This window comes from Acetobacter papayae JCM 25143 (assembly GCF_000613285.1).
Lineage (GTDB): Bacteria > Pseudomonadota > Alphaproteobacteria > Acetobacterales > Acetobacteraceae > Acetobacter > Acetobacter papayae.
Map to the genome: position 1 here is coordinate 1 of NZ_BAIN01000010.1, position 57190 is coordinate 57190.

51 protein-coding genes, 1 tRNA gene, 9 pseudogenes and 1 riboswitch (1 of these 62 cut by a window edge) are annotated in these 57190 nt (G+C 59.0%); of the genes and pseudogenes, 28 read left to right on the forward strand and 33 right to left on the reverse strand.

From position 1 onward, the window contains the following. The 12 genes and pseudogenes from JCM25143_RS22245 to JCM25143_RS16800 all read left to right on the forward strand — a co-directional run. Positions 1 to 745 (forward strand): annotated as a pseudogene (locus JCM25143_RS22245) (hypothetical protein); the annotation flags it as partial. A 259-nt stretch (positions 746 to 1004) separates the two neighbouring features. Beyond that, a pseudogene (gene hisG, locus JCM25143_RS16775) lies at positions 1005 to 1746 on the forward strand (ATP phosphoribosyltransferase). Positions 1747 to 1761: 15 nt separating this feature from the next. Then, a pseudogene (gene hisD / locus JCM25143_RS16780) lies at positions 1762 to 3072 on the forward strand (histidinol dehydrogenase). A gap of 101 nt (positions 3073 to 3173) precedes the next feature. Next, positions 3174 to 3392, forward strand: a complete 219-nt coding sequence (gene infA, locus JCM25143_RS04230) for a translation initiation factor IF-1 (RefSeq protein WP_025860133.1) — start codon at positions 3174 to 3176, stop codon at positions 3390 to 3392. A gap of 49 nt (positions 3393 to 3441) precedes the next feature. Further along, a pseudogene (locus JCM25143_RS16785) lies at positions 3442 to 4052 on the forward strand (Maf family protein). Between the two features lie 35 nt (positions 4053 to 4087). After that, a pseudogene (locus JCM25143_RS25375) lies at positions 4088 to 5153 on the forward strand (ribonuclease E/G). Next, positions 5150 to 5353, forward strand: a complete 204-nt coding sequence (yacG, locus tag JCM25143_RS04245; protein WP_025860134.1) for a DNA gyrase inhibitor YacG — start codon at positions 5150 to 5152, stop codon at positions 5351 to 5353. Before JCM25143_RS25375 ends, yacG begins: the two are co-directional and overlap by 4 nt. Positions 5354 to 5408: 55 nt before the next feature. Then, a tRNA-Phe gene (locus JCM25143_RS04250) sits at positions 5409 to 5484 on the forward strand. A 310-nt stretch (positions 5485 to 5794) separates the two neighbouring features. After that, a complete protein-coding gene (locus JCM25143_RS04255; protein WP_234394956.1) occupies positions 5795 to 7936 on the forward strand; it encodes a methyl-accepting chemotaxis protein in 2142 nt (713 codons plus the stop codon). Between the two features lie 144 nt (positions 7937 to 8080). After that, a pseudogene (locus JCM25143_RS16795) lies at positions 8081 to 9389 on the forward strand (Nramp family divalent metal transporter). Positions 9390 to 9564: 175 nt separating this feature from the next. Then, the gene (locus JCM25143_RS04265; RefSeq protein WP_025860136.1) at positions 9565 to 10947 is read left to right on the forward strand and encodes a GGDEF domain-containing protein; all 1383 of its coding nucleotides are present in this window, start codon (positions 9565 to 9567) and stop codon (positions 10945 to 10947) included. 41 nt (positions 10948 to 10988) lie between these two features. Beyond that, positions 10989 to 11190, forward strand: a riboswitch (cobalamin riboswitch). A gap of 120 nt (positions 11191 to 11310) precedes the next feature. Then, positions 11311 to 13326 carry a TonB-dependent receptor gene (locus tag JCM25143_RS16800; protein ID WP_234394957.1) on the forward strand — a complete coding sequence of 672 codons (2016 nt, stop codon included), beginning with the start codon at positions 11311 to 11313 and terminating at the stop codon, positions 13324 to 13326. A 255-nt stretch (positions 13327 to 13581) separates the two neighbouring features. On the opposite strand, the gene JCM25143_RS16805 is transcribed toward JCM25143_RS16800, so the two are convergent. The 4 genes from JCM25143_RS16805 to flgF all read right to left on the reverse strand — a co-directional run bounded on the left by JCM25143_RS16805 (position 13582) and on the right by flgF (position 17174). After that, a complete protein-coding gene (locus JCM25143_RS16805; protein ID WP_234394958.1) occupies positions 13582 to 14412 on the reverse strand; it encodes a flagellin in 831 nt (276 codons plus the stop codon). 80 nt (positions 14413 to 14492) lie between these two features. Then, positions 14493 to 14663: a hypothetical protein gene (locus JCM25143_RS23420; RefSeq protein ID WP_234394959.1), complete on the reverse strand. Its 171-nt coding sequence runs from the start codon at positions 14661 to 14663 to the stop codon at positions 14493 to 14495. 21 nt (positions 14664 to 14684) lie between these two features. Further along, positions 14685 to 16265 carry a flagellar hook-associated protein FlgK gene (gene flgK / locus JCM25143_RS04280; RefSeq protein ID WP_025860137.1) on the reverse strand — a complete coding sequence of 527 codons (1581 nt, stop codon included), beginning with the start codon at positions 16263 to 16265 and terminating at the stop codon, positions 14685 to 14687. 159 nt (positions 16266 to 16424) lie between these two features. Then, a complete protein-coding gene (flgF, locus tag JCM25143_RS04285; protein ID WP_025860138.1) occupies positions 16425 to 17174 on the reverse strand; it encodes a flagellar basal-body rod protein FlgF in 750 nt (249 codons plus the stop codon). A 333-nt stretch (positions 17175 to 17507) separates the two neighbouring features. On the opposite strand from flgF, the gene flgG reads away from it, so the two are divergent. From flgG to flgH, 3 genes are read left to right on the forward strand one after another with little or no spacing between them, the layout of a single operon-like run. Further along, positions 17508 to 18296 carry a flagellar basal-body rod protein FlgG gene (gene flgG / locus JCM25143_RS04290; RefSeq protein WP_035370459.1) on the forward strand — a complete coding sequence of 263 codons (789 nt, stop codon included), beginning with the start codon at positions 17508 to 17510 and terminating at the stop codon, positions 18294 to 18296. A 4-nt stretch (positions 18297 to 18300) separates the two neighbouring features. Next, positions 18301 to 19299 carry a flagellar basal body P-ring formation chaperone FlgA gene (flgA, locus tag JCM25143_RS16810; protein ID WP_234394960.1) on the forward strand — a complete coding sequence of 333 codons (999 nt, stop codon included), beginning with the start codon at positions 18301 to 18303 and terminating at the stop codon, positions 19297 to 19299. Between the two features lie 52 nt (positions 19300 to 19351). After that, the gene (gene flgH / locus JCM25143_RS04300) at positions 19352 to 20074 is read left to right on the forward strand and encodes a flagellar basal body L-ring protein FlgH (RefSeq protein ID WP_408735022.1); all 723 of its coding nucleotides are present in this window, start codon (positions 19352 to 19354) and stop codon (positions 20072 to 20074) included. 74 nt (positions 20075 to 20148) lie between these two features. Here the strand turns inward: flgH and JCM25143_RS25120 are convergent, their stop codons facing one another. The 5 genes from JCM25143_RS25120 to JCM25143_RS04320 all read right to left on the reverse strand — a co-directional run bounded on the left by JCM25143_RS25120 (position 20149) and on the right by JCM25143_RS04320 (position 23244). Further along, positions 20149 to 20427 (reverse strand): hypothetical protein, encoded by a 279-nt coding sequence (locus JCM25143_RS25120; protein ID WP_369347357.1) that lies wholly within the window; start codon positions 20425 to 20427, stop codon positions 20149 to 20151. Between the two features lie 8 nt (positions 20428 to 20435). Continuing rightward, positions 20436 to 21728 carry a tetratricopeptide repeat protein gene (locus JCM25143_RS16815; RefSeq protein ID WP_051542878.1) on the reverse strand — a complete coding sequence of 431 codons (1293 nt, stop codon included), beginning with the start codon at positions 21726 to 21728 and terminating at the stop codon, positions 20436 to 20438. Positions 21729 to 21790: 62 nt separating this feature from the next. Further along, positions 21791 to 22288, reverse strand: a complete 498-nt coding sequence (locus tag JCM25143_RS16820; protein ID WP_025860141.1) for a chemotaxis protein CheW — start codon at positions 22286 to 22288, stop codon at positions 21791 to 21793. 124 nt (positions 22289 to 22412) lie between these two features. After that, positions 22413 to 22820: a flagellar basal body rod protein FlgC gene (flgC, locus tag JCM25143_RS04315; RefSeq protein WP_025860142.1), complete on the reverse strand. Its 408-nt coding sequence runs from the start codon at positions 22818 to 22820 to the stop codon at positions 22413 to 22415. 10 nt (positions 22821 to 22830) lie between these two features. Next, positions 22831 to 23244, reverse strand: a complete 414-nt coding sequence (locus tag JCM25143_RS04320; protein WP_051542881.1) for a flagellar basal body rod protein FlgB — start codon at positions 23242 to 23244, stop codon at positions 22831 to 22833. Between the two features lie 185 nt (positions 23245 to 23429). Here JCM25143_RS04320 and JCM25143_RS04325 point away from each other — a divergent pair, with 185 nt between their 5' ends. Continuing rightward, positions 23430 to 24239: a prepilin peptidase gene (locus tag JCM25143_RS04325; protein WP_025860144.1), complete on the forward strand. Its 810-nt coding sequence runs from the start codon at positions 23430 to 23432 to the stop codon at positions 24237 to 24239. Between the two features lie 46 nt (positions 24240 to 24285). Here the strand turns inward: JCM25143_RS04325 and JCM25143_RS23425 are convergent, their stop codons facing one another. The 4 genes from JCM25143_RS23425 to JCM25143_RS04345 form a co-directional block, all read right to left on the reverse strand. Then, positions 24286 to 25086, reverse strand: coding sequence for a tetratricopeptide repeat protein (locus JCM25143_RS23425; RefSeq protein ID WP_234394961.1), 801 nt, complete (start codon positions 25084 to 25086; stop codon positions 24286 to 24288). Further along, complete coding sequence (locus JCM25143_RS23430) at positions 25005 to 25862, reverse strand: hypothetical protein (protein ID WP_025860146.1); 858 nt, start codon at positions 25860 to 25862, stop codon at positions 25005 to 25007. Before JCM25143_RS23430 ends, JCM25143_RS23425 begins: the two co-directional genes overlap by 82 nt. A 52-nt stretch (positions 25863 to 25914) precedes the next feature. Beyond that, on the reverse strand, positions 25915 to 26727 hold the full coding sequence (locus JCM25143_RS23435; protein ID WP_234394962.1) for a hypothetical protein: 813 nt from the start codon (positions 26725 to 26727) through the stop codon (positions 25915 to 25917). Between the two features lie 308 nt (positions 26728 to 27035). Next, positions 27036 to 27284: a hypothetical protein gene (locus JCM25143_RS04345; RefSeq protein ID WP_025860148.1), complete on the reverse strand. Its 249-nt coding sequence runs from the start codon at positions 27282 to 27284 to the stop codon at positions 27036 to 27038. 497 nt (positions 27285 to 27781) lie between these two features. On the opposite strand from JCM25143_RS04345, the gene JCM25143_RS04350 reads away from it, so the two are divergent. Then, a complete protein-coding gene (locus tag JCM25143_RS04350) occupies positions 27782 to 28489 on the forward strand; it encodes a response regulator transcription factor (RefSeq protein WP_234394963.1) in 708 nt (235 codons plus the stop codon). 79 nt (positions 28490 to 28568) lie between these two features. On the opposite strand, the gene JCM25143_RS04355 is transcribed toward JCM25143_RS04350, so the two are convergent. The 10 genes and pseudogenes from JCM25143_RS04355 to flhA form a co-directional block, all read right to left on the reverse strand. Then, positions 28569 to 29372: a flagellar hook assembly protein FlgD gene (locus JCM25143_RS04355; RefSeq protein ID WP_025860150.1), complete on the reverse strand. Its 804-nt coding sequence runs from the start codon at positions 29370 to 29372 to the stop codon at positions 28569 to 28571. 32 nt (positions 29373 to 29404) lie between these two features. Then, positions 29405 to 31234, reverse strand: coding sequence for a hypothetical protein (locus JCM25143_RS04360; protein WP_025860151.1), 1830 nt, complete (start codon positions 31232 to 31234; stop codon positions 29405 to 29407). A 36-nt stretch (positions 31235 to 31270) separates the two neighbouring features. Continuing rightward, on the reverse strand, positions 31271 to 32161 hold the full coding sequence (gene motA, locus JCM25143_RS04365) for a flagellar motor stator protein MotA (RefSeq protein ID WP_025860152.1): 891 nt from the start codon (positions 32159 to 32161) through the stop codon (positions 31271 to 31273). 117 nt (positions 32162 to 32278) lie between these two features. Next, positions 32279 to 33442 carry a flagellar motor protein MotB gene (locus JCM25143_RS04375; protein ID WP_025860153.1) on the reverse strand — a complete coding sequence of 388 codons (1164 nt, stop codon included), beginning with the start codon at positions 33440 to 33442 and terminating at the stop codon, positions 32279 to 32281. Positions 33443 to 33460: 18 nt separating this feature from the next. After that, a complete protein-coding gene (locus tag JCM25143_RS04380; protein WP_025860154.1) occupies positions 33461 to 34213 on the reverse strand; it encodes a hypothetical protein in 753 nt (250 codons plus the stop codon). A gap of 172 nt (positions 34214 to 34385) precedes the next feature. Further along, a complete protein-coding gene (locus tag JCM25143_RS04385) occupies positions 34386 to 34757 on the reverse strand; it encodes a flagellar FliJ family protein (RefSeq protein WP_234394972.1) in 372 nt (123 codons plus the stop codon). 70 nt (positions 34758 to 34827) lie between these two features. Then, a pseudogene (fliI, locus tag JCM25143_RS16830) lies at positions 34828 to 36266 on the reverse strand (flagellar protein export ATPase FliI); the annotation flags it as partial. 40 nt (positions 36267 to 36306) lie between these two features. After that, positions 36307 to 38061 (reverse strand): DUF1217 domain-containing protein, encoded by a 1755-nt coding sequence (locus JCM25143_RS20640; protein WP_025860156.1) that lies wholly within the window; start codon positions 38059 to 38061, stop codon positions 36307 to 36309. Positions 38062 to 38232: 171 nt separating this feature from the next. Continuing rightward, a complete protein-coding gene (locus tag JCM25143_RS04400) occupies positions 38233 to 39120 on the reverse strand; it encodes a hypothetical protein (protein WP_025860157.1) in 888 nt (295 codons plus the stop codon). A 15-nt stretch (positions 39121 to 39135) separates the two neighbouring features. Next, positions 39136 to 41223, reverse strand: coding sequence for a flagellar biosynthesis protein FlhA (flhA, locus tag JCM25143_RS04405; RefSeq protein WP_408735023.1), 2088 nt, complete (start codon positions 41221 to 41223; stop codon positions 39136 to 39138). 171 nt (positions 41224 to 41394) lie between these two features. Between flhA and JCM25143_RS24675 the strand changes: the two genes are divergently transcribed. From JCM25143_RS24675 to JCM25143_RS21885, 4 genes are all read left to right on the forward strand, one after another. Next, complete coding sequence (locus JCM25143_RS24675; protein ID WP_267879914.1) at positions 41395 to 41526, forward strand: hypothetical protein; 132 nt, start codon at positions 41395 to 41397, stop codon at positions 41524 to 41526. A gap of 79 nt (positions 41527 to 41605) precedes the next feature. Beyond that, on the forward strand, positions 41606 to 42043 hold the full coding sequence (locus tag JCM25143_RS21875; protein ID WP_148300009.1) for a hypothetical protein: 438 nt from the start codon (positions 41606 to 41608) through the stop codon (positions 42041 to 42043). Next, positions 42000 to 42506, forward strand: a complete 507-nt coding sequence (locus tag JCM25143_RS21880) for a tetratricopeptide repeat protein (RefSeq protein WP_148300010.1) — start codon at positions 42000 to 42002, stop codon at positions 42504 to 42506. The genes JCM25143_RS21875 and JCM25143_RS21880 overlap by 44 nt, the downstream gene beginning before the upstream one ends. Further along, the gene (locus tag JCM25143_RS21885; RefSeq protein ID WP_148300011.1) at positions 42416 to 43144 is read left to right on the forward strand and encodes a glycosyltransferase family 9 protein; all 729 of its coding nucleotides are present in this window, start codon (positions 42416 to 42418) and stop codon (positions 43142 to 43144) included. Before JCM25143_RS21880 ends, JCM25143_RS21885 begins: the two co-directional genes overlap by 91 nt. Positions 43145 to 43203: 59 nt before the next feature. Here JCM25143_RS21885 and JCM25143_RS04415 read toward each other — a convergent pair whose 3' ends face one another. After that, a complete protein-coding gene (locus tag JCM25143_RS04415) occupies positions 43204 to 44073 on the reverse strand; it encodes a transglycosylase SLT domain-containing protein (RefSeq protein WP_025860159.1) in 870 nt (289 codons plus the stop codon). 208 nt (positions 44074 to 44281) lie between these two features. On the opposite strand from JCM25143_RS04415, the pseudogene JCM25143_RS16850 reads away from it, so the two are divergent. The 5 genes and pseudogenes from JCM25143_RS16850 (at position 44282) to JCM25143_RS04440 (ending at position 47526) form a co-directional block, all read left to right on the forward strand. Further along, positions 44282 to 45488, forward strand: a pseudogene (locus tag JCM25143_RS16850) (flagellar basal body P-ring protein FlgI). Positions 45489 to 45491: 3 nt separating this feature from the next. Continuing rightward, the gene (locus JCM25143_RS04425; RefSeq protein WP_025860160.1) at positions 45492 to 45812 is read left to right on the forward strand and encodes a rod-binding protein; all 321 of its coding nucleotides are present in this window, start codon (positions 45492 to 45494) and stop codon (positions 45810 to 45812) included. Further along, positions 45809 to 46237, forward strand: coding sequence for a flagellar protein FlgN (locus tag JCM25143_RS04430; RefSeq protein WP_025860161.1), 429 nt, complete (start codon positions 45809 to 45811; stop codon positions 46235 to 46237). The genes JCM25143_RS04425 and JCM25143_RS04430 overlap by 4 nt, the downstream gene beginning before the upstream one ends. Before the next feature lie 51 nt (positions 46238 to 46288). Beyond that, a complete protein-coding gene (locus JCM25143_RS16855; RefSeq protein ID WP_051542885.1) occupies positions 46289 to 46828 on the forward strand; it encodes a glycosyltransferase family 25 protein in 540 nt (179 codons plus the stop codon). A 188-nt stretch (positions 46829 to 47016) separates the two neighbouring features. Continuing rightward, positions 47017 to 47526 (forward strand): hypothetical protein, encoded by a 510-nt coding sequence (locus JCM25143_RS04440; protein WP_025860162.1) that lies wholly within the window; start codon positions 47017 to 47019, stop codon positions 47524 to 47526. Here JCM25143_RS04440 and JCM25143_RS22675 read toward each other — a convergent pair. The 9 genes and pseudogenes from JCM25143_RS22675 to JCM25143_RS04480 form a co-directional block, all read right to left on the reverse strand. Further along, positions 47507 to 48340: a DUF6468 domain-containing protein gene (locus JCM25143_RS22675; RefSeq protein WP_025860163.1), complete on the reverse strand. Its 834-nt coding sequence runs from the start codon at positions 48338 to 48340 to the stop codon at positions 47507 to 47509. The genes JCM25143_RS04440 and JCM25143_RS22675 overlap by 20 nt on opposite strands. Before the next feature lie 77 nt (positions 48341 to 48417). Continuing rightward, positions 48418 to 48723: a FliM/FliN family flagellar motor switch protein gene (locus tag JCM25143_RS23440; RefSeq protein ID WP_234394964.1), complete on the reverse strand. Its 306-nt coding sequence runs from the start codon at positions 48721 to 48723 to the stop codon at positions 48418 to 48420. 11 nt (positions 48724 to 48734) lie between these two features. Then, positions 48735 to 49633: pseudogene (locus JCM25143_RS23450) on the reverse strand (hypothetical protein). A gap of 136 nt (positions 49634 to 49769) precedes the next feature. After that, positions 49770 to 50222, reverse strand: coding sequence for a flagellar basal body-associated FliL family protein (locus tag JCM25143_RS16870; RefSeq protein ID WP_051542888.1), 453 nt, complete (start codon positions 50220 to 50222; stop codon positions 49770 to 49772). A 251-nt stretch (positions 50223 to 50473) separates the two neighbouring features. After that, positions 50474 to 52171: a flagellar hook-basal body complex protein gene (locus JCM25143_RS04460; RefSeq protein WP_025860164.1), complete on the reverse strand. Its 1698-nt coding sequence runs from the start codon at positions 52169 to 52171 to the stop codon at positions 50474 to 50476. Between the two features lie 259 nt (positions 52172 to 52430). Continuing rightward, positions 52431 to 53519, reverse strand: coding sequence for an EscU/YscU/HrcU family type III secretion system export apparatus switch protein (locus JCM25143_RS04465; RefSeq protein ID WP_025860165.1), 1089 nt, complete (start codon positions 53517 to 53519; stop codon positions 52431 to 52433). Between the two features lie 12 nt (positions 53520 to 53531). Further along, on the reverse strand, positions 53532 to 54344 hold the full coding sequence (locus tag JCM25143_RS04470; protein ID WP_025860166.1) for a flagellar biosynthetic protein FliR: 813 nt from the start codon (positions 54342 to 54344) through the stop codon (positions 53532 to 53534). Positions 54345 to 54378: 34 nt separating this feature from the next. Further along, positions 54379 to 54654 carry a flagellar biosynthetic protein FliQ gene (locus JCM25143_RS04475; RefSeq protein WP_025860167.1) on the reverse strand — a complete coding sequence of 92 codons (276 nt, stop codon included), beginning with the start codon at positions 54652 to 54654 and terminating at the stop codon, positions 54379 to 54381. Positions 54655 to 54665: 11 nt separating this feature from the next. Beyond that, a complete protein-coding gene (locus JCM25143_RS04480; protein WP_234394967.1) occupies positions 54666 to 55013 on the reverse strand; it encodes a flagellar hook-basal body complex protein FliE in 348 nt (115 codons plus the stop codon). A gap of 360 nt (positions 55014 to 55373) precedes the next feature. On the opposite strand from JCM25143_RS04480, the gene JCM25143_RS04485 reads away from it, so the two are divergent. Next, the gene (locus tag JCM25143_RS04485; RefSeq protein ID WP_025860169.1) at positions 55374 to 56048 is read left to right on the forward strand and encodes a hypothetical protein; all 675 of its coding nucleotides are present in this window, start codon (positions 55374 to 55376) and stop codon (positions 56046 to 56048) included. 163 nt (positions 56049 to 56211) lie between these two features. Further along, positions 56212 to 57190, forward strand: partial view of a flagellin gene (locus JCM25143_RS04490; RefSeq protein ID WP_025860170.1) — the 5' portion only. It continues 8 nt past the right edge of the window; only the first 979 of its 987 coding nucleotides appear in the window; its start codon is at positions 56212 to 56214; its stop codon lies beyond the right edge, outside the window.

Here is a 57190-nt window from a genome sequence, read left to right on the forward strand (position 1 = left end):
GGCCGCCAATCTGGTGCCCGGTCGCCGTCGCACCCGCCACACCCGCGTGCGGCGTGATGAGACGGAGCAGCAGCCTGCTGCCCAGACCATCGCCATAGAGGAAGGGGCGGCACCACAGCCGCGCCGTCCGGTCTGGAATGGCCCGACTCCGGCCAATCCGTTTGGTGGGGAGCCTGATATTTTCGAACTGCTCGAAAATAGCGTGCAGCGGCACAATACTGCACCGCGTCAGGCCCAGCCCGAGCGCAAGGTGGAAGCCCCGGCCCAGCCCGTGGCACCGGAACAGGAAAAGGTTGCAGCCCCCGTGGTAGCTGAGGTGGAAACCCCGGCACCCGTTGCCGAGGAAGCTGAAGCCAAGCCTGCCCGCCGCCCCCGCCGTCGTGCTGCTGCAAAAACCGGCACGGATGAAACCGTGCAGGCACAAACTGCAGCTCCGGCTGAGGACGAAGCTGCGGAGGCCAAGCCAACCCGCCGCCGCACCACCCGCAAAAGTGCTGCCAAGGCTGAACCCGAAGCCACGGTGGAAGCCGTTGTGGAAGAAAGCGCGGAGGCCCCGGCCCCCAAGCCGACCCGCCGCCGCACCCGCAAGAGTGCTGCTGCAACGCAGGCCACAGAGGCTGAAACGGTAGCAGAAGCCCCGGCGGTTGATGCGGATGCAGCCAAGGCCGAACCGCTAGTGCAGCCGATCACGATTGAGGACAGCCCCCCCGCCGCGCGTCGCCGCACGGGGTGGTGGAAGCGCTAACACTGTCGGCCCCTAACCCGCGCAACACCAGTGCGGGCAGGAACCGATGCAGTACGAACGGGTCAGAGCCGATGCTCTGGCCCGTTTTTTTATCCGCACCACACACTGTCTGGCCTGCTCTGCGGGGAGGGTTGCACCTGCCCCGGTTTTTCTTCCGGCGCGCCCTGTGCTACAGAGCACCCCTTGCGTTCAGACACCCTCGTTCAGACGCCCCTGACCATGGACCGCAGCGTCCGCTACCGTGCCCGCCGGAGTTTTCATGACCAAGCCTTTCGCAACCCGCCCAACCGAAGATCTGGCCGATACGGCGCAGCACGGAACCGGGCGTGACGAGCGGCTGGTGCTGGCCCTGCCCAAGGGCCGTATCCTCAAGGCCGTGGCACCACTTATCAGCCATACCGGCATGGCCCCCGCGCGCGACTGCCTTGAAGGCGATAGCCGCAAGCTGCGTTTTCCTACACAGGACCCCATGGTGGATGTGGTGCGCGTGCGCTCGTTCGACGTAGCGACCTTCGTGGCCTCTGGTGGTGCACAGGTCGGTATCTGCGGAGCGGATGTTCTGGCGGAATTCGACTACCCGGAAATTTATGCGCCTCTGGACCTCGGTATTGGTGCATGCCGCATTTCCGTTGCCCAGCCTGCCGACCTGCCTCATGACCCGCAGGAATGGGCGCGCTGGTCGGATGTACGGGTCGCGACGAAATACCCGGCCATTACGCGCCGCTTCTTTGCCGCGCGCGGGATCAATGCTTCTATCGTGCATCTGCACGGGGCCATGGAGCTGGCGCCCATGCTGGGCCTGTCCCGCCTGATTGTCGATCTGGTGGATACCGGCTCAACCCTGCGCGCCAACGGCTGAAAGAGGTCGAAACCATTTCGCAGGTCACCAGCCGGCTGATCGTCAACCGGACGGCCCTTAAAACCCGTCCCGAACAGATCGCTCCGTGATCGCACGTTTCCGCGCGGCCCTGGCCATGGCCCCCGCCGCAGACACCGTATAAGACAGGGCACAGAGCATGAAACGGCTTGATACGCGTGACGCTGATTTTGAACCCGCCTTTGCCAGCCTGCTGAGCGGGCGCGAGGAAGGCCAGCAGGAAGTTACAGGCCCTGTTGCCGATATTCTCGCGCATGTGCGCCGCGAGGGGGATGCCGCCCTGTGCACCCTGACCGAGCGTTTTGACCGACTGGCCGTAACGCCGGAAAAGCTGGCCTTCACTCCTGAAGAAATTGAGGCGGCCCGTGCACAGGTCGCCCCGGCCCTGCTCGATGCGCTGGAACTGGCCGCAGCCCGGATTGAAGCCTTCCACCGCGCCCAGATGCCGCAAGACCTGCGCTATACCGATGATGCAGGCATGACGCTGGGCCTGCGCTGGATTCCGCTCGATGCGGCAGGGCTGTATGTGCCCGGCGGCAAAGCTGCCTATCCGTCATCGGTGCTGATGAACGCCATTCCCGCACGGGTGGCCGGGGTCAAGCGGCTGGCCATGTGCGTGCCTACCCCCGATGGCACTATCAACGCTGGTGCTGGCCGCAGCCCATAGCGCTGGCGTAACCGAAATCTACCGCGTGGGCGGTGCGCAGGCCGTAGCCGCCATGGCCTATGGCACCGATACCATCCGTCCGGTGGACCGGATTGTCGGCCCCGGCAACGCCTATGTGGCCGAAGCCAAGCGGCAGGTGTTTGGCCATGTAGGGATCGACAGCATTGCGGGCCCCTCCGATGTGGTGGTGATTGCCGATTCGGGCTCTGATCCGCGCGTGATCGCGCTTGATCTGCTCGCACAGGCCGAGCATGACGAACTGGCACAGGCAACGCTCATCACCCCCGATACCGCTTTTGCCGATGCCGTAACTCAGGCCGTGGAAGCCGAATTGCAGGTGCTGACACGCCGGGCTATCGCAGGGGCAAGCTGGCGCAATAACGGAGCCGTGCTGATCGCCCGCGACCTGCACGAAGCCGTGGAACTGGCCAACCGTTTAGCCCCGGAACATCTGGAACTGATGGTAGACGACCCCGAGGCCCTGCTGCCGCTGGTACGCCATGCGGGCGCGGTTTTCCTTGGGCGTTTCTGCCCAGAAGCCGTAGGCGACTATGTAGCGGGCCCAACCATGTGCTGCCCACCTCGCGCACGGCGCGCTTTGCTTCGGGTCTGGCGGTGTTCGACTTCATGAAGCGCACCACCTTCCTGTCCGGCGGGCCGGATGCCCTCCGCCGCATTGGCCCCGCCGCCGTAGCGCTGGCCGATGCCGAAGGCCTGCAGGCCCATGCGCTGAGCGTGTCCGCCCGACTGGATGCACTGGCCCACGACACGCCCAACACCTGACATTACGGCAGCGGCAACACAGCTAATGCTTGACCCCGCTGCCCCCCTCCACCATACCTGCTCACCAAACCTCACTCAGTCCCGAACAAACGAAGGATGCAATGTCTAAAGAAGACATGATCGAATTCAGCGGCACAGTCACCGAACTGCTGCCTAACGCCATGTTCCGCGTCAAACTCGACAACGAACATGTCATTCTGGCCCATACCAGCGGCAAAATGCGCAAGAACCGTATTCGCGTTCTGGCAGGGGACAGGGTGAATGTTGAAATGACCCCCTACGACCTGACCAAAGGCCGTATCACCTTCCGCTTCAAGTAACATCGTGCCAGCCTCCAGCCCGGACACCGCCGCGGCCGCCTCCGCCTGTATGGACAAGACGGGGCAGCGCCCCCTGCTGGTTCTGGCCTCTGCCTCTCCCCGTCGGTCGAACTGCTGAGCCAGATCGGACTGACGCCGGATCGCATCTGCCCGGCGGATATTGACGAAACACCCCACCGCGCAGAACTGCCCCGCCAGTACGCCCGACGCATGGCGGATGAAAAAGCCCGTGCTGTTGCCGGGCAGATAGACGAACCCGCCCTGATTCTGGCCGCGGATACCGTTGTAACGCTGGGCAGGCGTATTCTCCCCAAAGCCGAAAGCCGGGATATTGCGCGCTCCTGTCTGGATCTGCTGTCCGGTAGGCGGCACATGGTGCTGACAGCCGTCAGCCTCATGCCCAGTGCGGCATGGACACAGGGCCACCACGCAGAACGGCTGGTCGAAACCGCCGTTATTTTCTCGCGCCTGAGCACAGCCCAGCGTGATGCGCTGCTAGATAATGGTGACTGGCAGGGCAAGGCGGGCGGTTATGCCCTGCAAGGGGCGGCGGCAAGCCTGATCCGCTTTGTTTCGGGCAGCCCCTCCGGTGTTATCGGTTTACCTCTGTTCGAAACGGCCCAGCTCCTGCGCGGGCAGGCCGGGGGCTGGCTGGCGTGAGCCTTGTGCTGCATGTCGTCCATTATCCGGGCGAGATGCATCTTGCCGTGGCCGAACAGGGCGAGCTGGTGGACTTTGCCCTATGGCGACCCGGTGCACCCGATCATGTGGGCGATTATTTTCAGGCCCGGATTGAGGCGCTGGTACCCGGCATGGGCGGCGCTTTTGTCGATCTGGGGCTGGATACGGCGGGTTTCCTGCCTTTACCCAAAGACGCACCACCCCTGACACAGGGACAAGCCATAACCGTTGCCGTTACCCGTGCTGCACTGGGCGGCAAGGGTGTGCGTGTCAAGCTGCCCCCCCCGAGTGCGCCATCCCCCCTGCCGACAGCGCCCGTCAGCTCATCCCGCCTGATCGCAACTGGCCCGACACCACTTGAGCGGCTTGCCGCCCTGTGGCCACATGCCAGTATTGTCGTAGACAGCCCAGCCGCGGCAGCCTTGTGCCTCCCGCCCTACGTGACAGAAAGCAGCAGGGCTTTCATGCCCTGCCGGAAGACATTGCCGCTGCCTGCTCTGAGCTGGAAGAGACGGATGTGGACTTGCCCGGTGGCCTGTCCGCAACAATCACCCCCACACCGGCTCTGATCGCCATTGATATGGACGCCCCTCCCACACAGGGAGTGCTGCCTAAACAAACCGCACAATACGCCGCCAACAAGGCCGCTCTGCCAGCGCTCATGCGCCAGATCAGGCTGCGCAACCTTTCCGGCGCCCTTGTTATTGACCCTGCGGGACTGGCCATTCGCAAACGTCAGGCCCTGCTCCCCCCCGTGCAGGAAGCGCTTCAGGCTGATCCGCTGCGTCCGCGCTGCCTTGGCGTGACGGCCCTCGGCTGATTGAAATCCTGCGCCCCAGAGTTCTGCCCTCGCTGCCAGAACTGCTCAACAGCCCCCATGGCCGTGCCCTTGCAGCCCTGCGCCATATTGTTACCCACGCCCCCGGCACAACATCCCTGCTGGTGGGCAGCCGTATCCTACATGCACTGGAACAGGACCCGCAGGCGGTGGCAGACTGTACACGCACCATCGGCCATGGGCTGAACGTGGTGCTCACCCCCTCCCTGCCTGATCTGCACTGGAGTCTTGCACAGCCATGACGGACAGCCCCAGCCCTGCAAAACAGCCCGCCTGCCCTATCTGCGGCCAGCCTGCGGCCCAGGCTACCCGGCCTTTCTGCTCGCGCCGCTGCGCCGATGTGGATCTGGGCCGGTGGTTTTCAGGCGCATACCGCATACCCGGCCAACCCGGCACGGAAGACGAAAAAGACGATGACCCTGAAATAAATCAGGAAAGATGACTTGATCTCCCCCCCATGCTGGGATAAATGCTCTCTCACGCCGCAAGGCTGCGGTGCCCAAGTAGCTCAGTTGGTAGAGCATGCGACTGAAAATCGCAGTGTCACTGGTTCGATCCCGGTCTTGGGCACCATTTTTTCTCCCTAAAAAATTAAAGCCTGAACACATACTAACGCTGCTCCACAAGCGCGTTTTCAACCCTGTGCCATCGCCCGATGCGTGGTGTTGGCAACATTCTCCCCAGAAGGTTAACAACCACGGCTTTTTTGTGGCGCGCGCCTCTCCCAACGCGCCGCCAGCTCAGCTAAAATAGTCTCTACGGCTGCCCGCACGCCCCGTTGTAGCGGCCTGTTTTGATTTGATACGGTCGCTGGGAAAACATATTCATGAAATTTGGGGCTTCACTCGGCATAAGAACACGCCTGTTCCTGGCAATTGGCGTCATGTGCCTGTTTTCCACCTCGGTGGTCATGCTGATCGGCGTGAAGGAAATGTCCTCCTCGGAACTGGAGGGGTCGCGCCAGCTTTTTGTTGAAACCCTTGCCTCCAACGCGGATACGATCGCCCAGTCCATAGGCGGCGTGACACAGGAAACAGGCATGCTGGCGGCATCTGTTTCCGGGCTGATCTCCACCCATACGATTGACCGCGATGCTCTGGGTGACATGGTAGCCCATGCGCTTGAAATGAAACGCGCCAATGTGATGGGTCATACGCTTGCGTTCGAACCCAATGCGCTGGATGGACACGACGCCAGTTTTGTTTCGCACAAATATTCCGATTCCACCGGGCGTTTCGTCCCCTATTTCTTTTTCAAGCCCGATGGCTCCACCGGTGTAGACAAGCTGATCATGACGCCGGAAGCCGGAACCGGCTCATGGTACGATGAGCCCCTGCATGAAAACAAAACCGTCGTAACCGCACCGTATCTCTACCCAGTCAACGGCGTGAATGTTCTGATGACCACCATCAGCGTGCCGGTGCGCCGTGCGGGCAAGGCTATTGGCATGGTCACGACCGACCTGCAGCTCACCGCACTCAACTCTGCCATTGCCAGCCTCAAGCCTCTTGGCACGGGTAATGTCGGGCTGATCGGCACTGGCAATATCTGGGTGGCCAACAGCAACGCAGCCCTTGTAGGCAAACCGATCGATGCGGAAACAGCCGCTTTTGTCGCAGGTAAGGAAAGCAGCGGACGCTTTATCTCCGGGGCGAACGGAGCCGAATGGTTTGAAGCCGCCCGCTTCATTTCCATTCCCGACACGGATGCAAAATGGGTCGTGATCGGCATGGTGCCACGCGCAACGCTGGTGCAGAAAGCGGCTGTAACCCGCAACCGCATGATGCTGGGGGCCATTCTGTCCTTCGCGCTGACCATGGCGTGCATCTGGTTCCAAGCCCACAGCCTGAGCAAGCCTATCCGCCAGATGACCCGGCGCATGCGTGGGCTGGCCGATGGCGATACCCAGTCCCCCGTTGAAGGCCTCGACCGTGGTGACGAAATCGGGGATATGGCAAAGGCCGTGGAAGTGTTCCGCGATAACGCACAGGAACGCCTGCGCCTTGAGGCTGATATCAAGGCATCGCAGGCCCAGCAGGAGCAGGAACGTCTCACCCGTGAGCGCAAAGCTGCCAAGGACGCCGCGGATATCAAATTCGCCGTGGACAGTCTGGCCTCGGCTCTCGCCCGGCTGGCCGATGGCGATGTGTCCTACCAGATACACGATACTTTCGTGAGCGGTCTGGACGATGTCCGCAACGACTTCAACAACTCCACGGAGCAGTTGCAGGCCACACTGCGCGAGGTCGCAACCAATGCACGCAGCATTGCCGTGGGGAGTGATGAAATCAAGGCCGCGGTAGACGATCTGGCCCGCCGGACCGAGCAGCAAGCTGCCAATACGGAAGAAACGGCCGCAGCTCTGGAGCAGATCACCACTACGGTCAAAAACTCCACCAACCGCGCGCTGGAAGCCGGGGAGCGGATCAGGCTGGCCCATTCCAGTGCCGAAAAATCCCGCCAGAACATGATCCGCACCGTGGATGCCATGCGCGAGATCGAGAAATCCTCAACAGAAATCTCGAATATCATCACGGTCATCAACGAAATCGCGTTCCAGACCAACATCCTTGCCCTCAATGCCGGGATTGAGGCGGCACGCGCGGGCGATGCAGGGCTGGGCTTTGCCGTGGTGGCACAGGAAGTGCGTGATCTCGCACAGCGCTCGGCAGATGCCGCCAAGGGTATCCGCACGATTATCAGCACCTCCATCCAGCAGATCGGCAACGGGGTGCAGCTTGTCGGCAGTTCCAATCAGGAACTCGACAGCATTGTTGCCGACGTGCAGGAAATCAACCAGCACATGGCCTCCATTGTTCAGGCTTCGGAAGAACAGTCCACCAGCCTGCAGCAGATCAACATCGCCATGGGGCAGGTTGATCAGGACACCCAGAAAAACGTGGCCATGGCGGAAGAAATTACCGCTACCACGCACACTCTGGCCTCTGGCGGGGCGGCACTCATCCGCATGCTGGAACGTTTCACGCTCGATAACGACACCAGCGCATACCGCGCGCTGCGCTAAACGCCTCTCCCTGCCAGTCTGCTCAAAGGACTGGCAGGGATAAAATACAGGGACGTGCAGGGACACGCCCCAGCCCAAGGAGAGCTTTCGCCCATGCCGGAGCAACAGTCTTCTCCACTCCCTGAGCAGATACCGGACAGCCTGATGGACTCAGCACACACACCCGCCCGCAGCCTGTCCGGGGTGTTTGCCAGTGTCAGCGTTCCCGGCAATGACGTGCACTGGCTCAGGCGTTTTCTGGCCTATTCCGGGCCGGGCTACATGGTGTCGGTTGGTTATATGGACCCCGGCAACTGGGCTACCGACCTGCAGGGAGGCGCGCAGTTCGGCTATACGCTGCTTTCCGTTATCGTCCTGTCCAGTCTGATGGCCGTTGTATTGCAGGTTCTGGCAGCCCGGCTTGGCATAGCCACGGGGCTGGATCTGGCGCAGGCATGCCGGGCTTTTCTGCCCCCCGCACTAACATTCCCGCTCTGGGCGGCCTGCGAACTGGCCATTATCGCCTGCGATCTGGCTGAGGTAATCGGCACTGCCATTGCCCTGCAACTTCTGTTCGGCCTGCCGCTGATTCTCGGCAGCATCCTGTCCGTGCTGGATGCCCTGCTGGTGCTCCTGCTCATGAACCGGGGCTTTCGCTATCTGGAAGCATTCATCATGGCGCTGCTGAGTACTATTGCGCTCTGTTTTGTCGTGCAGGTTATTGCCGCGGCACCGCCTGCCGCGGCCCTGCTGCGCGGATTGGCCCCATCGCCCCAGATCATCCGCGATCCGGCCATGCTGTATGTGGCCATCAGCATTATCGGGGCTACGGTCATGCCTCATAATCTCTACCTTCACTCCTCTATTGTGCAGACACGCGCCTATGAGCGCACCACCGCCGGGCGGCGGGAAGCCATGCGCTGGGCTTCATGGGATAGCGGGGTCGCGCTGACACTGGCCTTTTTTGTTAACGCGGCCATTCTGGTTGTTGCAGCGGCCTTTCACACCACCGGCCACCAGCAGGTGGCAGAGATAGATGAAGCCTATCGCCTTATCTCACCCGTATTAGCTGGGAGTTGCCTCAACCCTGTTCGGTCTGGCGCTACTTGCTGCGGGGGTGAACTCCACCGTAACCGGCACGCTGGCGGGGCAGATCATCATGGAAGGGTTTCTAAGCCTGCGCCTGCCCGCATGGGGCCGCCGCCTGCTCACGCGCGGTCTGGCTATTATTCCTGTGCTCATCATCGCGTGGCTGTATGGCGCGCAGGGGGTTAACCGGCTGCTGCTGGCCAGTCAGGTCATTTTGTCGCTGCAACTGCCCTTTGCCATTATTCCTCTGGTTTTGTTTGTTTCAAGCCACACGGTCATGAAGAAGTTTGTCATCTCCCGGCCCATGGCTATTCTGGCATGGCTGATTACGGCTGTGATTGTCGTGCTGAATATCCGCCTGCTGGTGGATACATTCATGAGCTGAAACGGCCATAGCGAACAGCCTTAGCCGGCGGGGTATATGGGCCTGCCCTGCGGCTACAAAGCGGTTGCGTTTGCCAAATAAAACTGTTAGCCGCGCGCAGGTGTCAATTTATTACACAGATCATAACGTCTGAGCTCATAACAAGCACACACTAGATTTGACAAAGGGAACAGCCGTGTTTTTCGACAGTCATTTCAATATGTTACCTGTTGAAAAACAATGGGAATACATTATCGCCCGAACACCGGCCTTCATTCGTTCTGGCCTGCGCGATATTGTACAAGAACATGGCCGTTCATGCGTACAGAGCTTTTATGCTGCCCTGATTGAACACCCTGATGCGGCAGTATTTCTTGAAAAGGACATGATTGAAAAACGCCTGAGCGGCAGCCTTCAGGCATGGCTGGAACGCCTTTTTCCCGCGCAGGAAGACGATGTACCGGAACTGATCGCCCTGCAGCAGCGGGTGGGAGAAATTCATGCCCGGCTTGAAATATCACCGGGGCTGGTTTCCTACGCGTTCTTTTTTATCAAGGTCAGCCTTGATTCCTTTATCGAGAAAAAATTCGACACTGAAAAAAACCAGATACAAGCGATCCTGTACTGTCAGTACATGATTGATTTCGCCATGAAATACATGAACATGGCCTATAATTCCGATTTCAGGAAAAAAATAGAACAGGATCAGTCGTTCAGAATGCTCTCTCTGGGGCAGGATCTCAATTTCGAGAAAGAAACCCAGAAAACGACTTTCTTTGACTGGAGCACACAAGCTCTCTTCTGCCTGTGCGAGCAGCGCCCGGAAAATCTCCAGACCATTGGAGAATCCCAGTTCGGTTTATGGATGAGCCATAAGGGACATGGCCTGTTCAAGGGTATGGAAGACTACAACCTGCTCCAGTCCATGATCGAAAAAATAGACCAGCGTATTGATGACATTCGTAAAAACCGCGAAATACCACCCGGCTTCGCGCTTGTTCTCAAAAACAACATTTACGACCTGACCCTGCTGACAAACCGTCTGTTTCAGGGCGTGGAAGCCCTGCAAAGCGGGCTGGACCCCCTGACAAAGGCCCTGACCCGGCGTTTCCTCGATGTCGTGCTGCAAAATGAAATCACCTTTTCGCTGACCAACGACAAGGAATTCAGCCTGATCCTGCTCGATATCGACCATTTCAAGCAGATCAACGATGAACACGGCCACCTGATCGGCGATGAAACCCTGCGGTTTATTGCTGAAATGCTGATCAACACCATCCGTAGCAACGATTTTGTTTTCCGTTATGGGGGCGAGGAATTCCTGATTGTTCTGACCGAGCGAGGCCGGAACGACGCCATGGCCTGTGCCGAGCGTATCCGCACCAATCTGGAACAATCGGTCATTACCACCTCAACAGGCAGTAAACTCCGCCTGACGGTTTCTGGGGGTGTGACAACCTTCAAGGGTGAAACCAAAATCAACACACTTGTCACGCAGGCTGACCGGGCGCTGTACGAAGCAAGGTGGCCGGGCGCAACCGTATCGTGGCTTTTGCGTAACCCGAACACTCTCGTATAACGCCCCACTGCGACATATTGTTGACATTCCACTGCTGAAACTTATCTTCCTGCCCGTCTGGTTCCTTGGAAGAAAACCTGTTTTCTCCCAAGGCTAAGAGGGAAGCCGGTGCAAATCCGGTGCTGTCCCCGCAACTGTAAGCGTAGAGCAGAGGCCATGAACCACTGAAGCCGCAAGCTTCGGGAAGGGGCCTTGATGCGATGACACGCAAGCCAGGAGACCTGCCAGGCAAGACAGCAACCACCGGCGGGGTGACCGGGAAGGAGCGCATGGCGCCTGCCCGGTCTTGTCTTCTGCCCCTGCCGGGCATGTGCAGGCGTACCTGCCCTTTTTACCCCTGCCTTATTTCAGGCAGGTTTTTTCATGTGTTCAACATTCAGGCTTTTCTTGCCTGCGCCGCATCGCCCCGCGCGTTCGGTTCTTTACGGTCTGGCGGCCCTTGGGCTGTTCAGCGAGGTCACGCAGGCCGCAACCGCACCCAGCTCGCAGGACACGACAACACCCCACCCCAAGGCTGAGCAGCCCCCCAAAACAGAACGGATCATAGTAACCGCATCGCGCCGCAACCTCACTGGGCGTGCCGCAACCGCAAGCGAAGGCTCCATTACCGGCACGGAACTACGGCTGCGCCCTGCCTACCGCATAGGCCAGATTCTTGAAGCTGTGCCGGGCCTTGTCGTGACATCTCATTCCGGCGAGGGCAAAGCCAACCAGTTTCTGCTGCGCGGCTTCAACCTCGATCACGGCACCGATCTGGCCAGTTTTGTGGATGACATGCCCATAAACGGGGTCAGCAACGCACATGGTCAGGGCTATACGGACCTGAATTTTCTCATTCCCGAAACACTCAGCGGCGTCGATTATACCAAAGGACCTTTCCACGCGAATATTGGCGATTTCGGGGTCGCGGGGTCAGACCATATGAAGCTGGCCTCCGAGATCCCGCGTGAAATCACGCTCAGTGCCGGCACTCTGGGCGACTACCGGGCCTATGCAGGTGGCACGGTGCATATGGCCAATGGCGACAGATGGGTAAATGCAGGCAATATCTCCCACGCCGATGGCCCATGGCGTTACCCTGATAATGCCCGCGCCATCCGCGCCATGAGCCGCTACACCCATGGTTCAGACCGCAAGGGCTTTGATATTACGGGCATGTTTTACCGTGGCCAGTGGCGCGCCACCAACGATCAGCCTCTCGAAGCCATACAGAACGGCATGATAGACCGCTTTGGCTCGCTCGACCCGACCGATGGCGGTTTTTCAGAACGCTACAGCCTGTCCGCACACCAGCATATGAGCGGAGAAAACTGGAACTGGGTCAACAGCGCCTTTGTCGTTCATGATCGCCTGACCCTGTGGAACAACTTTACCCACTACCTTGATGACCCCGTGCATGGCGACCAGCAGGCGCAGGACGAAACCCGCACCACCCTTGGCGGCAGCAGCGCCTATACCCGCCATGACAGGCTGGCGCAGTTTCTGAGCGACACCACCGTGGGCGTACAAGGCCGTTACGATTTCCTGTATGTTGACCGCCGCCATACCGAACAGCGCCGGACCCTGCCTGACTGCTCTTCAAGCGTGGGGCATTATGTGTGCAATGCGGACAATATTTCCCTTGGGGCTGTGGGCCTGTACATCCAAAACACCCTGCACTGGACTTCATGGTTCCGCACCGTTATCGGCCTACGGGAAGATTATCAGGGTGGTGTGGACAATAATCTGGTCGATGGCAGCGCAACCCATGCAAGCCAGTGGCTGTTCCAGCCCAAAGGCAGCCTGATCTTTGGGCCTTGGAAAAAATCGGAACTCTATCTGAGCGCGGGCAAGGGGTATCATTCAAACGACTTCCGCTCGGTTTCCGGTTCTTACTCAGTCGATAAATTCGCCGCCGGTTCCGTTTCCGTGCCGCTGATGACAGAAGCTATCAGCGGAGAAGTCGGGATCAGAAGCACGCCCCTATCTCACCTGAACGTGCAGGTAGCGGCCTTTATCATCGATTTCGCCTCTGAACTCAGTTACGATGGCGATGCAGGGGTAACCTCTCCCGGCCCGGCCAGCCGGCGGCAGGGTGTCGAATTTTCCGCCCAGTACAATCCCCTGCCCTGGATCGAACTCAACACGGACCTGTCCTTCGCCAAGGCCCGCTACCGCACAAACGACCCGCAGGCTTACGGTATTGACGGCGTGTATGTCAGCAACGCGCCGGACTTTGTCTGGTCGTTTGGCCTGCTCGTGGATACGCATAAACACTGGTATGGCGGGTTGCAGGTGCGCTGGCTGGAGGATACGCCCTTATCGAGGATAACTCCCTGCGTTCACCCGGCTACAAGGAAGTCAACATCAATGCCGGGTACCGCTTCACACCCCGCCTGAAGCTGGAACTCAGTATTTTCAACCTGACCAACAGCCACGCTTTTGCAGCCCAATATGCGTATGACTACCGCCTGACCCCGACCTCCGCCGTCTCGACGGGGGCCACCGGCCATGCGCTTGAACCCACATCGGCAAGGCTTGCGATTACCGCGGGCTTCTGAAAAGAAAAACGCCCTGCCCGGTTTTTCCGGACAGAGCGTATAGTCCTGCGCACACCGCACGCCAGCAAAGTGGCCGTGCGGGTAGAAAACAGTCTTAGAGGTAGCTTGCCAGCGACATGTTCTTCATGTCCGCCACAAGGGTAAAGGAAGCCTCAAGCTGGGTTTTCAGCGTGGTCGTAGCCGTAATGGCCGAAGCAGCATCCGCGTCACGCGCATCGGAAAGCTGTGTCTTCAGCATCGTGGTGACGCTGGTCAGCATGGTTGAGCGTGTTGTCAGCGCGCTTTGCTGCACGCCCACCTGCGCTTCCATATCGGTCAACTGCCCGACAGTCGTGTTCAGCGACGTGTTAAGCTTCGTCACCAGATCGGTATAGCCGGGGGTTTCAGACGACATCCCACCCATAGAGGCCACAACCATAAGATCGCTCATCAGATCGCGGATGGGAGAACCCGTAGAGGTTGAGGAGGCTGAAGAGGTGGTGGAGCTTTGCGTTGCCACCAGCCCGACCTTGGAACTGGTCGTGCTCATGACCACCGATGCCTGAAGAGACGCCGCCGTGGTGGCGGAAACCGACAGGTTGGACGAGAAAACCGAGGTCCCGGCCGTGTTGCTGCTGGCAGCCGTTGTAGCCGCAGCCAGCACCGAATCAACATTGGAATCAGTCAGACCGCTCACAGCCGAGGCAATTGAGGTTGCCATGGTGCTGCTACCGATATTGCTAGCGTCTGTCACCGGGGCTTCCGTCCCGTCCTGCCCGGCAAAGATGTAGGTAGAGCCGCTCTGCGTGTTCAGCGCGGTCCCCAGTTCCGACAGCAGGCCTTTGGCCTGTTCCACCACGGTTGCAACGGCGGTAGCGGAACTTGTGCCCGTAACGCTTGTCAGACTGGTGGAGAGTGTCTGCGCCAGACTGACGATCTGCTTCATCGTGGTGTCGGTAATGGACAGGTTTGTCTGCGTATTGGTGATGTTGGTCTGCCAGGACGCAACCTGCGTAATCTTGGGGTTCAGGCTGATGGCCGTCTGCGGGAATCGCCCACGCCCGCATAGGTTTCAGCCAGCGTGCCAGCAGAGGTCTGCCAGCTATTCTGCTGCTGCTGCAGAGTGATGTTGTCGATGGCCGCATTGAGAATGATGGATGCGCCGTCACCACCGTACTGACCGATTGTCGTGCTCATGCTCTTCTCTCCTGCCCGGCCTTAGCTGATCGCACTCATCAGCGCTTCAAACATCGTCTGAACCGTGCTGATGATTTTTGCATTGGCGGTGAAGGAATTCTGCAAGGTCACCACCTTGGCCATTTCATTATTCACATTCACCCCGGACACATTGGCGACCTGTGCGGAAAGGGTTGTCTGCACATAAGTAGCGGAGGTGAGGTTGCTGCTCGCATCCGAAATGGTCGCGCCCTGATTGGAGGTCAGGGTTGTTGCAAGGGCAACGAGCCCCTGCGAGCCGGTATAACCGGTGGACTGGCTGCCATCCGGGCCAAGGCCGCTGGTCGGCGCGGCAAGGGAGCCCGAAACATAGGTCGAAGACGTGCCAAAGGCATCGCTCAGCACCGTGGTGGCCAGCGTGGTGTCACCATCCGTCGCCAGCGAGGACGGATCATCCGTGTAGGTGCTGCTGACGCTAAGCTGTGAAGACAGACCAACCAGCCCGGTCGGGGCATCCTTGGTGGCCTGTGTCGGGTCGGTGGTGGTGACCGTGCCAGAGGCATTGGTGGTGGAGGCTGCCGTGCCGTTCGTAAACAGTGCCATGCCCGCGCTGGAGAAGCGGTTCATCAGCGTATAGGAGAACGAATCGAGCTGCGCCTGCATCTGCGGGTAGGTCTGATCACGCAGGGTGATGTTGGCCCCCAGCGTGCCCCCGGTCAGATGCGAGGTAATATCCTTGCCGTTGAGCGTAATGGCGGGCACGCCACCAGAGGTGGTGATACCATCCGCCGTAACCCCGGTTGCGGAATAATACATGGACGAGGTCAGCGTGGTGTCTTCAGTCGTCAGCGGCCATGTGCTGCTGGGCAGGGTTACCGAGCTGTCATCAAGCCCGGTCTGATCGGGGCGGGTCGGGAGCTGCGTGCCATCATCCGTGGTCACGATCATGTCGCCATTCGACTTCTCGGTGTAGGAGACCGACACCTCGGAGGACAGGCTGGACATGATGCCAAGACGCTGGTTTTCGAGGGCGGAGGTATCGCCACCAACGATCTTCAGCTTGACGATCTGCTGTGAAATTTCACCGATCTGGGTCAGGTCGGTGTTGATGGTGGAAACCGAGGCGCTGATATTGTCCTGCGTGGCCTGACGCTGCTGCGTGTAGGTGGAGGCCAGCGTGTGGATTGTATCGACCAGCGAGTTGGCATCCGAAATCACGGTGGACTGCGCTGCACTCGACTGCGGGGTGGAAGTGAGTGAGGTCAGCGCGGTCTGAACATTGCCAAGCTCATCGGCCAGCGTGGCAGTGCTGCCAGAATCGGCAGAGGTAGACCCCTGCACGGACGAGACAGCAGCCAGCGAGTTGCTCGTAGCCGTATAGGCGGCCACCTTGGCATTCTGGGTATACAGCGAGGATTGCAGGGCCGTGTTGATATTTAGCTGCGTGTTGCCCACACGCACACCGTTACCTTGCCCGGACACAACACTGGAATACAGCGTGGCGGTTTCGCTCACGTAACCCGATGTGCTGGAATTGGCGACGTTGTTGGACGTTATGGCGTATTCGCTCGAAATCGCGTTCAGACCACTGGTGGCGATTGATAACGACGATATCAGATCCATACGCTCATTCCCCGCGTGTATGCCGTTTGCCTGCCGAACCTGCCTGCCACACACATGAGCGGCTGATATCATCAGACGTTTGTATGAAAATCGGTAGTCGGAAATAGTTTCAAAAAGGTTACCCGAGCAGGCTTTCACCCGCCTCAGCCCATGACAACATCAGGACGAAGAGGAAGGATCAGCAGTAATCTTATCTATGGCGGTCTGCTGCCGGGTGGATTCGGTCTGGATCAACTGAAAGGTCAGGTCGTAATCGCGCTGGATTTCCACCATGCGGGTTGTTTCACCCACGGCGTTGACATTGCTGCTTTCCAGCATGCCCTGACGGATTTCCTTGCGTGCGACTTCATGCGTCTGGGTCGTGGGTTTGAGCAGATAGGCCCCTTCAGGCGTCAGGGTATTGACGTTATCCACCGTTACCAGACCGATGGTGCCGATTGCGCCATTCTGGGTGGAAATGGTCCCATCCGAGGAAACAGAGAGAATATCATCCTCCAGCCGGATAACCAGATTCTGGTTCTGCCTATCCAGCACGGGGTTACCTGAACCATCCACAATGGTGCCGTCCATACGACGGCTGAACTGGCCGTTGCGCGTCAGACGAATACCCTGCGTGGTGCGAACGGCAAAATACCCTTCACCATTAATGGCGAAATCGGTCTGGTTGCCCGTGGTCCGCATCTGCCCCTGAAGGTGATCCTGATACGTTGCCTGATCCTGCGTGTAGGCTTCTTCCTTGCCACCCGCGACGGTATTGGCCTCTTTCTGCTTCACCACATATTGCGAAAAAAGCTCACGGCTGGCCTTGAAGCCATCCGTGCTGGCATTGGCTAGGTTGTTGGCCGTCACATCCAGCGCGCGTGTCAGCGTATCGATACGAGACAATGCAATATAGGTTGTGTTGTCCATGGGAACCCAGCCTCACGCACCAGAAATATTATGGAGTAGCGGCCCGCTCTCGCCCGTTCAATGAAGCAGACCTGTTCTGCCTTACATATATCGAATCACGGACACGGGAGCAATATGAACACGCACCCCTCGGGTTCGGGTAGACAGCCACATCATTAAACCCTCATGTCAGCCGCAAATAGAGCTTGCCATGGCTGGCCCATAGCCTTACCTGTAGGCTAGAACAGGATATGACGCAGGATTGATCCCGCGATGTGTCCGTATACCGAAGACCCCATCCGTTAAAATATGGGGTGGCCGCACACCAAGGCACACCCGGAGGACTGTCATCCCATGATGCGTTCCCTTGACATCGCCGGCACGGGCATGCAGGCCCAGACGACGAACGTCGATACCATCGCGAACAACATCGCCAACATGACCACCACCGGCTATAAACGTCGGCGTGCGGAATTTCAGGATCTGATCTATCAGGACCTGCGCCGCGCGGGCACCATGAGTTCCGATACGGGCGACCTTGTTCCCGCTGGTGCGCAGTTGGGCCTTGGTGTCCGTACGGCTGGTATTTACCGCATTAACGAACAGGGCACGCTGGACCAGACAGGCAACTCGCTTGATATGGCCATCGAAGGCCGTGGCTACTTCCGTGTCACGCTGCCTTCGGGCGAATATGCCTACACCCGTGACGGCACCTTCTCCCTTTCGCAGGACGGCACCATCGTCAGTGCGGACGGCTACCCGCTTTCGCCCAATATCTCGCTGCCGAACAACGCCGAGAACATCACGGTGGATCAGAGCGGGCAGGTGCAGTACACGATTTCGGGCCAGACAACGGCTCAGGTAGCCGGGCAGATTCAGCTCGCCACCTTCCAGAACGAAAACGGTCTGGCCGCCATGGGGCAGAACCTGTTCACGGAAACAACCTCCTCGGGCACGGCAAACCTCGGCACCCCTCAGAGCGTGGGCTACGGCTCGCTCCGTCAGGGGTTTGTTGAAGAATCGTCGGTCAACGTTGTGACGGAAATCACCAACCTGATCAGTGCGCAGCGTGCCTATGAAATGAACAGCAAGGTCATCACAGCGGCTGACCAGATGCTCCAGACGCTGACAGGCCTGAAATAAGGTCATGAATGTGAGGGCGGTCATCGGGCTACTGGTCGCGGCGGGGTGCATGGCGTGTTCCATCCCTGCCGCCAAAGCCGCCACCCTCAAGACCACCTCCATCATTACCGCTGGCACCGTCCGCCTTTCAGACCTGTTTGCCGATCTGGAACCGGGGCAGGATCGGGTGCTTGGCCCGGCTCCAGCGCCGGGCTCCAGCATTCAGGTTGGTGGCGGACAGCTTCTGGCCATTGCCGACCAGTATGGCGTGGACTGGCTGGACCAGTCCGCCAGCGCTCAGGTCACCATCACCCGTGCCGGGCGTATGCTGGACAAGGATTATTTCATCAATCTTGTCCGCCAGAACCTGCCTGATACCGGGGGTGGCCCGGTTTCGGTCGATCTGATCGACTTTCACCCTATTGCTGTCCCGCCGGATGACCCAAAGCCCGTCACCCTGTCGGACCTCAACTGGGACCCCCGGAGCGGGCGCTTTACAGCCACCATCTACCGCACACAGACCACCGGTGATTCCACGCAGGATTCCTACCTGCTGGCTGGCACAGTCCATGCCGCCCGCCGCGTTCTGGTCTTTTCCCACGCCCTGCAGCCCGGCAGTGTTGTATCCATGGCGGATGTCAGCATGAACGACGCCTATACCGGCCGCGCGCAGGACCGCACCTACACGGATGAAGCCGATATAGACGGTATGACCCTGACCCACGCTGTCATGGCGGGAGACGCCGTGCAGGAACGCGACCTGCACCGCACGGTCGTTGTCCATAAGGGCGATCCGGTGCTGATTGTTTTTACCGCACCGGGCCTGCACCTGACCGCCAGCGGCAGGGCAATAGAAGATGGCGGTGTGGGGCAATATGTGCGCGTGCTTAATCTTGCCAGCAACATGATTATCACGGGGCGACCCAATAATGCTTCTGAAGTCATTGTCGAGGCCGGTTCCAGCGGCATGCCTTCAGACGCCGCGACCCTGCGCCGCCTGACCACTTCATCTCGTGGCGGCTAAGGAGCGGATGTTTCTGTCCGGTAACACATCAATGCGCTGGAGTTTTAGTTTGATGAAAAACCGCCTGCCGGGTGCATTCCTCATCGGCCTGATGGGGCTGTCAGGCTGTTCGGGTCTGGCCGACTTGAGCGAAATGGGCCACCCCCCGCGCATGACCCGGACATCAGACCCGACGCAGGCGCCGGAATACCGCCCCGTTACCATGCCCATGCCGCCGCTCCAGCCGCCACCGACAGAGGTAGGCAGCCTGTGGCGCCCCGGTAGCCGCGCCTTTTTCAAAGATCAGCGCGCGTCTCAGGTGGGCGATCTGATCAAGATCAGCGTTGTGATTGCGGATAATGCCGCCGTTACCAACAACACATCGGCCTCGGGCAGTGGCTCGGAAAACTTCGGTATTCCCAGCCTGTTCGGCTTCCAAGGCAAGGCGCTGTCCAGCTCTTCCGCTCTGGATACCAGCAGTTCCAGTGCCAATACCGCCACCGGTACCATCAGCCGCAATGAAACGGTTACCCTGGCACTGGCAGGCACCATTACGCAGGTATTGCCCAACGGCAATTTTGTCGTAGTTGCCCGGCAGGAAGTCCGCGTAAACGGGGAACTGCGTCAGTTGATGGTCAGTGGTGTTGTGAGGCCGCAGGACATTACCGAAGACAATACCGTTACCCATGACCGGATTGCCGAAGCGCGTATCTCCTACGGTGGGCGTGGTCAGTTGAGCAAACTGCAGACCCCGCGTTACGGCCAGCAGGTGCTGGACAGCATACTGCCCTTCTGAGCCAGTTCTTCTGCCCTCATTCCCTCCATATAGCGAGGGCAATGAGGGAGAGTATCTACCGCCTTACAGCCTGATCAGGGGTGAAACTGCGTTGCCTGCCTGAGAGCGGCTGCCACTTCACCAATCATCGGTGCGAAAGAGCGCTCCTTCGCACGGAAAAGACGCATGCTCGGATACCATGCCGTTGTCTCTCCGCTATCGAGCCAGCGCCAGCAGGCATCCTGTCGGCTCATGACCCAGACAGGGCAAGCCAGCCCCGCGGCAAGGTGAGCGGGCGAGGAATCAACGGTAATCAGCAGGTCGAGATTTTTCACAAGGGCTGCTGTATCGTCCATCGAGCAAACCTGATCCATGGGGTCAATCAGTGCGTAACCGCACTGGGCAATTTCCTCGCGCTTTTTCCCATATTGCAGGCTGATAAATGTTGCATCGGGCCGGGCTTCGATAATGGGAGCCATGGCCCGCAGCGTGGTGGAGCGACGGTCATCCATGGCGGTGCCCCGGGCACTCTGACGGCACTCCCCAGCCCAGACCAGCCCGATACGCGGCCGCCCTGCTGGCAGGCGCACATCCCATGCTGCAACAGCCGCTGCATCCGCCACCAGATACGGCATAACAGGCGACAGCACACTGGCCTCGCACCGATCAGCCGCAGCACATAAGGCAGATTCATGATCAAATCGGCATAATCAAACCCGCCGCCAAACTGCGCGCGCAGGGCCATGCTGGCGATATCCACGACCGTAACGGTCTGGAAAGAGCGCGCAATCAAGCGTTGCAGGGTCGCGGGCACGGCAAGCGTAACGCGGGCACCTTTTTCCACCAGCGCGGTTACAAAACGGACAAACTGCAACGTGTCACCCAGACCGTGATCATGGTACAGCAGCACTGAACGACCCTGCACATCGGTTTGCGGTGTCAGGGAGGGCAGTTTTTTAAACCATGCCTCCGCATGCAGGCCATCGGGTTTCTGGGCATGCAAGGCCCAGCCCCGACCCAGTTGCCCAGCTTTGAGCAGGGCACAGCCGTAAGACGCCTGCATGCGCTTGTTACCCGGCGCCATACGCAAGGCGGCCTCATAGTAAGGCAAGGATTCCGTGGAGCGGTTCAGATAGGTTAGCGCACAGCCCATGTTGCTGAGCAGAGCCGCAGATGTGCAGCGATCCGCAATGGCTCCTGCCAGTACCTGCCGAGCTTCTTCCAGCAGCCCGGCCTGAAGCAGAGCCGCTGAGAGATGCTCCATCAGCGAAACACGCTGGGCAGGATAACGAGACAGCAACGCTCCGAAACGCTCGCTCCCTTCAGCCAACTGGCCCGCGCAGATCAGCGTATAAGCGTAGGTTTGCTGGGCTTGCACGTTATCTGGCACATGGCTCAATGCCTCACGCAGGAGCGTGAGCGCCGTATCATACCGCACGGTATGGTGGGCAATGAGCATGGCGGCGGTAATGGTCAGGGCAATATTGCCCGGCCGCCGAGCAAGCTGGTCGAGAATAAGCCCGACGGCCTCTGCCTCGCGCCCTTCAAGAAACAGACTTTTGACACGTGCGGGAATAAGCCCCGCAGCCCTGATCAGATCGGTATCGGTAATGGAGGCCGGGCGCGCCTGCCCCCCCATGGAAGAAACAGTATCGTTAAGGGGGGCATTACTCATTGTTCACTCTGCCTGAAAACAGGCCCATGCTTCAAAAAGGGCGTGCGCCATCTCTGCCCAACCTAGTAGCTGAGCATATTGGCCGTCACGTTGGGCAGTTCGATACCCGCACCAAATGCGGGCAGATCCAGCAGGCCGATAATATCATCACCGATAATAGCCAGACCACGCAGCACCTTGCCGCTTTCGCGTCCACCCGCGGCAGGAACAGGCTGGAGTTCCACACCCTGCATGGAAACGATGTCGCACACCCTGTCCACCAGCAACCCAACCCGCACCGAACCCAGATCCACCAGAATAATGGATGTCTGGGCGGCTTTTTCCGCCCGCTCGGTTCTGTCCTTGAAAAAAATGCCCATATCGATAACCGAGAGCGCCGTGCCGCGCACGTTAATCACCCCGGCGATATAATGTGGAGCCGCAGGCAAAGGCCGGATTTCAGACCAGTTGCCTATTTCCACAACCGACAGCAGACCGATGCCATAAACCTGCCCACCAACCTGAAAGGTCAGGATTTGTGCGGGAGAATCCGTATTGCTCTTGTTTTCCGTAGAGGGCATGAAATCTGTCCATTCCTAAAAAACGGATAAAGCCACGGGCAGCGTCAGATCATACGCCAGAAAACCGGAAAACCACCCACGGGGCACACACCGCAGGCGACACCGCCCACGGCAGGCCGCCGTGTCATTTCATCAGGTTAATGGTGCGTGTCAACATGGAGCGCGTGATCTGCATGGTGTTGAGGTTGGCTTCGTAGGAATGCTGGGCCTCATGGGTATCCATGATCTCAACCATGCTGTTCACGTTGGGCATTTTAACATAGCCCTTGGCATCCGCCGCCGGGTGCGAGGGATCGTAGCGCTGCTCGAACGGGGTCTGGTCCTGCCCGATTTCCTTTACCTTCACGCTTGAAACCCCGGTCTGCCGGTTCAGTTCCTCTTTGAAGGTAATGGTCTTGCGCCGGTAAGGATCCGAACCATGGGTTGTTCCGGTCGTTTCCTTGTTGGCCAGATTTTCAGCCGCAACACGCAGTCGAGAGGACTGCGCGTTCATGCCGGCGGCGGAAACACCAATAGTATCGGAAAAATCCACGCTGCAGCCTTTACGCGTTTGTGCCCAGAACGGCCGAATACATGGCGATATAGGCCGTGTAGGCGGTTGTCACGAGGCGCTGCTGGTCGTTGGTGTCGGCCACCTTTTCCAGCTCGTCCTCCAGCCGCACTTCATTGCCATCGCGCGAGGTGCCAACACCGCTGCGGTTGGTGCGTGCGGTTTCGTTACGCCCTGCCATATGGCCCGGTTCGGTCTGGGCCAATGTCATGGCCATCTGGTTTTCCAGAACACCTACGAAGGGTGAGACATCCTTGGCCACATAACCCGGCGTATTGGCGTTGGCGACATTGCCAGCCAGCACCGATTCGCGGGCCTGAAGCCAGTTCAGCCTGCGCTCGGCCAGACCAAGCACGTCAGTACCATGATGGGCCGACATCGCCTGCGATGACATTGCTTCAAGCATGCGAGGGGCATTTCCTTGCTGTTTGACACCGTATCAGGACATATGGCCTTAACCATATCGTGATACCGCTAGTGTCTGAATACCGCGCCCCGTGCTCCAAGGCCACTTTTTTCTCCCTTTTGGGGGAAATTCATCTGCCCTGTGGTACGAGGACACAAAGCCGCAAAAGGTAGTCATTCACGATCATGGTTCGCCTCCGCACGCCCAAACCCGATATCAACGATATTCTGCTGTCCATCTCAGTTACGGCCATCATTGTGCTGTGGAGCCTGCTTGTCAGGAACGATCAGGCATCGCTCGGCGGGCTGCTTGTGGCGATCTGGTTCCCGCTTTCGATCATAACCTTCCGCTTTCTGCTTCGCCGCCTGCCCCTTCTTGGCGGCATACGCGCCTACCCGACAGAGAAAACGCTGGCATGGAAGCGGCTTGTCACGGCGGGCAGCCTGCTTGTGGCCTCGTTCTCCATCATTTTTCTCGCGCGCCTGTCACCTCCCGCTGCTTTGGGCAATATCATCGCCCTCAACTTCGCCTGCCTTGCGGCCCTGCTCGACCGCACCGAGCGCTGGCTCCCGCCTGCCCTGCTCGTGCCCATGCTGCTGGCCGGACTGCTGGCAGGCATCCTGCGCGACACGCCAGCGCAAGCCATTCTGGGGGCGGCCATCGCATGGGGGAGCGTCACCCTTGTTCTCGTTTTTCTTTCTGCGCTGTTCAGGCGCAATGCCCTGTCTGGAGGAGAAGCCATCATGGCGGCAGCCTGCGGCGCATGGGTAGAACTACGCGGCGTGGAGGTTTTTCTGCTCGCAAGTCTGACACTGCATTGTGCAACATATCTGCTAACGCGCCGCTTCAGCACTTCAGCGGCCTGGCCACCTTACCTTGACCGACAGATTTCCCTGCGTGGCACCCCCATGGGGCCATCACTCGCGCTGGGGCTAGCGATAACGCTGCTGGCCGAGGCTATCCTGCCCGGCACCCTGAGAGTGTTCCCTCAGTAAACCACAAGCAGGGCTGTTTACTGCCCTGCTTCCGTTCCCGCCGTTGTCAGGCTGCATCGACCGGCTTGGTCAGCAACTGGAACAGGCGCGCATTGTCGCCATCCATCCTGTCACCCACAAGGGCAGCAACCCAGTCGAGCATCGCCCGATCGCCCGCCTGCGAAGCATCGGACGCTAGGCGCAGCGCTAGCGACTGCATATCGGCATCCAGCGGGCCTTTTTGGGGGATTTCCGTCCCTGCAAGCTGGCGCACATCCTGCACCGCTGCCGGCCATTCGCCCCGTCCTTCATGAATACGCGCGCTAATATCGAGCGAAACCGGCGATGTATCGCCATCCAGCAGGGCCAGCGCCTTGTTCTGGTCGCCCGTTGCCAGCGCAATCCGCGCCATGATCCGCTGCCGCGCCGCCCGTGAGGCATCAGGCAGACCAGCACTGTCGGTTACGGTCAGGGCCTTGAGTGCATCCTGCGGGCGCTTGCGTTCCAGATTGGCATCGGCCAGCCCTTCGCCTGCCAGTGCCTTCAGATCCGGTGTGGCCAGCATGGGCACGGCAGAAGAGAAAATATCCGCCGCTTCATCCGGCAGGCCGAGCTTGAGCAGCATTTTGCCATAAGCCACCATCACCTCACCCTTACGCGGGCCATCCGGCAGGATCGGCAGATGCGCCTTGATAAGAGCCGCATCATGCAGCAGCGTCGCCTTGTCTGTTGCCCCGCCACTTTCCTGCGCGATCCCTGCCAGAGCCTGCATCAGAATCGACGGGATCAGCTTATCCCCCGCATCTCCGGTACCAGCCTGTACGGTGTCGATGGAGTCCAGCGCGTCTGTCCAGTCATGAGCACGCATATAGCATCAGCCTGCTGCAAGCGCGCCTGCACCTCGCGCCCGGCAAGGCGGGCATCGGGCATAAGGGTATTATACTGCTCAGCCGCGGCATCGGGTGCCGTCTTGCCTGAAGCGAGGTTCATGGAAATGCGCTGCTCCAGCGCCTTTTCCGCAACAATCGGATCCCTATCATCCGCCAGCTTGGCGAAAAGCCCATAGGCCTGCTCACGCTGCCCCGAGCGCAGCTTACGGAAAGCATCCACCAGTTGGTAAGACGAACCTGCGGGCAGTTTTTCCAGCGCCTCTACATCGGCCTGCGTACCGTAACGGGCAATTTCTTCCGCCACGCCCGGCAGCAGCATGTCACGCAGTGGGGCGGGATAATTCTTCAGCCGCTCCACATCCATGGCGAGCAGGTGCGCCGCTTCGGCCTCATGCCCCCCTACAGCCGCCAGATAAAGCCCGCGCCAGAGCTGGACCGCGCGTTTCTGGCCATCCGGCCACGGCCCCTCCAGCAGGGACGCGCCTTCCTTGTTACCCGCCAGCAGTTCGGATGCCGCCAGCAGAAAACGCACACCGGGGCGTTCCGCCTCTTCGGGATCATCTTCCAGCGCTACGGTCAGGATACCACGGGCCTCGGTGGCACTCCCTGCGCTGAACGCGGCCTTGGCTTCTTCAAGACGTTTTTCAAAACGCTGGGCCGGGTCAGAATCGGCCGCAGCCAGAAAGGCGTCATGCAAACGCTCCCGCAGCTTTTCAGGCGGCAGGCTCTGCAAACCGAGCCATTTCAGATCCACATCGCTGGCATAAACCGCAACGCCTGATCAGGGAAGGCCTTGCCCTCTATGCTCAGCAGAGGACCATCCGGCGTTGCACGCATGCTGATTTCGGGCGACTGAGCCGCAACCACGACACCTTCCGTGGTGGGCCAGACTCATAGCCCTTACCCACCCTGAGAGAGAGGATACCGCCATCATCCATGGTGGATGTGCCCACAAACAGGCGCGAACCCGAAGCCGGGTCGGTAATGGACAGCACGCGGCCCGGCTTGCGCATGGGGTAGAGGATACCCCCATCACCGGGACGCGGGTTAATGACGCGCCGGTCGTCATAATCCGTAACCGGGGGCGGCTGATCGCCCAGCACCCAGCCTTCAGCCTGCTGGGACAGATAGAGTTTGCGCGTGTCGGGCAATTGCACCTGAATGAGCGTGGCATCGGCCAGCGTACTAACTGTCAGGGATGAGAAAATACCATCGCCCCGCAAGGCGCTGGTATCCATTGGCCGCGCATTATCAACCACAATCAGGAAACGGTTGGCGCTCTGGAATGCAGCAATACCCATATCCGATGGCACCGGAATAAGCACCCGGTTAGTGGACATGGCCGTCTGCCCGGTAGCGCTGCCATTCTGGCCATTAGCAGGTGCAGGGGGCTTGCCCGCTACAGCTCTCGCAGATTTATTGCCATTCTGGGGAACCTGTTGCGGTGGCGTGGGTTTATCCAGCACCACCGCGCGCCAGGATTCCGGCAACCCCTTGAGCAGCATGTCTCCAGAAAACGCATCGTTCGACTGGGAGTCACCACCCGCCGCCTGCCCGGCGGCAGGCTGTGCCGGGGGAGTAGGTGGGGGTGTCGGGGCTGGAGGTGCCTTGGGGAGCACATGCCGTGCCCCATGGCGCACAACATGCTGGGGCGCAGCACTACCCGGCGGGGTTATGGATGAACAGGAAAGAAGCGCTGTAATAAAAACTGCGACTGAACGCCTTGCGCCTGGGGATATGCTGAAATGCACGTGTCTCTAATCCTGAAAGGGCGGTACCCCCACTGCCTGTTCAGCACGACCCCGCCCACTATATCCTAGCTCGGAACCATACGCCAAACGAGACAGGACAACCACCCCGCCACCCGGAATCAAGTAGCCGCCCTCGCCATAACCCCATGACACATGATGCACCATGGAGTGTAAATTCAGGCGAACAGGTCAACCGCGCTGGACATGGCGCTGTCTTTTTTCTGCGTGTCGGAAGAAGGAATGATCTGCCCGGTCGAATCGAACTGGATGGAGGAAGTAGAACCATCCGCTCCGTGAGAGGCAATCTTTACGCCGATGCCACCAGTATGGCCGGGACGCGCGCTCTGATACGCGGCGCGGGATGCAGCCGTTGTCATTTCACGCAGGCTTGAAGCCAAAGCCGAGGCAGCAGTCGTGTCGCTCATGTTATCATTCCCTCAGGGTAAAAACCGGTTGATGCCCGCCAGACTGTCCGCCCTTGCCTTACAGGAACACCGTATAAGACTGGCACATAAACTTCCAGTACCACGAAGATTCCTGCCAGACCAGCCGATATTCCTTGACCATGGGGGCATTATGGCCAAACAATTCTTAACCATTTTATGGAATGACTACCCCTAAGCCAAGGTGTTTTTTCTGCTTACCGCTCGGGCGCCGCCCTAGCGGAAGGCGCGAAAAGCCATGGCCTGACGACACGACCACCGCCACCTGCCCTATTCCGCGACAATGCCCTTCCTAAGCAGCTCCTTGGCTGCAAAAACGGGGCTGACTCTGAGTTTTCCGGCTGGCTGGACAAACGCATGACGAGTGATGGAAAGCGGAAATGCGGATACTTTGCATAGGTGACACTTCTGTTAAGGACGGGGACCGCCCCTGCAGCGGTCTGGCAAATGCCGCTATTGAAGGCGCTATTTCCATCACCATGTCCGGGCCGGAAGGGGTGGCGGAAACCCTGCGCCGCTCACATTACGACATTGCGGTTCTGCAACAGGCCCAACCTGATACGCGCCTTATCAAGCATGTTCGCAACAGCCGGGTGCCCACACCCGTTATTGTCATTGCTCAGGAAACACCGTCCCGCAAAGTTGCGGATGTGCTGTCTGTCGGTGCGGATGACTGCGTACCCGCCAGCATAGACCCCGTGGAACTTCTGGCCCGCCTGCGCGCCATTGTCCGGCGCATTGGTGGCCATGACAGCATGACCCTGCATATTGGTCGCCTGACTGTCTGCGTGGACCGTCGTGAGACACATATCGACGACAAGCTGGTGCCGCTCACCCGGCGTGAATACGATGTAGTGGAGCTTCTGGCCCTCAGAAAAGGACAGGTTCTGAGCAAGGAAACCGTGCTGGATAGCCTGTACGCAGGCGAAAGCGAGCCTCATGGCAAGGTCATTGACGTGATGATCTGCAAAATCCGCAAGAAAATGCGCAAATTCGGCGTGGATGATCCGTTCACCACCATGTGGGGTATTGGCTACCGCCTGAACGAGAAAGCCTTCGCTCCGCTGGGTACCCGCGCCACCGCCAAAAACAGCAACACCGTGCAGAGCGCCAAGGAAACCTGCCTGCCGGTACGCTCGGGTATCAATATCCTCAGCAATGCCAACCCGATGGATATCATCCGTTAAGTCGCCAGCAAGCGTCACGGACAATAAAAAACGGCGGGACAAAGTCCCGCCGTTTTTCTTTCCCCGGTAGCGTCTGATGTCAGCTTCCGGTGGTCGAGCTGCTTGTGCCGCTCGAAGAACTGCTGGTGCTGCTGGACGAGGTGCTCGTCTTGCTGGAGGAAACATTGGTAACGCTCGACATCGGGATCGTGGCGCTGCCGAGCTGAACCTGCATGTCGGAGCTGCCCTTCTGAATACCCGTAATGGTGCCGGTAACCGAGAAGGCCACATCCGACGTGGTGCCCGCGGAATCCACCGTCTTGACGGACACACTGTATGCCCCGTCGGAAAGCTTGTTGCCGCTGTTATCGGTGCCATCCCATGTCCAGGTATTGGTGCCGCTGCTGGCCGTAGCCACCACATCCTTGACGATGGTGCCAGAGGAATTGGAAACGGCGATGGCCACTGTCTCGCCCGATGTGCCGGTAAAGCTGAGCGATGCGGAGCTGTTCTGCAACGGCAGCGTTGTGCTGGTAGCCGTAATGGTATCGCCCACCAGAGCCGTATCCGTGCTGAGCTGGCTGTCCTGATTGAGAGAAATCAGGGAGTCGAGCTTGGTGTTGGTTTCAACCTGCTGCTGCACACCCGCGAACTGCGCCAGTTCCGAGGTAAAGCTGTCAGAACTCATCGGGCTGCTGGGGTCCTGATTCTTGAGCTGCGTTGTCAGCAGGGTCAGAAAGGACGTGTAGTTGGTGGCCAGCGAATCCAGCGACGAGGTCGAAGAAGAAGAGCTGGAACTGCTGCTGCTTGACGACGACGAATTCGCACTCGCCTTGGCCGCAGCTTCTGCCGCCTGGAGCGCCTTGTATTCGTTGGTAACGCTTGTGGACGATGTGGTTGTCATCGGCTCATTCCTCTTCCTTACCGCCCCGCCGTTCAGGCGGTAATATTAATGCCGCTGCTGCCCTGCATAGCCCCGCGGGCAGTCGTGCTCGTAGCCTGCGTGGTGCTGTCCACCGCGCTGTCAGATTGCGTGCCGCCCGATGCCACGGTGGCACCGTAAGCCTGCTGCCCGCTCTGCCCGGTACCATTCCCGGACTGGCCACCAGAGAGCGTGCCGCCATAAGAGGCGTTGCTGCCGCTCCCGTCCTGATTATTCCCGGCATCACCACTGCCATTGCTGGCGCTGACGACATCGATCTTCAGGTTGCTGACATCCACACCCGCCGCATTCAGAGCGGCCATAAGCTCATGCTTGTTAGCCGCCAGATGCCGGGCTGTCATTTCATCGGAACTCTGTAGGACAACGCCCGATGTCACGCCATCAGTGCCCGTCAGACGCACATGCACCGGCGTTGAATCATCGGTCATGACCGTAAGGGAGACAGAGGTGGTTCCATCTTCAGACTGCTGGGCAAGCAGGCTGCTGGCTCCATCGAGCTTTTCGGCATCCGAGCTTTCGCTCAGTGCACTGGCTGACTGCGCCGTGGTTTCAGCCGTCGTCGTGGGCTCGAGCGAAAATTCTGTAGTCGTCGCCCCTACCCCTGCGGGCAGATGCACATCCGTTGATATCTGGGAGGCAAGCGCCTGCTCGCCACTACTGTCAGACTGACCATCAGATGTGCCGGAATGACCAGATGCGCCGCCATTCATCGCGGCAGCAATCGCTCCCACACCACTGAGGGAAATTGTTGCGCCCCCCGTACCGGTCGCGGAAGAGCCGGTTGCGGAAGAGGCACCCGTCGCCAGCGCGCTCTGCACATCACGGCTATCGGCAGCCACCAGCGTTGTATCGGTCTGCGCCTGAGTATCCTGACTTTGGGCAGCATCGGCCGTAGCGCTCAGACTAGCCGAAAGATCGGTGGGAGAAACGGTGCTGCTGGAATCCTGCGTGCCACTCTGCGCGGCCGCTGCTGCCATTTTCTTGGCCAACGCCGCATCAGCAGCACTTGCTGCCGTATCAGTCGTCTGCTGGGCTGTCGCCGCACTCTGGCTTGACTGGTCCTGCGAGCCACTGAGAGCCGCCAGCAGATCAGCGGCACGCCCATCGGACTGCGTGGTTTGAGCTGCTGTGTCAGTGCCCGCCTGATCAGACTGGGCCTGCAGATCCTTCACGCTAGCCTGCAAAGTGGCTGCTGTACCCGCCTGAGCGGCAGCTTTGCTATCACCCAACTGGACTGTGGCCGGAGCGGCCTGTTGCGTCAGTTGCGTGGAAACAGCGGCCTGCTGCTGTAGTGCCAGAGCAGACAGGGCATCCTGCGTTTGGGACGTCGCACTGTCTGTGCTGCTGTCATCCTGCTTCTGGGCCGTTTTAGTCGTACCCTTGGTACCGCTTCCAGACACCGAGGTGCTTGCGGACTGAGCCGCAGCCTGCGTGCTGCTCTGCGATGTAGCGCTTTTCGTGTCGGATGCTGAGGCTGTCGTTTTGGTGGAACTATCGTTACGCGACGCACTCTGGGTGTTCTGCGTATTGCTGGCCGTATTACTGGCGCTGTCACTCGAAGAGGAAGAAGACGATGCCGAGGAACTGGTCTGGCTCGCGTTCTGATCCGTGCTGCTGCTCTGCTGCTGCCCACCCGAATACTGGGAAACCGACTGCAACACGGAACCAAAAGAAGGCTTTTGCGCAACGGCGGAGGATGCGCCTGCTGTCAACAAGGAAGCAAGGCTGGCCTTGTTGGAGGACAGGGCCGATGTCAGCCCCATCAGTGCATTTTCCTGCGCCTGTTCTGAAAGACTTGTCGTCTTTGCTGCCGAGATACCCATCAGACGCTCCGTTGCTCCAGCCCAGTTATAGCAGCATCAGGCTGCCGCTGCCTGAGCTGCCTGCTGGCTTGACGATTCAGCCAGCACCGCATCGAGTTCGCTAAACGACGGCATAAACGCATGCGGAATATCCTTTCTGCCGATTTCAGCGCTGACCTGCGGCGGGCTACCCTGAAGATGCGCCACAAAGACAATACGGATAATGTCTTGGTAACGACCATCCTGCATTATCACATCTTTCATGCGGGCCGCCAGTGGCGCGACCACCCCATAGGAAAGAAGCACCCCAAGGAACGTACCCACCAGCGCGCCTGCGATCATTTCACCCAGAATGGCGGGCGGCTTACTGATGGACGCCATGGTTTTGATAACGCCCAGAACCGCCGCCACAATACCCAGTGCGGGAAGGGCATCGGCAATGCTCTGCAGGCTTTCTGAAATATGCAGTTTTTCGGACAGATTCTTTTTCAGTTCGCGGGCCATTACCTCGTCCAGCTGGTAAGGCTCTTCCATGTTAAGGCTGACCAGACGCAGGTAATCGCAGATCATGTTGCGCGTTTCCACGTCGTCACGCACGCGCGGCGCCAGAGCAAAAATGCTGCTTTCGCCGGGATTTTCAACATGCTCTTCCAGCGCCATGTTACCGCGCGCCTGCGCCAGACGCATGAAGCGAAACAGCGTCACCAGCAGTTCCAGATACGACTCCTTGTTGTGGCGCGGGCCACCCAGTGTCAGCTTCAGGTCAGACAGAAGCTGCTTGAGCGCATCTTTCGAGTTGGACATGACAAAAATGCCAGCCGCGGCGCCAAGGATGGTCAGCAGTTCGAACGGCATGGACGCAATCAGCGGTGCCAGCGCCCCGCCTGAGGCCACAAACGAACCGAAGACGCAGAGCAGCGAAAAAATAAGCCCCCCGATGAAAAGCATTAAGCTGTCTCCACTTCCATCCATTCACGCCGCGCGGCCCACACGCCAGGGCGGCAATTAAAACCTGTGCTCATATATTCCACGGCGGCCAGAAGAACCGCCATGTTTTTGTTAATCTTATTGAAGGCCAACCGGAGCCGCTGCCTGCCCTGCATCCTGCCCGTCACCCGCCTTCTCTGGCTGTGCCGTTGCCGCAGGCGCTTCAGCAGCCGGAGCCGGGGCTGCCGCACTGTCCGGCGAGGCTTCGGCTGACGGCTGAGTTGCAGAGGCCGGATCGAAAGCCGGGTCTACATACCGTCTGTGCATGATCAGCACTACTCTTCTGTTCCCTGCGGCAGACGGATCGGCCGGCACTGCCAGTTCCCGATCTGCCCGGCCTGAAACATTAACGATATTGCCATCCGGGTAGCCTGCATGCACCAGCACTTCACGCGCATGGTCGGCCCGCAGTGCTGACAGCGTCCAGTTGGACATGCCCCACTTCTTGCCCGGACGATAAGCCGCCGCATCGGTATAACCCACGATGGACAGTTTTTCCGGCATGGGGGCAAGCCATGCGGCAATTTCACCCAGCATCTTGCGCCCAAGCGGGTTGGGAGCTGCCGAGCCCGTATCAAACATCGGGCGGTTCTGGGAATCCTTCAATTCGATACGGATATCATCCCGCCCGACCCGAACCGACATATTGGATACGGAAGCCTGTAGATCAGGCTGCTGCTGCATCGATTTTTCAAGCCCCTGCACCATATGCTGCAGGTTGGACTGTTCCGCTGCCGCAGCGGCCGTGGGTGAACCACCCCCCACATACCCCACCTGTAACCCCGCACCACTCTGCGGCCCACCAATGGGTATGATGCTCGGATGCGAGGAATTGAGCTGCGCTCTGATACCGGCGGTAATATCGACAGAACCATCGGCCTGGGGCCCGGTCTGCTGATATTCATGCGCTCCGGCCTGCTTGTCCTTTGGCACCTCGGATGTTTCGCCATCCTTGATCCGCTTGACCGCCTCGCCGCCCGTCATGGGAGAGGGGGTCGTATCAAGCATTTCGGATGTCGGGGCGACATGGGTATCGCGGTCAGCCATGGGGTTAAAGAACTGGGCAATACCCTTACGCTGTTCATCCGTTGTGGCGTTGAGCAGCCACATGACAAGGAAGAACGACATCATTGCCGTCATGAAGTCGGCATAGGCGATCTTCCACGCGCCGCCGTGGTGGCCTTCGCCACCGCCGTCATCGCCGCGCTTGATGATAACCGGGGGTTTGTCGTTTCTTGCCATGGGGCGCTACCTCGGGCTTCAGCCCGCCTTGTGATGGGCCAGACCAACCCGCCGGGAAGGATCACCCCGGAAGGAAGCCCGCCCCGCATGGGTCAGGGAAATGGACGTATCCAGCCAGACTTCGCCACCAATGGCGCTCCAGCGACGGCAGAACGTAAAGTCCTCGCTCAGATAAGTGCCGGTTTCGGGGTCGATGCTGCCATCGAACAGGGCGTGGTATTCGGTATCGCCCCCGCTGCCTGCGGCATCAATCCGGCGGTAGGTGGTTTCAGGGTAGCTCTTGATAAGCATGCCGATAGCCTTGCGGCTGATCATCATGAAACCCGTACCCGCATAACGCGTTTTGAGCAGCGGACCCTTTTCCCAGGTCTGGTGCATTTCATCGGTTTCACCCACATACCGAAGCGACGCTGTTTCATGCCCTTCGCCACGCAGCACATTTTCCTGGGTATCCTTGTCCCAGAAACGCTGCTTGATCGGATACATACCCGCGACCACGTCCTTGTCCGCTGCCAGCAGGCGGGCGGGCGCTTCGGCCGGGAAACCGATATCCGCATCGATGAACAGAATATGCGAGGCATCGGAACGGGTATAGAACTGGTGCAGCAACGTGTTTCTGGCGCGGCTGATCATCGCGTCGTCACCAAGAAGAGACAGCGTCATCGGCGTCTGCATAATGCTGGTGCAGGCGATAACGGATTCCATGTATTCCTGCGTGACCATTCCCCCGTAACATGGGGTGGCAATAAAAATCTTCGCGGTCTGTTGCATGCGCTTTCCTAATCACTCACGGCCAGTAAAACTGGTGCCCTACCCGATCATATTGCGGTTCGTGTAACCAGCGATAGCCGTGCAGGCCTACTTTCTCAATAACGAAACATCTTTTCCGCCACCCGTGCGCCCGGTAGCACTGGCGCTCCGGCATACCGGCTCCGCCCCCCCCCTATCCGAACACTCCTCTCGCCCGACGCGACAGGTCATCCACCTCGTTCTGCTCCCTGCGGGCCTCTTTCTCGCGCTCTTCTTCCTGCCATCGGGCCAGCACAGCCTCGGCAGCTTTCAGGGCGGCGTTGGCCTGTGTCAGCCCTGCACGCGCCTGATCGGTTACGTGCTGTGCCTCCAGAACCAGCCGGTGAGCACGCTCGATAGCCTCTCGCCCGGCGGGCAACCAGTCGCGGAAATCTCCCAGACTGGTACGCCCTGCACTCACCTCGTGCTGCTCGTTTTCCAGTTGCTGCCTGCTTTGCGCAAGCCGCAACTCGGCAGCACGTTCATGAGCCAGCACGCGCCCCAGTTCGGCACGGGCCTGATCCACCTCCGTCTTGCGCAGGCGGATCAGGGACTGGAGCGCGCGGGCCCGGGGATTCATCCAGCACCTCAGCCACAGACAGCGCACCACGCAAAGCATCAAAACTTTCCGCCAGCGTTGCCTTTTCACCCCGCTGCTGCTTCAGCACGTTTTCAATCGCGGGCGCGACACGAATGGCCCTGTCCACCTGCGGATCATTGCCGGGGCGATAGGCGCCAAGGCGCACCATGTCCTGCATTTCTTCCCAAGTCGAAAGATCGCCCCGCGCTTCCTGCACCAGCGTATTTTCTTCCGGCGCGTTGCAGCCCGGCACAGTACGAGAAAGCGAGCGCAGCACGTTAATGGCCGGATAACGCCCTGATTCCGCAATCCGGCGTTCCATCACCACATGCCCGTCGAGAATACCGCGCACGGCATCGGCCACAGGCTCGTTATGGTCATCCCCTTCCACCAGAACGGAGAACATGGCAGTCATCTGCCGGCCTTACCCTCTGCATCCATCAGTCCGGGGCCTGCGCGTTCGAGCAGTCTGGGCAGTTCTGCGAACACGCTGGGTGGATACCCACGGGTAGCCGGCGGCTCCCCTGAGGACAGGCCAATTTCGCGCAGAGCCTGACAGAAGCGGGTTACGCTATCCATCAGCATCAGCACGGACTTGCCCTGATCACGGAAATACTCCGCCGCCGCCATAGCCGCATAAGCGGCCTCTCGCCGCATCAGGGGCGAGGTATCGGACGTGGCCACAACAACAACGGACTTAGCCAGACCTTCCGGCCCCAGATCGTCCTCGACAAATTCGCGCACTTCGCGCCCGCGTTCACCCACAAGGGCAATAACCGCCACATCGCACGCCGTGTTGCGCGCGAGCATGCCCATGAGCGTGGATTTACCAACACCAGAGCCTGCAAACAGGCCCAGACGTTGCCCCTCGCGGCAGGTAGCAAACAGGTTCAGCGCCCGCACGCCCAGATCGATCCTCGGCCCAAGGCGCGCGCGCATGGCGGCTTCCGGCGGAGGAGCATGGAGTTTCTGCACCACTCCACCGGGGGTAAGCGGCCCTTTGCCATCCATGGGGCGACCCATGGGATCAATCACGCGGCCTTTCCAGGATTCATTAACCAGCAGGGTGCCCCCTGCCCTCCGCCGCCGTTCCTCTGGGCCAAACATCTTGAACGAAGCCCGGCACCCCGAGCCAATGCCTTCGAGCGAACCAAACGGCATGGCGATAGCAATATCGCCCTGAAACGCCACAATTTCAGCTTCGGTCTCGCGCCCATCCAGCCCAAGCACCCGCACGCGGTCGCCCACGCCGGTAAAATCACGCAGGCCGCTCAGCGAAATGGAAAGCCCGGAAAGCCCCGTAACACGACCTTCCAGCACCCCGATGGGTACTTCGTCATGCTGTTGCCCCACCGCACGGCGGATGGCTTCAAACACATCGGGCACGGCGGTTGCCTGAGCGGCTGCATCCTGCTGCGGCTCGGCACCTTCGCCCTTGATTGCGTCAGGCCCCATTAAAGCCGCACCGGAACAGATACACCCACTCGCCTATACATTAGAACAGGGCAGAGTAGAGGCTGCTCGAACCGCTGGACGAACTGCTGACATCAAACAGTGCAGCAATGCCTTCACTGCTGTTGCTACCGCCGAACAGATCCATCGTGCTCAGCGCATCGTCAGAAGACTGTGGGTTAACCTGCAGCATCGCCAGATACTGCTCGGCATATTTCTTGATCCCATCAGCTGTTTTAAACTGCGAGAAATCAACCTTGCCGGTCAAAATCTGCACCTGCTGGCTGTAATCAAGTGCACCGATCTGGTCCGGGTCGTAACCCAGAACCGTTTCCACAACCTTGGTCAGCGTTGCATCCGACATAAGCTGGGTCAGCGAGGTCACGCCACTGATCTTGCGGGTAAAATACAGCGCATTACCCACACCATCCTTCTGATTGGCCTTGCTCTGCTCGTATTGAGTCTGCTCGAAATCATCCACCAGCGTAGACATATCCACACCATCGTAGCTGGTGGTGGTGCTGCTATTGCTGGTGAGAGTAGATTCCGTGGCTTTCGTCGTCATGGACAGAGTGGGAGAGTCCAGATTGACCGAATAGGTCACGCCACCCATGGTCGCTGTCAGGGCCGGAATCTTGTCCGTGGACATTCCGTTAACCTGCGACACACTGCCCGTGCTGTTAAAGGAAACCGTATAAACGGATGCGCTGGTAACCGACGTTGAATCATACGGGTTAACCAGCGACACGCTCCAGGTGGACGTGCCTGTCTGCGTCCATTTAACCGACATGTAGTTGCGTACAGAAGCCGGAATGCTGTCGCTATCATCCAGTGCCTGATCAGGATCAAGCGGCGAAGAAAGATAGGACTGGCCCGTACCCTTGGTCGTACCCAGAACAACCGAACTCATGGTGAGCGACGTGCCCGATCCGCTCAGGCTATCCGCCTGCGACGTGCTGGTTGTCTGCGTATCGCTTGTAGCCATGACCGTACCGCTGTCGGTGCTATTGACCGTGCCCAGAACCAGCTTGATGTTCTGCGATGTACCGTCGCTATCCGTCAGCGTAACGGGAATGAAGGCGGTAGAGCCGTCATCCGATGACGTGACAATGCTTTCGCCCGAAATCGCGTTGGAAACAGATGCAATGGAACCATCGGTATTGAAGGTAACGCTGTAGCTGTTGTTCGCAACCGCGCCATCGCCATCCGCATCATAGGCGCTGACAGTCCATGTCAGGGGGTCGCTGCTACTGCGGGTCCACTGAAGTGCCACATTCGTGGCATTACCCGATGAATCATACGTGGTCACACCAGCCGTCGTGTAGCTGTCCTGGCTGCTGGTAGAGGAAGGCAGCGTAGCTGTCAGGGTGAGCTGGGTTGTTTCCGTCGGGGTTGAAGCGACACTGACCTTGCTATCATCCGTTGTGAAAGGCGAAACCGTGGAAACGCCATCATGCTCGCTCCACACAGCAAAGGCCTTGGCAAAGGCCTGCCAGCTTGCATTGCTGGATTTGGATGCCAGCGAGGTGGAGGAAGACGGGTCCTGCGTGAGCAGATCCTTGATGATTGCTGTCTGGCCCGAGAGCGAACTGAGGCCGTAAGCCCCCAGCACAACCTGCAGAACCGAATAATTTTTCAGCAGCCCATCGACTGTCGTAATCGACCCCGCATCCTTCTCGAAGGTTGCGACCTCGTTAGCCGTAACGGAATCAGTCTTGGCGTAGTTCTGCGCGGCCGTGGTCTCGTCCTTCTGGGCGACGAGATAACTCGTAATGGGGGAGACAGTGCTGATGGCCATCCATCCAATCCTTTATCCCTGACCGCGACCACAGGCTTAACGCCCAGAGGCTGCTTACCCTTATGGCGACTAACATAGGCTGGTTAACAAGAGGTTAAGCGGATCGTCTCCACCCCCTGCCTGATCACGGAAAATCACATGCTGGAAAAACGAGGCTACCCGAATGGTATTCTAGGCGGGCACAACCATGAGCCGGCGCGCCAGCAAGGCGGCATCGCAACGAGTCGCTCCACCCCGCACGGAAGATGAATACCCGGCATAAGTCAGCGCCAGACCACAGGCGGCAGCCGTAATAATACTGCCAATGCGCCCAACCTGATCGAGCTTGGTAGCAATCATCCGCTCCGCACCCAGTTGCCCGTAAGCGGCGGCTGTATCGGCCGCCTCCTCCGCATCCATGCCGGCAGGCAACACCACAACAGGTGAAGCACCGGTCTGCCCGAGCACCTCAGCCACAACGGCAAGACCACCGGGGGCGTAAACACCCGCTTCGGGCATATCAAGCAGCACTGGCTGCGAGGCCTCCTTGCGCGCCATGACGGCCTGCACCGCTTCGATATTCGCGGCACGGAACACTGGCACACCGTAAGGCTTGAGCCATGCTGTCAACTGCGCAGCGCCCTCCGGTTCGGCATCACACGCAATGACAAGCGGGGCGGCATCCACATGGCGTTCGCGCAGAACGTGAGCAACGGCCATTCGGGCCAATGCCAGTGTCTGCCCACCACCTGAAGGGCCACAAAAAGCCAGAGGGGTAGTCTTTTCCAGCGCAAGCGGCGCGAAGGCCAGCAACCGCCCAAGCGCGCCCGACAGTTCTCCCTCCGACAAAGCTTCTGCCAGCGGGACTGGCACAGAATGCCATGCCAGCACATCAGGCAGGGTCATCCCACTAGGGACGGAAGAAGGCTGCCGCGCGCTCACCCAATCCGGCACAGCGGCAGCGCTATCGGTCTCGCGCCCGGTATCCCTTACACGGGTTTTACGTCGGCCTATGCCCGCCTTGCGGGTGCGCTGACGCCCCTGCACAAGCTCGGCACGCGGCAAAACCTTATCCATCATGCGTTACGCGACAGGTCATACAATAGTGGCAATCGTCTTGATTTTTGCGCGGGGGTAGATTTCGGTCTGCGCCAGCACCGACACAGTCGGGCGCACCCGCTCCACGATCGAACGCATGGATTCACGCATCGGGGCGGACACGACAACCACCGGCACCTCGCCATTGGTCGCCAAAGAGTTGAAGACCTCTCGTAGGCTGGCGACAAACCGGTTGAGCACGCTGGGGGGCATGGCTAAGCGCCGCTCCTCACCCTGCCCGGTCAGGTGCGTGAGAAACTCGCTTTCCCAGTCAGGGGAAAGCGTAATCATGGGAATGTAACCGCCCGGCCCCATCAACGCGTTGCAGATCTGCCGCGCCAGACGCACGCGCACATGACTGGCAATGGCGGGCACGGTACGCATACCAAGGCCACTGGCCTCCTGAATGCTTTCCAGAATAGTCGGCAGATCGCGGATAGAGACACGCTCAGCCAGCAGCGACTGCAAAACCCGCTGAATGGTGCTGAGGGTCACCTGCGAAGGCACAAGGTCATTCACCAGCTTCTGCTGTTCGCGCGGCAGGTCATCCAGCAGGGCCTGCGTGGCTACATAGGTCAGCAGATCAGGTAGGTTCTGCCGCACCAGTTCGCTCAGATGCGTAACCATGACACTGGCCGGGTCCACCACCGTGCATTTCATGGCGATGGCCGTGTTTTTCATGGCCGTATCAATCCATACGGCAGGCAGGCCAAAAGCGGGTTCGGTCGTTTTATCACCCGGCAAGGGCGGGGCTGTGCCCGCAGGGCTCATGGCCATAAGACGGCCGGGCTTGACCTCGCCCATGCCAATCTCGATTTCCTTGAGCTTGATCACATACCGCTCGGGCGGCAGCAGGATGTTGTCCTGAATACGGATAGGCGGCGTAACAAAGCCCATTTCGGTAGCGATTGTCCGGCGCAGGGCCTTGATCTGCTCCGTAAGCTGCGAATTATCACCCGTTGTCAGCGGCAGCAGACCAAAGCCCAGTTCAAGCCGCAACAGGTCAAGCTTGAGCACATCGGAAATAGGGGCCGTGGTGGGCTGGGCAGCGGCAACCTCCGTTACATCCCCATCGGCATCCTTGGTGGGGTCGTTGCGGCGCATCCATGCACCAGCACCGGCCACGACAGAAATTGCCAGAAACGGCAGCGCTGGCAGGCCCGGCAGAAGGGCAAAACACGCGGACAGCACCGCCGCCATAGCCAGAGGCTTGGGGTTACCCGCAAGCTGGCGCACCAGCGTTACGTCAGCCGAGCCATCCGTGCCACCCTTGGTGACAACGATACCCGCAGCGGTAGACACCAGCAGGGCAGGAATTTGCGAGACGAGACCATCACCTACGGTCAGGGTGGTAAACGTGCTAGCCGCCTCGCTCAGCGGCATTTCATAGCGCAAGACGCCAATAGCCAGACCGCCGACAATATTAATGGCCGTAATGATAATGCCTGCGATCGCATCGCCGCGCACGAACTTGGCTGCACCGTCCATGGCGCCGTAGAAAGCGCTTTCCTCTTCCAGTTCCTTACGCTTCTGGCGGGCCGCGCGGTCGTTGATGGCACCGGATGAAAGGTCCGCATCAATGGCCATCTGCTTGCCGGGCATGGAGTCCAGAAAGAAGCGTGCCGCAACTTCGGCAATACGGCCCGACCCCTTGGTGATGACCATGAAGTTCACCACCAGCAGGATACAGAACACGATCCCGCCGATAACGACATCGCCCCCCATCAGAAAGCCGCCAAACGCCGCCACCACATGCCCGGCAGCGTAAACACCCTCGCTACCATGACTGAGGATGAGACGGGTTGTGGCGATTTCAAGCGAAAGACGCAGCAGTGTCGTCAACAGCAGCAACGTAGGAAAAGAGGTGAAGTCCAGTGGCCGCTCAAGGAACAGCGCCACCATGAGAATAAGCACCGAGGCGGTAATGGAAACGGACAGGCCCATATCGAGCACGAAAGTGGGCAGTGGAATAATCAGGATCGACAGCAGCAGCAGAACGCCTAGCGCCAGCCCCACGTCGGTGCCCGGTATCAGCGTTTTACCAACACTCTTCCACGGCAGGTCGCGCCAGCCGCCATTGCGCAGCAAACCGGCCGACCGCCCGAATTCGCGCGAGGCGTCCACCAGCTTCTGACGCGCGGCAGTACTCTGCGCCACCAGCTTGTTACCAGCCGATTTCCGGGCCGGGGTGCCTTCGGCTGTATCCAAGTTTCACGTTTCCCTTAAAATGACCTGTCGTGCCATCATGCGCGCTCCATGCCTTCCCTGTCGGGGCTGATGGAACCTCCGTGCAGGACACGGACACTCTTTTCCTATCAGAAAGCGCCGCCATCACCAATGCAGAACTACGCTCTGGCGCACACGCTTTCCCGCACGGCACCACCATGACAGAACCATGCTCTTCCGGTTATGGTATGGTGCAGCACGAACCTCCCGCCGGTTCGAACAGAGACAGGACACATCAAGCATGACGGCTCAACCGGGCGCAGAGACCGCTTCCGTTACCGAAAAAGAAATAGAGGACCTGAAGGCCCACCCGACACCCCACAGCCTGTATGGCGTTGGTGTTAAACTTTTTCTGGAACAGCGGGGCACGGAAGCCTTTCCGCTCATTCTCGACATTGTCGGCAAGCATCTTGATGACACAACCATGGTCGCTGCCGCTGCCAGCATGCTGTGGGAATACACCGCCCGGCATGATGTGGTGGTGATTCTCATGCGCCATGTCGTCCAGCGCGAGCCCTACAACCTGCCCGCCAAGCTGTCTCTGGCCAATTCCCTCATTACCACTGGCGAGGAAGCCGAAGGCTATGGTCTGTTCGCGACACTGATCGAACAGAACCCCACACGCCGGCTGATCTGTGCGAGAACCTTTCCAAAGCGTTGCTCGATACTGGCCGCTTGATGAGGCCATCAGAATTCTAGAGTTCTGGCACCAGACGGGCGAGGAGACCTTCGCTCTTGTCAACAACATGGCCTGCGCCTTGCAGAATGTCGGCCGCTCGCGTGAAGCGCTGCCATGGTTCCGCCGTGCTGTGGAACTGGCAAATGACAAGAAGCGCCCCGCCTTTGGCTACGCCGTCTCGCAAATCAAGGCCGGGGATTTCAAGGAAGGCTGGCACAACTACGCGCAGCGCGACCCGATTGTGGATAACGAGGCGTGGTGGTTTATCACCCTACCCCGCCTGCGTCAGGGCGATGATGTCGCAGGAAAACGGGTCATCCTGTATCAAGAACAGGGCTTTGGCGACACGCTCCAGTTCATTCGCTCCGCCGCATGGCTGATCGAGGCCGGGCTGATCTCACCATCACCGTACCCCGTCCGCTGGTGCGCCTGCTCGCCCAGTCCTTCCCCCGAGCCACCGTAAAAGAAATCCGCAAATTCGGTGAAAACCGCGAAGAAGGGTACGACTACTCGGCCCCCATTCCCGACCTGCCCTATATTGTGGGCGTTGTGTCAGACGAGACCATTCCGGCCAATATTCCCTACCTGCGGGCAGACCCTGCCGATATCGAAAAATTCGCCGCCATGCTCCCGCCCGGTCGCCCGCGTATCGGGCTGGTCTGGGCAGGTGCGCAGCGCATCAAGGCTGAATTTGTCCTGACCGACCGGCGGCGCTCCAGCAACCTGCAAGATATGGCCGCCGCCCTGACGCCGGTAGACGCCACCCTTGTCAATCTCCAGTTCGGCCCCCCGCACCAGCAGATTCTGGCATGGGAAGGTCAGCCCATTGCCGACCCCATGCGCAGTGTGAACGACATGGCGGATACGGCTGCCATCATGGAAAATCTGGACCTGATCATTTCGGTGGATACATCGCCCCTGCATCTGGCAGGTGGACTTGGCCGCCCGACATGGCTTGTCAGCCGCAGGGATGCCTGCTGGCGCTGGCGCGACGAAGGCGATACCACGCCATGGTATCCCGCATGCGGATTTTCCGCGCCAAGGAACTGTCATTTATCCCGACATGGAAAGAAGTCGGCGCTGCCCTGCACGAATGGGTAGCCAACTGGAAAGCGCCCTAAACTTCCAAAACCGCCCCCTTAAAAACGGGGGCGGGCTTCTCAGTCCGTTGCGAACTTGCGAGGAACAGCGAGCGCAACGGGCGATGCCCGGTAAGAGGCCAGAGAGCGGCCCCGCAGCCCTGCGGTGGCAGGCTTACGCGCCACAGGTTCCGAAAAACTCCGCATACCCATAAACGGATGAAAGACCTGTGCAGGAGCGGGACGCTCATCAGAAGCCACCTGCTCGCCCCCCTCAGAGGGCTTGAGGATCGTGGGCTCACGGCTCGCGGCCGGCAGCACGGGCGAATTAAACAAGGGCGAACCCTTGGCCAGCAGCCCGGCGCCCGTCTTATGCTCAGCATTGGCTGGCTCGTGGCCATCCTGCGGAACAGCCCAGGCTTCCAGCACCTTCCACTGATACGGCGTGCCGACACCCGGTGTCTGGGAATGATAGGCCGCAGCGGCACGGGGCCAGCTTCCCGTCTTGTCGTACATCTGCCGCAGGAACAGGCCGGCATACTGTGCGTTGCGCACCGGATCAAACGCTAGCTCGACCGATGGAAAAGCATCGGGGTGCTGTTGCAGGTTGATCTGCATACAGCCCACATCCAGAGAGTTTACCCCCTGATCGCGGAACGTCTGCACGGCGGCCACGGCCTCCTGCTTGCTCTGGTAATAATGCCCCACACCGGCGGCGGTAATGGTCCATGGCCATGGCGCAACCACGCCATCGGCCTCAACACGCCCGCTCTCTACCTTGCTCATGGCAAACAGAAAGCCTTCGGGTATGCGCTCGGCACGTTCAGCCTGCGCTGCTGCCGTAATGCACGACATAGCCTCGGGCGATCTGGCCTCGGCACTCTGCCCGATAGCCAGCAGCGCTCCAAGCACCATCAGGCCGAAGCGGGAATAGGGATTGAAGACGGACATGCAGCTTCCTTACAGCATTCAGGCCGCCAGAGCCAGAAAGACGGCATGCCATAATAATTTCATCATCCCGAGCGCCGTATCCGGCAGAAACCGATCTGGCGCATGGACAACTAGCCATTGAATGTCTGCGCCATGCCGAGTATCTTAACAAAGCCGTGGCCCTGATGAAAACGGCTGTGGTCAGCAATGCTAAAAGGTGAGCAGTTCTATGAGGAATCGCCTCAAGGCGAACATTGGCCCCCACAAGCGCGCCTGCTCTCCCACTCAGGGTTTTACTGCATGCCGCTGGCTTCATGTCAGATCAAAACAGGCTTTGTCCGCGCTGGTAGCGGCACTTTTCCTGACTGCTACACTCCCCCCAGCCCCAGCCCGAGCCGCCATTGTCCGTATCAAGGACATTGTCGATTATGAAGGCGTGCGAGACAACCAACTCGTCGGATATGGTCTGGTAGTCGGCCTGAACGGCTCGGGCGATCGTCTGACCAATACGATCTTCACCCGCGAAACGCTTATCGCATGCTCAACCGTCTGGGCGTTAACATCCGCGACCGGCAGATCCAGTTGCAGACCCATGACGTGGCCGCCGTGATGGTAACGGCGACACTCCCCCCCTTCTCGCATGGGGGTGGGCATATTGACGTCACCGTCTCCGCCGCGGGCGATGCCCGCGACCTGACGGGCGGCACGCTGCTGGTTACCCCCCTGCAGGCAGCCGATGGTGAAGTCTATGCCGTGGCGCAGGGCTCACTTGTCACTAACGCGTTTTCAGCGGCAGGGGCCGGGGCCAGCGTCTCGCAGAACATCCCCACCAGCGGCCATATCGCCAATGGTGCGGTGGTGGAACGTGAAGTGCCAGTCTCGCTCGGTTCGGGCGGGCTTATCCATCTCTCGCTCCGCAACCCCAATTTCACAACCGCGACCCGTATTGTGGAGGCTATCAACCGCTCCATTGCCCGCAACATGGCCCGCGTTGAAGACCCCCGCACCATCGCCATCAACCTGTCCGGTCGTGATCCAGCCCAAACCCTGTTCCGCATTGGCGATCTGACGGTCGAGCCCGATACCATGGCCAAGGTGATCGTGGATGAAGCCAGCGGCACCATCGTCATGGGTGATAATGTGCGTATCAGCACGGTGGCCATCGCCCAGGGCAACCTCACGATCCAGATTACGGAAACGCCGCAGGCTTCCCAGCCGGGGCCGTTCTCCAACGGCACCACCGCCATTCTGCCGCGCACACAGATCAACGCCAGCACGGGCAGTTCGCAGCGGCTGGGTATCCTGCGTGAAGGGCCTACGCTGGCCAGTCTGGTTTCGGGCATGAACGCCCTTGGCATGGGCCCGCGCGACATGATCAGCATTCTGCAGGCCATCAAGCTGACGGCGCGCTGCAGGCCGACCTTGAGGTGAGGTAAGACATGAGTTCAGCCATTCTTTCAGCGCTGTCGAATAATCAGCAAGCGCTCTCATCTCAGTCCAGCCTGACGCCTGCCCAGCTTGAACAGGCACACAAGGCGGCAGTGGATTTCGAAGGCGTGACAATAGGCGAAATGCTCCAGCCTATGTTCGATACCGTCGATATGTCCGATTCGATGTTTGGCGGCGGCGCAGGCGAAAAGCAGTTCCGCGACCTTCAGGTGCAGGAAATGGGCAAGCAGATCGCTAATAGCGGCGGTCTGGGCATTGCCAACAACGTGTACCGCCAGTTGCTGGCCATGCAGGAACAGGCGCAGTCATGAGCGCCACCCTGAGCAAGCAGGAAAGCCTGATCCTGCGCAGCTTTCAGAAAGTGTGCCGGGTTCTTGAAAAAGAAAACGACTTTCTGGCCGAACTGAAGTTCCAGAAAATCACCGAACTGCTGCCTGCAAAGCAGAAAGAAATCGCAGCGCTTGAAGGCGCTCTGGTCGAGCGCACGAAAATACTGGCGCAAACCGGGCAGGAAAACACAGCACTCCCTGCGGATCTGGAAAAAGCGGCTGAAGAATTCAAAAGCCTGATCGCCATCAATCAGCAGAGGCTGCAGCAGGCTATCGACACACAGAACAGCGTCATTCAGCTTATTCTTGAAGCCGCGCAGGAAAGCATCACCGGCTATGCCGCGTCTGGTCATTACGTGCAGGACCATCGGGCGCAGGGCGCCATGACCCTGCGCAGCGACGTATAAAGCTTTTCCTACCCGCTTCTTTTTTACCTACGTGCATTTTCAGGATCATACATGGACAAGTTTTTTATCAGCCTCGACAGCGCTCCCGAACGCAGCGAGTCTTTCCAGCGCCTTAACGCCCATGTGCCTGATATCGTGCCGTTCAAGGGGCTGGACGCCACATCCGTGGATATTGCCGCCATGAAGCAGGCTGGGCTTGTTGCCGAAAGCTGCCTCTTCTCCCCCGATGCGCTCGCCAGCGCGCTCAATCATGTTTCGCTCTGGGGCACGGTCATGCGCTCCGGCACCGGCGCTTATGTGTTTAGCGACCGCACAGTGCTGTGCCGTAACTTTGTGGACGCCAGCAAGGAAATCATTGAAAAGCTACCCGCCAACTGGGACATCGTCTGTTGGGACTGGGCGGGCGACAATGTCATGCAGTATGAGCTGCTGCCCGGCGTTACCCATGCCACGACCATGTATTTTCAGGATTCCGTGCAAAAGCACGTCAAGGACTTCAACAAGGTCGGCATTGCCTCCCTGCCCTTCCGCCTTGTGCAGATGTTCGGCTTTGGCAGCTATGCCATTTCGCCTCAGGTGCCGCCAAGCTGATCAAAAGCTGCCTGCCCCTGAATACAGAAGAAGTGCTGCATTACTGCCTTGGCGGCCAGATGCTTGAAGCAACTGACCTCAGTATTCTGATGAACCGTTACTACATGGATATCAGTGCGTTTGTCAGCGTGCCCCCACTCAGCCTGTCTGACATGTCTGCACCGGTCTGAAACCCGGAGGAGCTTCACATGCGCTTCACCTATTTCCGTGCTGATACGCCTGAACAGCGGCGCTACAGGCCTGTGGGCATGGCGTTTGCCGCCTGCCTGACACTGGCCGGATGTGCAGGCTCCCCCGCCACGCCCTATCTCAAAGAAGAGATGAAGCTGTCAGCGGCTGGTTTTGTCGCCCATGCGGCTAATACAACCGCCCGCTACGCCATGATGAATACACTCCCCCCCGGAGAGCTGACATACCGGACCTCGTCCGTTGGGCCGGTTTATGTCTATGCGGACCCCATCGCCTGCGGTTGTGTCTATATGGGGTCAGACATTGCTTACCGCACGCTGGTTTCCGCGGCTGAGGCCGAGGCACGGCAGAATAAACAGAACTACAAGCCCGATTACACCCTGCCCAGCATGCCGCAAATGGCCGATGAAACCCGCCGCGATACAGCGGAATGGGACTGGAGCGCATGGTCTGCCAGCGCTGATCCAGGGCCAAGCCAGCCCCAGCATGTCATAGGCGCTTACTGGTAAATACGTTTACCTGACAGCAGGAAATAAAAAGCGGGAGCGTGCATCGTAACGCGCGCTCCTTACTCTCCCTGCCTGCCCAGAAAAGTCTGTTCCAGCATCTGCATATACGGGCGTTTGCGCAGCCGTGCATTGCCCGATGCCGCCTTGCCACCAGTAGCAACCGTAGTGGTGCCACCAGCATTACCGCCAGCGTTACGCGATGCAGCAGGAGCGGCTTTTTTACCATCCCTGCTGGCCGCATCCGTTTTTTTGGTAACGGTCTCGCCTTATCTTTCTGCCCAGACGCGGCTTCTTCCACTGCCTTGCCTGCAACGGGCTGTTCCGCATCAGCCGGATCACCGGCCTGCTTTTCCAGCGGTTCTTCGCCCTGCGGTGCCGATACCTCAGACTGTTCGGCTTCCTGCGCTGCGGTTTTTTCTTCACGCAGTTGCTCAAGACGCAGATCAGCCGCTTTCTCGATCAGGTTTTCGAGCCTTTTTTCCTGAACCGGCAACTGCGTTACCAGTGCTTCCAGCCTGTCTGCTGCGGCATCCGCCTTATTGACTACACTGTCGAGTTCAACCCCGGCGAGCTTAGCCTGCTCCACCATGCGGCTGAGCGGACGCCCGCTGACCTCGCCTGCAATACGCAGCTTTTCAACGCCCTGATCAGCACTTTTGACGCTGCTTTCCAGTTTTTCAACCAGACCCAGCAGGCTTTCGCGGTCACGCTTGAGGTTGGACAGCACCCGGCCAAGATAGAAACTGTAGACTATTCCCAAAAACAGGAAAATCGACAGCACGACCTCAATGATCATCTGGATCTGTGTCAGCATCTGTCTGGTGTCCTTCAGTCTGACCGGGTTGACAGGTTACGCATCGGATACAGACATATCCTTGCGCCGTATAGCATTTAAGCCGTTTTAGCGACGGCCTCGGCCGGGGCTGGCGTTGCAGCCGGGGCATCGGGCCCCGGGGGGTGCGGAAGATGCGGGTCAGGCGGCAGCAGACGCCGCTCTATCTTGACAGCGGAACTCCCGTGCAACTGCCCAAGACGCCCCTGAAACAACTGCGTCTGCCCGCACTGGAGCCTGACATGAATAGGCGTGCCTGCGCGATGCGGGAAGGTTATCTGCATACCGGGTTTGATACCCAGCACTTCCGCCAGCGGCACGGTTCTTTCTTCCAGCACCGCGGAAACCTCGACATCCGTTTCCATGATTTCGGATATCAGGTGATTTTCCCAGATTGAATCACGACCGAACCGCTCGCCCATGAACTGCTGGGAAAGCTGGTCACGCACGGTTCAAGTGTTGCGTAGGGGATAATCAGATCCAGATTGCCGCTACGGTCTTCCATGTCGATATGCAGCTTGGTCATGACCACGGCGTTGGACGCACGGGCAATCGCTGCAAACCGGGAACTGACCTCCAAGCGCTCAAACGCCAGATCAATCGCACAGACAGGCTGAACGCCGAGGACAGATCATCCAGCGTGAGCGTAATCAGTTTTTCGATCAGCGCACGTTCAATGGCTGTATGCGGGCGGTTTTCTGGTCCGGCATGCCCGGTGCCGCGTGGGCCACCCATAAGGATGTCGATAATGGAATAAGACAGCGAGGAATCAACAACCACAAGCCCGTAATTCTCCCACTGCACCGCCTTGAACACGGCAAAGAGCGAGGAAGAAGGAACGGTGTTCATGTAATCGCCAAAACACATGGAGCGCATGCTCTCCATCGTGATTTCGACGTTGTCATTGGTAAAGTTACGCAGCGTGGAAGACAGGAGCCGCACAAGCCGGTCGAAAACGATTTCGAGCATCGGCAGGCGCTCGTAAGCAACAAACCCTGCCTTGATGATACGCTCTATGCCTGTTTCTTCACGCACAGGGTGCGCTGAAAACGTATTGCCCAGCAGACTGTCGATTTCGGACTGGTCGAGCACATGCCCGCTCATGGAAGCAGCATCATGCTCCGCATCATCGTGCTCATCCTGTGCGGAGGCTGCGGCCTCTACATGATCAGACTCTTCGGCATGCGAGGCCTGCATGTCCGCGCCGACATGAGCCTCATCCGTGGTTGCCTCATGCGGCTCGCCACCAGCCATCGTGTCTTCTGCATCCTGCATGTCGTTTTTCGCCACGGTTTTAATAAATTAGCCCAAATGCACCAGAAAACCCCACCCACAAAAAGACCACGGGCCTACTGGACAAGGAATTCGACAAAATACAGGTTTCTGACTTCCAGCGGCGCTAGTTCCACCCTCAGGCGGCGCATAATGCTTCATGAAGCCGGTAAATACCGTTGCCACGGATATCCTGCGGGCGGGTTTCGTGCAGGTATGTCTGAAAAATATCCTGAATCTGCGGCACGATATTCTGCAAGGCCGCCTCGTTCGGGGCTCCGACAACTTCCACCTTGGCAGTCAGTTTGACATAAACCGGCCTACCATCGCCACTATCAAGGTTGGAGACAATGGTGGGGATACCCAGAATGATCGGCGGATGCAGAGCATCCTGTGCCATCTTGCTATTGCTGGCCATTGTGCTGCCAACAGATTTGAAGAACCTGTCCTTCGCCCAGAAGCCACCGCCCACCAGCAGAAGAAGCACGACCACAACCACGCCGATAATGACCAGCTTCTTTTTCTTGGCCGCACCCGCATGTGCATCCGCGGCATTAGCGGCAGCTGCGCCGTCGGTTACAGTTTCACTCATTTCTGGGCGGCTCCGGTATCATGAGAACACGTATGTAGTACGGTCACTCTAGCGAGAGTTCCATGCGGGCTCAATGGCTTCGACCTGCCATGAACCGTTAAATCATGAATGAAACGACGGCTCACGGCAGCACAAAGCCCGGAACCGGAAATGTAAAACGGCCTTACACTTCTGCACGAAGCATAAAGCCGCATTACTCTGTACCAGACACAAAGCGGGAAACCCGAAGCCCCCGCCCGTTCAGGCCCAGCTTACTGGATCATTGCGATCGTTGCCTGAAGCATCGTGTTGGCCGACGTCACCACCTTGGTGTTAGCCGTGTAAGCTTCCTGCGCCACGATCATGGAGGACAGATCTTTCGTCAGATCGGTTGTTGAGGATTCAACATAACCGACCGAAAGCGTGCCCGTGCCATTTTCGCCAGAAACACCAATATTCGCATTGCCTGAAGACGTTGTGGCCACATAAGCCTGCCCGTCCACAGCTTCCAGACCGTTCACATTGGCAAAGTTAGCCAGCGCGATCTTGCCAATCAGCTGCGTGCCGGTGCTGAACTGCGCCATGACGGAACCATCGCTGGTGATTTCCGCACCTTCATAGGTGCCGGTGGAAATGCTGTCGCTGGTAATCGCGGTGGTGTCGGTATAGGGCGAAGAACTACCGAGTTTGACCGAGCTGGAGGTCAGGTTCATCGTCTGGGTTGTGCCACTGGAATCCGTAAAGGAGATGCTGCCAGTGGTGGAGCCATTGATGGTGTCGATGGAGCCATCGGACTTGAACGTCACCTGAGCCGTGGTCGAGTCAGACGTGGAGGTTGAATACGGGTCCACCAGCTTGACGGTCCAGGTCTGTTCGTCGTTCACGGTGGAGGCTGTCGTCGTATTCTTGGTCCACAGGGCCGAAACTGTGCTGCCGTCAGACAGTGTCAGCGGCGTGGTCATGTAGGTGTCGTCCGTGCCGGTTTCCGCAGCAATATTGACCGCACCGCTCGTGGAATCCATGGTCAGGGTATTGCCGGTGCCCGCAACCAGAGTGCTACCCTGCGACGTACTGGCCGTGCCGCTGCTCGAAGTCGCAACCACTGTACCGCTGGTGGAACCAATGCTCCCCAGATCAAGCTTGATGGTCTGGGCCACGCCGTTATACGTCGCGGTGATAGGAATTTCAGCCGAGGTGCCGGTCGTATTGGCCACAACCGAACCGGTTGCATCCGTAACCGACGTCATGGCACCAGTGCTGCTGTCGAAGGTGACGATGTAGGGCGAAGGCGATGCATTGCTGATCGCGCCGCTACCATCGGCATCATAAGCCTGCACAGTCCATTTGGAGCTATCAGACGTGCTCTGCGTCCATACCAGACCGATCTGATGCGCCGTGCCCGTGGAATCGTAAACGGTGGTCGGAGCCGTGGTGTAGGTCTGATCCGTGCCCGTTGACGTACCCACCGTGGAGGTTGACGTCAGGGTCGTGGTTTCTGTCGGCTTGAACGTCACGTTGGAAACGTTGAGCTGCGTCAGCGTTGTGCCAAGCGTGCCGGTGGACTGATCCACCATATAGCCTTCAAGGTAATACCCACTGGTGTTGACCAGATAACCGGACTTGTCCTCATACACTTCGCCGTTGCGGGTGTAGTAGGTCTGGCCGCTGCTCGTTCCCTTGGAAACGACAAAGAGCCCGTCGCCCGAAATCGAGGTCGCCAGCGCATCGGTGCTGGTGGAGGACGTCCCCTGGTTATCCACGTGCTGGATGGTCAGGGCAGCGACAGAATCGGAAACATCGGCCGAGGCGCTGTTACCGCCCGCACCCGCCACAAAGTCCTGAAAGGCCGTTGTGGTCGCCTTGTAGCCAACGGTCTGGCTATTGGCGATGTTATTACTGAGATTGGTAAATGCGGTCGACTGCGCGTTAATACCGCTTACGGCCGTTGAAAGGGCATTGAAAACCGACATGAGCTGTCCCTGCCTTGCGCGCGCTGCTGTCCGTCCCGTCCGCTTTTCAGCAGAATGACCGTTTACCCTGCCCCTACCACCCTGCACGGGGAAAGCAGAAACCGGATTCCCGACCACACGAGCATGGAATGGCGGCTGAAACATTCCCAGCGCGACACATACTGCCTTGCGTTTGATTAGTGAGTAGCATGCCTGCCATGAAACGCAAGGTTTTCCTAACTATTACCCCCAGAAAACTGCGCCTTCGGGTCAGGAACGCTTAATTCCGCCGCACAACCCGCGATCCGGGGGTTTTGAGCTTCATCACATAGGCAATGATCGCCGCGACAGGCTGAAAATATTCGGGCGGGATCTCGGAATCCACTGGCAGGGTATACAGGCCACGGGCCAGTGTCGGGTTACGCACCACGGGCACTTTTGCATCTTCCGCTGTCATACGGATACGCGCCGCCAGATCATCCATACCCTTGGCCACGATCCGGGGGGCTGTATCAGTGCCACTCTGATATTCGAGCGCCACGGCGTAATGGGTCGGGTTAGTGACCACAACCGTGGCGTTTTTGACTGCCTGAAGCATACGCTGCCGCGCCCGCCTGCGGCGAATCTGCTGCCGCTTGCCTTTGATATGTGGATCACCCTCGGTCTGCCGGGTTTCTTCCTTGATATCCTGAAAGCTCATCCGCAACCCGGTCATACGGTGATAGCGGGTCCACATGTCATCCAGCAGGGCAATGCCGCTCTGCACCACCAGAATTGTAAGCGTTGCGTACAAAAACCACGACACCAGTTCCGATGTCAGATGTGTAAAGCTCCAGCGCTCGGCCTCCGGCGCCACATGAACCGTACCTTTGGCCACCCCATACAGCAGCAGACCAAACACACAGAACTTGATCAGGCTTTTGAGCACTTCCACCAGATTGGTGACACTGAATACCCGTTTGATCCCTTTCAGGGGGGAAAGGCGCGTGATGTCGAATGCAACAGCTTCCGGCCTAAACAGAAAACCTGTTTGTATAAAACCAAAGACTACAACCGTAACCATAATGACCAGCACCAAAGGCCCGGCTAGTCGCGCCCCTTCGATCAGCGCCTGCATGGTTGCGCCATATATGGCAGCATTATCTTGGGGAATACCGTCAAAATGTTCCATGAGCGCGCGCATACGGTGCACAAACACCCGCGCCGCTTCTGCTGTTTCCATGGTGAAAACCATAAGAAACAGAGCCAGAACAACAAACATCTGCAATTCGCGCGACTGGGCAACATTACCCTCCTCGCGCGCGGTTTCAAGCCGTTTGCCTGTCGGGTCTTGTGACCGCTCGCCCCCGCCGGCTCCTTCTTCCGCCATGGCAACCCGCCCCTAATGCCGCGTTGGGCCTGCCCCAATACCGGGCAGTCCCAAAAGCAGATCGCCCATTTTTTCCTGCCAGACCCCGGACATAACCTGCAGCAGCACGGCCAGCAGCAGAACGCCCCCAAGAATCTGGGCAGGCATGGCAATGCCATACACCTGTATCGTGGGCAGCAGACGGTTAAGCACACCCAGCATGGCCGGCCACAAAGTGCCAATCAGCACAAAAGGGGCGGCAAGCTGCATGGCCAGAGCAAAACTCTGCGCCGTGGTGCGGATTACGCTACTGGCCATATCGTCAATCATGGGCATCTGTCCGGGCGGGAACAGGGTGTAAGACCCCACAACAGCAGCCAACGGCAACACATAAAGCCCGGTAGACAGGAAAATGACCGGCACCATGGAGGCACCCAGATGGCTGAGCGCTGTACTGCCCGCCCCCAGTTCCGCATCCGGCTGCAAAACGCTAGCTAGGCCGGTCAGTACTGCGATGATCTGCATGGCGATGTTCATAGCCAGCGCAATCAGCTTGGCCAGCCAGCCGATAAACCCGCCGCACAGCAGTTCACCTGCAATAATCGCCACAATCAGGAACGGACGGTGTATGGCCGCCCCCGTTACTAGAGAGAGCTTATCCTGCACGACCGGCAGAATGGCAAAAGTTGTTACGAGCGCCACCCCTGCCCGCACCTGCATGGGCGATGTCTGCTCCCCCAGGCCGGGAGATGTCATGACCAGAGCACTCACCCGGCAAAGCACCACCAGAAACATGGCAGCCAGTTCGGCCACGGAGCCACCGGGGAAAAGGGAGGTTATAGCCATGTCCACACCAGCCCCTTACGCGCTGGCCACCCCATTACGAACCGCCAACCAGAATCATCTGATCGAAAATGGTGTGGGCGTAGGTATTGAGCGTGGAATACATGAAAGACCCCGTCAGAAGCAGGGCCCCAATGGCAGCAATAAATTTCGGCACAAAGGAAAGTGTTGCTTCGTTGATCTGCGTCATAGCCTGAAACAGCGAGACGAGAACACCAGCACAGAGGGACGCCAGAAGCGACGGCGCCCCCATTTTTACGGCAACAACCAGCGTCTGTCGCAATATTTCATGGACATCGACCGTATGGTTCACGGAACCATGCCTTAGATCGACATTTTCATGACATCCTGATACGCCTGCACGATCTTGTCGCGCACGGTCGTAACGCTCTGCAGGGTCAGTTTGGCTTCTGCTACCGAGGTAGCGATATCAGTCAGGTTACCCTGCCCGGACACACCAAGTGCTGTCTGGGCTTCGGATGTTTTCTGGGTCTGGATCGCACTCTGAATGGCCCCGTTCAGCACAGAACCAAAGCTGGAAACAACATCGGAAGAAGACCCCGTACTCTCATCACCCGCCAGACCATCGGTGGACGCATTAAGGGTCTGCTGTGTCTGCCCGTAAGCATTAAGCGCATCAACACTGCGCGTCGCGAGGTCGCTCGTTATCATTTCAGGCCCTGTGTCTGATCCGCCAAAATCGCCACCGGCAGGGCAAAACCCCGCCTGATACGTACCGCGTGTAAACTAGCCATTAAGACATCACAAGACCAGAGTCTTTTCACCACCACGCCACACTGTCACACTCTTTTCCCGCCCTGTGTGATAGCGACGAAACAGCAGACAAAGACCACATCCACCGGCAAGGCAGGCAAATCCCTCGGCCCTTTAGCTGCATAGTCATGGCAAGATTTTGCAGGATACGGTACTCTGCCGCCCAAGACAGACATGCTCCACTCCGATCAGGGCGCGACAGCCAGCCCGGCAGACCACGGGCCAGCAAGGCCATTCGAAAGCAGGAATTTTAAACGCATGAGGCATTCACTCCCGCTCGCAGGCATCGTGGCACAGTATAAAGCCATACGCACGGCATCCCTGCTTGGCGGCATGGTCACTCTGGGCCTGCTCGCATCGCAGGCCCATGCAACTGGCAAAGCTGCACAGGACATGTCAGCAGACATGGCAGGCCACCACTCCGATATGCCCAATGTTGGTGATGATGGACTGCGCTGCCCCGCCGGAGCCGTACATATTGCGGAAGTGCGCGGCATACTCCGCCAAGGGGGCGATTCCGGGCAGGATCAGCTTCTTGGCGCTGCCTCTGTCGAAGTCTGCGCCAATGATGCCACCAAGTTTTCCGATATCGTCATCCGCGGGGCTTCCACGGCTGATACGGGCAACACATCAGCAGGCGAAAAAACCGGCGTGGATGGCACAATCCAGATTCGTGGCCGCACCGCGCAGATGGACTCCAACATCTATGCCCCTATCAGCGCTGCGGATCTGGCGCAGTGCGCCCAGCAGCAGGACTCCGCGCCCCCGGCCCAGGATGGAGCCGCCGTCTGCAAACCCCACCCCTTTGTGGCCAGTTTTTCCGGCACATGGGTTTTCGGTATCGGAAAATGGACAAATTTTCACGTGGGAACGGACACCGCCGGGAACCCCATAACGCTGATGGTCCGCATTTCCAACGGACCGCTCGAATAAGAAAATCCATTCATTTCAGTGTGTTATAAAAAATATCGGGCTTTTTTGTTTTTTTCGTCCTGACAGAATGAAAGTCAAAATCTGGTAACTTTCTCTTAGCCATTTCGGGCTTTACTGACCAAGAACTGGCGAGGGCCAGTCCGATTTGGCATGGAGAATACTCGTGACTCTTTCAATTAACACCAACGCCTCCGCACTGGTCGCCATCGAAACCCTGGACGCAACCCAGACCTCGCTGAGCAACACCGAAAACGTCGTTTCGACCGGCAAGAAGGTCAACAACGCTTCTGACAACGCCGCTGCTTACTCCATCTCCCAGCAGCTGAGCGGTCAGAACTCCGGCCTGAGCGCCGTGAACTCCGGCCTGACCTTCGCCGCCCAGGTTGTTAACACCACGACGACCGCCGTCAGCAGCATCCTGACCGACCTGAAGTCCATCCAGGGCCTGGTCAATACGCTGACCAACAACCAGACCAGCAGCAGCAGCATCAGCGACACCAGCGACTCCATCACGCAGACGCTGAACGCCATCAACGTTATCGCTCGTAACGCCACGCTGAACGGTGTTAACCTGCTGGTGAACAGCGCCACCGATGGCGTTGGCATCCAGGGCACCAGCCTCACCTACCTGACCAGCCTTGGTGGTGACACGAACGTCATCAGCGGCCTGCACACGGAAATCTCCGGCGCCATGACCTCCGGCGCTCTGGGCACCTCCTTCACCTACGCTGCTGGCTCCGGCTCCAGCCTGACGGACGCCCTGGGCCTGACGAGCGGTCTGGCTTCCAGCGACGCCGCCAGCGCCAACATCTTCGTGACCTCGGGCAACAGCCTGAACACCACGACGTTCGCCTCCGGCGCAGCTGGCAGCACGGCTCAGCAGATGGTGGCCCTGATCGAACAGGCCATCACCGCGATGACCACGATCGCTTCCAAGCTGGGTTCCAACTCCTCCATCATCTCCAGCATGTCCAGCTTCGGCACCACGCTGTCCGACAACATCACTCAGGGCGTTGGCGCTCTGACCGATGCGGACATGTCTGCCGCCAGCGCTCAGCTGACCTCGCTGCAGACCAAGCAGTCGCTGGCCATCAAGTCGCTGACGATCGCGAACTCCCAGTCCCAGAGCATCCTGTCGCTCT

Excerpts from the sequence above, each read along its gene's own strand:
- infA (WP_025860133.1), top strand. The coding sequence starts at position 3,174 with ATGTCTAAAGAAGACATGATCGAATTCAGCGGCACAGTCACCGAACTG.
- yacG (WP_025860134.1), top strand. The coding sequence starts at position 5,150 with ATGACGGACAGCCCCAGCCCTGCAAAACAGCCCGCCTGCCCTATCTGC.
- JCM25143_RS04255 (WP_234394956.1), top strand. The coding sequence starts at position 5,795 with ATGTGCCTGTTTTCCACCTCGGTGGTCATGCTGATCGGCGTGAAGGAA.
- JCM25143_RS16800 (WP_234394957.1), top strand. The coding sequence starts at position 11,311 with ATGTGTTCAACATTCAGGCTTTTCTTGCCTGCGCCGCATCGCCCCGCG.
- JCM25143_RS16805 (WP_234394958.1), bottom strand. The coding sequence starts at position 14,412 with ATGAAGCAGATCGTCAGTCTGGCGCAGACACTCTCCACCAGTCTGACA.
- JCM25143_RS23420 (WP_234394959.1), bottom strand. The coding sequence starts at position 14,663 with ATGAGCACGACAATCGGTCAGTACGGTGGTGACGGCGCATCCATCATT.
- flgK (WP_025860137.1), bottom strand. The coding sequence starts at position 16,265 with ATGGATCTGATATCGTCGTTATCAATCGCCACCAGTGGTCTGAACGCG.
- flgF (WP_025860138.1), bottom strand. The coding sequence starts at position 17,174 with ATGGACAACACAACCTATATTGCATTGTCTCGTATCGATACGCTGACA.
- flgG (WP_035370459.1), top strand. The coding sequence starts at position 17,508 with ATGATGCGTTCCCTTGACATCGCCGGCACGGGCATGCAGGCCCAGACG.
- flgA (WP_234394960.1), top strand. The coding sequence starts at position 18,301 with ATGAATGTGAGGGCGGTCATCGGGCTACTGGTCGCGGCGGGGTGCATG.
- flgH (WP_408735022.1), top strand. The coding sequence starts at position 19,352 with ATGAAAAACCGCCTGCCGGGTGCATTCCTCATCGGCCTGATGGGGCTG.
- JCM25143_RS25120 (WP_369347357.1), bottom strand. The coding sequence starts at position 20,427 with ATGGATCAGGTTTGCTCGATGGACGATACAGCAGCCCTTGTGAAAAAT.
- JCM25143_RS16815 (WP_051542878.1), bottom strand. The coding sequence starts at position 21,728 with ATGAGTAATGCCCCCCTTAACGATACTGTTTCTTCCATGGGGGGGCAG.
- JCM25143_RS16820 (WP_025860141.1), bottom strand. The coding sequence starts at position 22,288 with ATGCCCTCTACGGAAAACAAGAGCAATACGGATTCTCCCGCACAAATC.
- JCM25143_RS04320 (WP_051542881.1), bottom strand. The coding sequence starts at position 23,244 with ATGCTTGAAGCAATGTCATCGCAGGCGATGTCGGCCCATCATGGTACT.
- JCM25143_RS04325 (WP_025860144.1), top strand. The coding sequence starts at position 23,430 with ATGGTTCGCCTCCGCACGCCCAAACCCGATATCAACGATATTCTGCTG.
- JCM25143_RS23425 (WP_234394961.1), bottom strand. The coding sequence starts at position 25,086 with ATGCGTGCTCATGACTGGACAGACGCGCTGGACTCCATCGACACCGTA.
- JCM25143_RS04345 (WP_025860148.1), bottom strand. The coding sequence starts at position 27,284 with ATGAGCGACACGACTGCTGCCTCGGCTTTGGCTTCAAGCCTGCGTGAA.
- JCM25143_RS04350 (WP_234394963.1), top strand. The coding sequence starts at position 27,782 with ATGTCCGGGCCGGAAGGGGTGGCGGAAACCCTGCGCCGCTCACATTAC.
- JCM25143_RS04355 (WP_025860150.1), bottom strand. The coding sequence starts at position 29,372 with ATGACAACCACATCGTCCACAAGCGTTACCAACGAATACAAGGCGCTC.
- JCM25143_RS04360 (WP_025860151.1), bottom strand. The coding sequence starts at position 31,234 with ATGGGTATCTCGGCAGCAAAGACGACAAGTCTTTCAGAACAGGCGCAG.
- motA (WP_025860152.1), bottom strand. The coding sequence starts at position 32,161 with ATGCTTTTCATCGGGGGGCTTATTTTTTCGCTGCTCTGCGTCTTCGGT.
- JCM25143_RS04375 (WP_025860153.1), bottom strand. The coding sequence starts at position 33,442 with ATGGCAAGAAACGACAAACCCCCGGTTATCATCAAGCGCGGCGATGAC.
- JCM25143_RS04380 (WP_025860154.1), bottom strand. The coding sequence starts at position 34,213 with ATGCAACAGACCGCGAAGATTTTTATTGCCACCCCATGTTACGGGGGA.
- JCM25143_RS20640 (WP_025860156.1), bottom strand. The coding sequence starts at position 38,061 with ATGGCCATCAGCACTGTCTCCCCCATTACGAGTTATCTCGTCGCCCAG.
- JCM25143_RS04400 (WP_025860157.1), bottom strand. The coding sequence starts at position 39,120 with ATGATGGATAAGGTTTTGCCGCGTGCCGAGCTTGTGCAGGGGCGTCAG.
- JCM25143_RS24675 (WP_267879914.1), top strand. The coding sequence starts at position 41,395 with ATGCCTTCCCTGTCGGGGCTGATGGAACCTCCGTGCAGGACACGGACA.
- JCM25143_RS21875 (WP_148300009.1), top strand. The coding sequence starts at position 41,606 with ATGACGGCTCAACCGGGCGCAGAGACCGCTTCCGTTACCGAAAAAGAA.
- JCM25143_RS21885 (WP_148300011.1), top strand. The coding sequence starts at position 42,416 with ATGGCTGATCGAGGCCGGGCTGATCTCACCATCACCGTACCCCGTCCG.
- JCM25143_RS04415 (WP_025860159.1), bottom strand. The coding sequence starts at position 44,073 with ATGTCCGTCTTCAATCCCTATTCCCGCTTCGGCCTGATGGTGCTTGGA.
- JCM25143_RS04425 (WP_025860160.1), top strand. The coding sequence starts at position 45,492 with ATGAGTTCAGCCATTCTTTCAGCGCTGTCGAATAATCAGCAAGCGCTC.
- JCM25143_RS04430 (WP_025860161.1), top strand. The coding sequence starts at position 45,809 with ATGAGCGCCACCCTGAGCAAGCAGGAAAGCCTGATCCTGCGCAGCTTT.
- JCM25143_RS16855 (WP_051542885.1), top strand. The coding sequence starts at position 46,289 with ATGGACAAGTTTTTTATCAGCCTCGACAGCGCTCCCGAACGCAGCGAG.
- JCM25143_RS04440 (WP_025860162.1), top strand. The coding sequence starts at position 47,017 with ATGCGCTTCACCTATTTCCGTGCTGATACGCCTGAACAGCGGCGCTAC.
- JCM25143_RS22675 (WP_025860163.1), bottom strand. The coding sequence starts at position 48,340 with ATGCTGACACAGATCCAGATGATCATTGAGGTCGTGCTGTCGATTTTC.
- JCM25143_RS23440 (WP_234394964.1), bottom strand. The coding sequence starts at position 48,723 with ATGGAAACGGATGTCGAGGTTTCCGCGGTGCTGGAAGAAAGAACCGTG.
- JCM25143_RS16870 (WP_051542888.1), bottom strand. The coding sequence starts at position 50,222 with ATGAGTGAAACTGTAACCGACGGCGCAGCTGCCGCTAATGCCGCGGAT.
- JCM25143_RS04460 (WP_025860164.1), bottom strand. The coding sequence starts at position 52,171 with ATGTCGGTTTTCAATGCCCTTTCAACGGCCGTAAGCGGTATTAACGCG.
- JCM25143_RS04465 (WP_025860165.1), bottom strand. The coding sequence starts at position 53,519 with ATGGCGGAAGAAGGAGCCGGCGGGGGCGAGCGGTCACAAGACCCGACA.
- JCM25143_RS04470 (WP_025860166.1), bottom strand. The coding sequence starts at position 54,344 with ATGGCTATAACCTCCCTTTTCCCCGGTGGCTCCGTGGCCGAACTGGCT.
- JCM25143_RS04480 (WP_234394967.1), bottom strand. The coding sequence starts at position 55,013 with ATGATAACGAGCGACCTCGCGACGCGCAGTGTTGATGCGCTTAATGCT.
- JCM25143_RS04485 (WP_025860169.1), top strand. The coding sequence starts at position 55,374 with ATGAGGCATTCACTCCCGCTCGCAGGCATCGTGGCACAGTATAAAGCC.